Here is a 40,687-nt window from a genome sequence, read left to right on the forward strand (position 1 = left end):
CAATTACTCAGTCCACCTTTGCTTATGAATATATACACAGTTTTCAAAACATGTCTAAAATCTATAACCCTAAAATTTCTTCTATATTTTTAAGCAATTCCTTTACATCTTCTACTGTGCAATCTGCCATATGAGCTATTCTAAAGGTCTTTTCTTTTAAATCACCATATCCATTAGAAATTTGGAATCCTCTTTTACCAAGCTCTTTATTTAAATCAGCTACATTTATTCCTCTAGTATTTTTAATTGTTGTTAATGTATTTGATAGATGATTTTCATCTGGGAAAATATCAAAATATTTTTTAGCCCACGCTCTAACTATTTTAGCCATCTCAAGATGTCTTGCAAATCTATTTTCTAGTCCTTCTTTATTAAGTATATTGTCTAATTGATAATCAAGAGCAAACATGTGAGAAAGTGATGGTGTTGAAGGATATTGATAATCTTTCTTTTGAATATATTGATATAATTTTAATAAATCTAAGTAATACCCTCTGCTCGGAACTTTTTCTGCTCTCTCTTTAGCTTTTTGTGAAAAAGTACATACTGATAATCCTGGAGGCAAACCTAAAGCTTTTTGAGATGATGTAATACAAACATCTATCCCCCATTTATCAACTTCTATTTTCGTTCCTGCTGCTGAACTTACTGTATCAACAATAAGAACTACATCAGGATATTTCTTAACTATATCTCCTATTTTATCAACTGGATTCATTACTCCTGTTGATGTTTCATTATGAGTAACAGCAATTAAGTCGTATTTCCCTGTACTTAATGCTTTTTCTACTTCTGCTAGATCTATTGCTTGTCCCATTTCTACTGAAAATAAATCAGCTGGAACATTGTTGTTAACTGCCATGTCATACCATCTTTTTCCGAAAGCCCCTACGGAAAATACAGCTGCTCTTTTAGCAGTACAACATCTTATAGCACCTTCCATAAGTCCACTACCAGAAGTTGTAGAAAGTAATATTTCACTATTTGTATAAAATAACTTTCTTAAATTATCGCTTATTCTTCTTTGTAAAATTGAAGCATCCTTACTTCTATGTCCTATCATCGGCGTTGCCATTTTTTCTAGGACATCCTCTCGAACCTCAACAGGCCCTGGAATAAATAATTTTTTATGCATTTTAAAACCACCCCATTTTATTAATAAATTATATTGCTTATTAGTGCTTATTTAACATTGATTTATTTGTATATTTTACTACTTATTTACATTTAACTCAATACTTTATCGCTTTAAATTGTACTACTTTGTTATTGTTAAATTTTTAACCATTTTTAGTGTTTTTCTTCACTTTTATTGTTAATTTATTAACAATAAATTTTAGCTATATTATAACAATTATAAGTACATTTTTTTCAAACATAAGCATTTTATATTCTCTTTAATATATTTATGCTTCCTTTATATCATTTGTGAAATTTATTATTAAATACATATAAAACAAAATGGAGAGTTAGTTTTATTATTAACAAAATTTTACATATTAATTTATTACATCATAATAACATTATTTGGTATTTTTATCAATGTATTGATACCAAATAAAATGTTTTTCACATTATTAATTAACTTTAAATTATATATATATATTTCTTATCCCCTCCCTCTTTCAACTAAATATTTATCTAGAACCTAAGGTTTATGAATTTTTCAATCTTTAAAAATTCTTTAAGATACATTTCTTAATCTTTAAATAAAATTATAATTTGAGTTATCCACAGACTCTTTTTTTAACAAAAATTAATTAATTCACATAATAATAATCTAAATTCATAAAAATAAATAAAAAAGATCCCTAATAATTTNNAAATTATTAGGGATCTTTTTCTATTAATATCTATCATATTCTTCATCAAAAAATAATACTGATTCTGTTTCTCTACAATACTTTACACACATACATTGTGCTAATTTTCTTGGACATCTATAACATAAACATGTTAAATCATGCGAATTACATTTTCCATTTTTTAATTCTGGACAATCTTCACAATTAACTCCATTTCCTGCTGGCATAACATCAATTCCTTTCTTTGAAATTAGGCACATTCAAATAAATAACTAGTCAGTGTGCTAGTTTATTTTGAGAACTACTTCTTCATTGGTATCTACTAATAGCATAACTATTAGCAGAACCCAAGTCATTGTATTTCACAAAATATCCGTCGCATCTTTGACTTGTTATTTATTTTCATATGCCTTATAATATTACAATTATTATACTACTAAATTATAATACATTTTTATAAAGTAAATTCAAAGCTTTAAATTAATATTTCTTTCTTTTTAAATACAATATGTGCAATTGTATAACTAATTATTGTAGTTAAAATCATTACAATAACTCCATTAATAGGAGTTATATTCACGTTTTTATACATATATGCTATATCACCAGTTATTACAGCTGTTACAGAACCATAACTTAAAAATACAAGATGTGAAAACTTTGATAAAAATTCAAACATTTGAAATACTATAGTTCCTGAAGCTGTTATTATAATTGATATAGCTGTAGTTACATTACTGCTTTTAAATAATGTTGATATTAAAAATATTATTGAACAACAAGTTATTATAAAAAATATTTGTAATAATAACGACCTTATTATCAACTCATTAAAGTTTCCTATTCTACCTGTATTAGCGATTCTAACTAAGTCTGGATATCTTTGAGCTGGCATATTTGAAGTATCTAAAAAATACCTTACTCCCATTGTTTTAGGATATGTTCCTGCATTAAATCCTTTCACAGCTCCAAGTCCCAAAAATGTTAAAATTTCTGTTGATATAATCATTGTTAATACAGTAATTGTTATAGCTATAAATTTAGATAACAAAATCTTTCCCCTTGATACAGGTTGCACTAGCAAGAATTTCAACGTTGGTGGAGTACATTCCCCTGAAACTATATCACTCATAAATACAGATATCCCTACTGCTAATAAAACCATGCCTAATATAGCCATAACACTGTCTATATAATTATAAGCATTAAACTCATATCCGTATAATGGTTTTATATTATTTTGCTCTAAGTATTTAAGTTTATCTATTCTTTCCGAAATCCATGTCTTGTCTTCCTCTGCAATGTCTTTATTTTTTAAATTTTCCTCATGACTCTTTATTTCTTCTGTCACATCTAGCTTCCATTGATCAACATTACTAGGATTGTTTATTTGATTTTCATATTTTATTTTTTCTTCTTCATAATGTTTCAAATCTTCTTTTAACGTATTTAAATATTCTTTATCTTTACTATTTTCTATTTTGCTCATTTCTTCTTCTGTATAATTAATACTTTTTTCAACTTGTTCTAATTTATATTGTGGAGAATTATATTTTTTCATATTTTTATCTTCATGATGTAAGCCATACATACCGACTAGCATGAATATTATAAATAATCCAAATACAATCCATGTTTTAGGCCTTTTTAGTATCTTTATAAGTTCATTTTTTATTAACAAAAATATCATTTATATAGATCCTCCATTCATAAGTTCCATATATCTTTCTTCTAATTCTTGTTTGTTTTTATAGACTTCACAAATTTCTATATTTTCGTTTACTAATTTTTTTATTAACTTAGGAGTCATGTCTTTTTCTATAAGCAATATTATTTCATCTCCATTTGTTTTACTCCTAATAACATATGGTAGTGTCTTAACTATATCTAATACTTTTTCAATAGCAGTCTTTGTCCTTAAAATTATATCATCTTTTCCTTGATATATTCCTTTGTTACCCATCTTCTCTATAGACTGAATTACGCCTTCATTTATGAATGCTACTTTATCACATAAATTTTGAATTTCACTTAATATATGAGAGGAAATAAATACTGAGATTTCTTTTTCTTTAGATGCTTTTTTAATAAGTTCCCTAAATTCTAATATTCCTGTTGGATCTAGTCCGTTAGTAGGTTCATCTAATATAAGCAGTTTAGGATTTCCCATTAAAGCTACTGCGAGTCCTAATCTTTGTTTCATTCCAAGAGAATATTTTGAAACTTTATCATCTATTCGTTTTTCAAGACCTACAAGCTTTACTAATTCTTCTACTTCTTTTTTAGATACACTTCTAATTCTTGCTATTTGCATTAAATTTTCTCTTCCAGAAAGATATTTATATAATTCAGGATTTTCAACTACAGCTCCTACGTTTTTAAGTGCCTTTTCTTTATTTTTATTTAAATCATAACCACATATTCTTATTTCACCATTACTAGGTTGTATTAAGCCTACTAACATTCTTATAGTTGTAGTTTTTCCTGCACCATTAGGACCTAAAAATCCAAATATTTCTCCTTGCTTTATAGAAAGATTTATTCCTTTAATTATCTCAGTTTTTCCTAATGTTTTATAAAGATTTTCTATTTCTAAAACATTCATCAATTTTCCTCCTTAACGTGAGCTATACTTAGAATTATAAGTACAACAAATTAATAAATATATATATAATTTCTTAATATTTATTAAATATATTTTGAAACTCTCAATATGAAAGTCTATATAACCTTAAAATTTATTATTCTCTTAATATTTGAATTTTTTTAAAATTAATACTTAATAGTAATAAAATGTTTACAAATTATCTTATATTAAAAGTTCCAAGATTTCTAAAACAATATATTGTAAAAATTCTAGTTGAATTTTTTCTATGAGTTCTCCAACTTCACATTGCAATTTTCAAATAAACTTCTGTGAAAAATAAAAATAGAGCTTGTATTATTTAATTTAAATAAATAACAAACAACAAGCTCTATTTATCTTTTAGTTTTTCAAATTTTAAATATCTTAATTTTAAATACTTATAAAAATACTTGTAGTATAGCTAAAAGTATTACTCCTGGTATACCTAAAAAGCCTGCAATTAATGCAGTAATTGGATTTATTGCTAAGCCAAAATTAAAATTAGCACCAACTAAATTTACTACATATAATATTACAACTCCAAGCACTCCATTTATAAGAATTTTTAATGGCCATTTTAAAAGTTTTATCATTAAAAATAATAAAACTAATCCAATCAAACCATATATTATATATTGCTCATTCATACACAAACTCCTTTTTATTATTTTGAAGAAATGTTCCTTTGTAAAACATAATCATCAGTCACTTTAATTCCTTTTGATTTAGCTATAAGTAATAGATAATCATATCTTTTTTTAGCCATTTCTTCTGCATATATTGCTACTTCAATTAATTTAGAATCATTCACATTATCGAACATACTTCGTGCTGCATCAATTTCAGACTTAGTATCTTCTAATTGCTCTATTAATTCCTTATTTACATCTATATCTTTTGTTCTATTAATTAAATATTCAATTATTCTCTTTTTATTCATATAAATACCTCCAAACACTACTATTAAAATCTTATCCATAGGTTTGAATGTATATACTTAATTTTTATATATTTTTTTAATTATAGTAACACTTTTTTTAAAGAATTCATAATATATTACTATAAAAACTTTTCACTCATATCAAATAAAAAGTTCTAACTCCCATCTATATAACACCTTTTTTTCTGGAACCCAATATCTATTGGGTTCCATTTTTAGTTCTATGATTTGTTTTATAGATTTGTTTTTAATTAGACAGTGATATTATAGTATAAGAGCGCAGTGGCGTTGGAATTTTCTTTCTACAATACTTAATAAAGATTTGTTGAATTAATTGCTTGTCAAAAGTAAGTGTCCAAATTTTACATTTGGAAACACGAACTTTCACACAGTACAATGTCTCATTGGGAGCATGCATTAATTAGACTAAGCTTTGTTTTAGTATTGTTAAGTAAGAGCCAAAATTTTATATTTTGTTTCTCGAACTTACTCAGCGATTGTACATGAGTCGAGTTTCATTTAAAAGTTTTGTCCATGAGCATTATACTATAAGATCACCATGCTTTTTTAAAACTATCTATATTTCTTTTCTACCTTCTAGTGCTTTAGATAGGGTTACTTCATCTGCATATTCTAGATCTCCACCAACTGGTATTCCTGCTGCAATTCTAGTTACTTTAACATCTAATGGCTTTAATACCTTTGCTATATACATAGCTGTTGCTTCTCCTTCTATATTAGGATTAGTTGCTAATATAACTTCTTTTACTTCTTCATTCATTCTTGCAACAAGTTCTCTTATCTTTATATCTTGTGGGCCTCTTCCCTGCATAGGTGATATATTTCCATGCAATACATGATACACTCCATTAAATTCTTTTACTTTTTCCATTGTCATTATATCTTTTGGTTGTTCTACAACACATATTGTACTCTTATCTCTATTAGGATTTGAGCATAATGCACAAGGATCTTTATCTGTAAAGTTTCCACATGTTGAACAATATTTTATTGTTCCCTTCGCTTTAACTAATGCGGTTGCAAACTCTCTTACCTCGTCATCAGGAAGATTTAATATATGTAAAGTTAATCTTTGTGCTGTTTTTTTCCCTATGCTTGGCAATTTTGCAAACTCTTCAATTAATTTTTCTATGGCTACTGGATAAAATTCCATATTACACTTCTCCTTTATATATCTCATATTTTAGCAGAGTGTTGATACCTGCATAAGCAACGCTTGGCTAAATCATTGAGCTAAAGATTCGAATTTAGATAGTTAAAAGCATACAGCTTTAAGGAATTTCCTCTATTCTGTATGCTTTATTTTTACTTAGGATTTTATTAGATAATATTTTATTTTATTATTTAAAATAATCCTCCTGGCATTCCACCAGTTAATTTTCCCATTTTGCTAGCAGTTTCTTCTTCTGCTTTTCTTAAGGCTTCATTAACTGCTGTAAGTACTAAATCCTCAAGCATTTCTACATCATCTGGATCTACTACTTCTGGCTTTATATTAATAGATTTAACTTCTTTTTTACCAGTTACTGTTACAGAAACAGCACCGCCACCTACTGATGTTTCAAATTCCTTTGTTTCAAGATCCTTTTGCATATCTTCCATTTGCTTTTGAAGCTTTTGCGCTTGTTTCATAAGGTTATTCATATTTCCTCCCCCGAAACCTCCAGGGAATCCTCCTTTTGCCATACAAATCCTCCTCTTAATAAATTTCTACTCTCTATTATAGAACATTTTCTTATTGTTTACTACATTAAAATATTGATTCTACTCGTCTAATATTTCAAAAGGCATTCCATCTAACTTTTGCTTTAGCAATTCTTCTTTGCTTAATTCACCATCTTTATTATTTTCAACTTCATACCTTACTATTATTTTATCTTTTAATACTTCAGAAAATACTTCATTAACAATTTTTTTATATTCTAATTTTTCTAATCTATTTTTATTAAAGGCATATGATGCTTCATATAATAATGTGGCTACACCATTTTCAAATTTATATGGTCTTGCAGTTACTATAGATGCATATATAACCATTGCTCTTTTTGCTTTAAATGCCTCTAATATTTCTGACCAAGCTCTTTTTATATTATCTATTGTTAAAGAAGATTCAACATTAACATTATGTTCTTCTGATACAGTAGGTTGCTCTCTTTTAACTTGTTTTTCTTGAGATTTAACTTGATTATTTGATACTACGTCAGTTGAATGTGCTTTTTCACTTATTTGTGAATTTGATACTACTTGTATCTTACCACTTTTTATGCTTTCTTCTAACTTATTTATCCTAGCAAGCATGACTTCACTTGATGTATCATATTCTATTTTACACATCTTTATTATACTAAGCTCTAAATATAATCTGCTTTGTTTACTTACTTTAGAATTAGCTTCCCCTTCTTGAAGAATTCTAATCCCTCTCATTATTTCTTCAATACGTATTTTTTTACCTTGCTCTTTTATAAGTTCAATATTTTCAAGAGACATATCTAAAATCTCTTCTGGAGTATTAGAAACTTTAACCATAAGTAAATTTCTAAAATGTCCTATTAAATCTTTTATAAATAAATGAATATCCTTACCTGAAAAAACTAATTTATCAATTATTACCATAGCTTTTTCTATATTTCTTTCTACTATTGAATTAGTTATGTCAAATAAATATTCGTTTGTAACCAACCCTAATATGCTTATTAAGTCATCATATTTTATATTGTTATCACCCATAGCTATTGCTTGATCTAATATACTTAAAGAGTCTCTCATAGCACCGTCAGCCACTCTAGCAATTAAATCTAAGCTCTTTTCATCAACACTAACATTTTGTGATTCAGTTATTTTTCTTAATCTATCTGAAATATCTTTTTGATTTATTCTTTTAAAATCAAACCTTTGACATCTAGATAAAATAGTTATAGGTAATTTTTGAGGATCAGTAGTTGCTAATATAAATATAACATTACTTGGCGGTTCTTCTAATGTCTTTAAAAATGCATTTACCGCTCCCCCTGATAACATATGAACTTCATCTAATATATAAATCTTATACTTACCCTCTTGTGGAGGATATTTTGTATCATCAATTATATCTCTTATTCTATCTATTCCATTGTTAGATGCTGCATCTAATTCCGTAACATCCATTGATAAACCTTCATTTATCTTTTTACACATCTCACATTCATTGCAAGGCTCTCCATTTTGAAGATTAAAACAATTTAATGCCTTAGCCATAACTTTAGCTGTTGATGTTTTACCTGTTCCTCTTGTTCCACAGAAAAGATATGCATGTGCAATTCTATCATTTAAAATTTCATTTTTTAATGTTGTTGTTATATGTTCCTGACCTACTACATCATTAAATGTCCTTGGTCTCCACTCTCTATATAAAGCTGTATATGCCAAAGGTTTCCTCCACCTTTCTATTTCCATTAAATCATATATTTATTATACACTAATAATTTAATAAATAATATAAAGCTTAAATTACTTAATTTATCTTCTATATACAACTTCTTAATTTTCCTAATATTATATACTCTATTTACTTCATTTATCTATGAACCTTATATTAAAATATCAATACTGTCTTTTAATATGTCCATATGTTAAAATGAATATTAGTATTTTAGTAAAAGATTATGTTTTAAACTGATTTTGATATATTATAAGTTACATAAATTATAATTATCTAAATACTTAAGCATAACTTAGTAAAAATTTTGGAGGTAGTAGATAAAATGAGTTTATATGATGATAAATATTTAGAAATAGCTAAAAATATTTTAGATAATGGGTATTATGATAATAATAGAACTGGAATGCCTACTTATAAAATCCCCCATCAAGTAATGCAATTTAATTTAGAAAAAGAATTTCCTATATTAACTACTAAATTTGTTGCTTTTAAAACAGCTGTTAAAGAACTTTTATGGATTTTTAAGGATCAATCTAATGACGTAAAAAAACTTCAAGAACAAAACGTACATATTTGGGATGAATGGGAAATGGAAGATGGAACTATCGGAACATCTTATGGTTGGGTTGTTAAAAAATTTGACCAAATAGATAAACTTATAGATTCTTTAAAAAATAATCCTCAAGATAGAAGAATGATGCTTAATTTATGGCAAATACCTTATTTAGATGGTGGAGCTCTTTGTCCTTGTTGCTTCCTAACTATGTGGGATGTAACTGATGGTAGACTTAATTGTATGCTTGTACAAAGAAGTGGAGATTGGCCACTTGGAATTCCTTTTAATACCAGCCAATATGCTGTATTAGTTCATTTAATTGCTCAAGTAACAGGTCTTAAACCTGGACTATTTACTCATGTAATAAATAATGCACATATTTACGAAAACCAAATTGATGGAATGAAAACTCAATTAGAAAGAAAAGCTCAAGCTTATGATGCTCCAAAGCTTTGGATAAATCCTGAAATTAAAGATTTTTATGATTTTACTTCTGATGATATTAAACTTGAAGATTACAAGCATCATGAATCAATAAAAATGCCTGTTTCAGTTTAAAATTTAGTTGAGTGTTGATATATGCATAAATAAAACTGGTCAGAGTAATTGAACTTAGGAATACTAAAATGATTATATGATTTAAATAAGATATTAAAAGGGGGCTTATAAATGTTATCAATAATAGTAGCTATTGCTAAAAATAATGTTATTGGAAGTGATAATAAATTAATTTGGCACATTTCTGAGGACTTAAAAAGATTTAAAGAAATTACAAGCAGAAAAACTATTGTAATGGGAAGAAAAACTTTTGAATCTCTTCCTGGAGTATTACCTAATAGAAAACATGTGATTTTAACTAGAGATAAAAATTTTAAAGTTAACTCTGAATGTGTAGAAATAATTTATGATTTCGAGGAATTATTAAATAAATATAATAACTCTGACGATGAAGTTTTTATAATTGGTGGTGGAGAAATTTATAAACAGCTATTACCTTATTCTAATAAATTGTACTTAACAAAAATCAATAAAGATTTTAATGGGGATACTTATTTTCCGCAAATAAATTATGATGATTTTAAAATAGATTATGAATCAGATGTTATAACTGATGAAAAAAGCGGATTAGAATATAACTTTATAAATTTAAGTAGACTTTCTTAGTTGAAATCTTACACTCTCCTATATATTAAAAAAGAACAAGAAAATGAGGGAATTTAANNTTAAATTCCCTCATTTTCTTATCCTATTGTTTTGTCCTATATTGTTAATCCTATTGAAGAATAACCTAATTTAATTCGAAAAAAAATCCTTCATTCTCTGTGAAGGTTTATGTATATAAACCGTGCACCTCGCTTCGATAAAAATTCCCTATACGTTACCTTTGCAGTTAGCTCAGACCAGATTGATCCACGGCACATGCAGTGTGCACTTATCGCTGCTTCCTTCCGGACCTGACGAGGTTCATACGCTTTCATTGCGTGGGACCCAGTCATCAACACCACTTACAAAGGTCAGACTATAAAAAATTAATACCTCTACGAGGAATTCAATCCTGCTATAGCGGATTGCAGGTTACAGGGCACCGCTAACTCCCCATCTAGCACGGAATGGTGGTATGAAGAGGATTCGAACCTCAATAATTCTTTTTCTTAATGAAAAGTATCTGCCTCCATTAGGCATCAAACCATATTAAGTACTATACATTTTTTATACTTTTACATCATAACACATACCATCTATAAATACAAGATAATACTATTAATATACTTTTGTAAATATATATATTATTATGAATTTATCTTAAATTTTTCCTTAATATTAATATTTATTTAAATTAAAAACATTAATATTTTTCTATTGCCAATTCATAATATCATATATATTTTTTTGATTCAACCTTTTGTTTAAATATTATTTAGGCACATGAAAATAAATAACAAATCCAAAGTTTCCATGAATATTTTTCTTTATATTTCACCATATTTAACTTATATATTTTTAAACAAAAAATAAGAAACACATAATCTAAATTCATTAAAAAATGTGTTTCTTAAGTATATATTTTGTTAAACTCTATAATCTATCTACATGTCATAAATAGAAAAACCAATAAATTCTTGGCGGAGAAAATGGGATTTGAACCCATGATAGAGCGTGAACCCTATACACGCTTTCCAGGCGTGCTCCTTCAACCACTCGGACATTTCTCCAAAGGCATAATGCTTTTTTATAATATCATATAAAAATGCCTAATTCAACTGAATATTTTGTATCTTATTTTTAATTTTTCTAATATAAATAATTAAAGAAAGCCCGAAAATTATTCCTATTATACTTATTAATTGAGCAACTCTTACTCCACCCAACATTAAACTATCAGTTCTAAGTCCCTCAATAAAAAATCTACCTACAGAATATAAAACAATATAACTAGATATAACTATTCCCTTATTATTTTTTTTCTTTTTATAAAGTATACTAATTAGAATAATACATACTACTAAATTCCAAATAGATTCATATAAAAATGTAGGATGATAATATGTTCCATTAATATACATTCCTTTTTGTATAAACTGTGGAAACTTACTTATAAATTCATAAGTTACTTCTCCTCCATGTGCTTCACTGTTCATAAAATTTCCCCATCTACCAATAGATTGAGCCAATATTATCGATGGAGCTACCACATCTAAATAATCTAAAAAATTTATTTTTCTTACTCTTGCATAAACAAATGCAGCTATTAATCCAGCTATTAATCCACCATGTATAGCTAAACCACCTTGTCTTATATTAAATATATCAAGTACATTTTCTTTATAATTTTCAAATTCAAATAAAACATAATATAATCTTGCTCCAATAATAGCTACTGGAAAAGATACAAGAAATCCATCACTTAAAATATCAAAGCTTAAATTCTTCTTATTGCAATTATAATAAGCCAATATTAACCCAAATAGAACTCCAGTTAAAATTATAATGGCATACCATCTAATATCAAAATTTCCTACTTTAAAAGCTATTGGATTCATAAATACCACACTCCTCTTCATTTGTATCTTATTTTACGACTTATTAAATTTTTTATCGTACTTAGGACTTATTATTTTATAAATACAAGTACTTAAAATTATTCCTAATACACACCCAACTAGCACATCTGATGGATAGTGAACATATAAATACATTCTCGAAAATCCTATAAGTGCTGCTAATAAAAATGCACCAATTCCCATTCTTTTATTAGCTTTATAAATAATAGTTGCTGCTGCAAATGAAGACATAGTATGTCCAGATGGGAATGAAAAACTACTAGGTGCCTTTATAAGTAATTCTATATTTTCAACAAAATTAAAAGGTCTTATTCTTCCAACTAGTGGTTTTATGATTCCATCACCAATTAATACACCAATACATAATGTACATAACATTATAAAACCATATTTTCTATACTTATTATTAGATATAAATGCTAATCCTATAATTATCCATACTAATCCCATATTTCCTAAAGAAGTTATTATAGGAACAATCTTATCCATCATCGGACTATGTAAGTTAATACGTATAAACTCCAAAATTTTGTTATCAAACATTTGAATAAATTGCATTAATATCCTCCAAACCATAAATTTTTTACTACTATTTTTAATGTATATTGTGAGTAATTTTTATTATAACATATACTATAATAATTTATTTTTATTAAGTTTCCTTTTTAACTGAAAGAATTCCATAAGTAATTTTGAACATTCTTCATCATATAACCAATTAACATTAACAAACGAATCTAACTTTCTACTATCTATAAGGTTTATTACAGAACCACAAGCTCCCATGTCCTTATTAAATGTCCCTATATGTAATTTTGATATTCTGCTTTGAATTATAGCACTAGCACACATAGAGCATGGTTCTAAAGTAACATACATTTCCGTTCCTTTTAATCTCCAGTCATTTAAAATTTTTGATGCCTTTCTTATTGCTAATATCTCTGCATGAGCTGTTATATCATTTAATGTTTCTTTTAAATTATGAGCCTTTGATATAACTATGTTATCCTTTACTATAACTGCACCTATTGGAATTTCACCTTTGGACATTGCTATCTTTGCTTCTTCTTTAGCAATATCTAAAAAATTCATATCTTTTCCCTCCATAAAAATCAATATATTAATTTTTGATTATAGCTCTGTTTTAAATATGTATTGATATATGCAATACTCTGTTAAAACATAATCTACTTTAAAAAAAGACTGCTGATTATTTTTGCCAGCAGTCTTTTATGATTATTCGTTATCTGTAAATATTCTAACTTTTTTAATTCTATTTTTATCTATATTTTCTACGATAAATTTCATATTATCGCACTCAATTTCTTCTTTTTCTTCAGGCATTCTTCCAAGCTCTCCAATTATAAGACCTCCAATAGAATCAAATTCATCTGATTCCATATCAGTACCTATTAAATCACCAATATCATGAAGTCTCACACTACCATCTACTATATATTCATTTTCTTTAATGACTTCAATACTTGTATTAGCTTCATCATATTCATCTTCTATATCACCAACAATTTCTTCTACCAAATCTTCTATAGTAATTATTCCAACAGTACCACCATATTCATCTAACACAACAGCAATATGATTTCTTTCTTTTTTCATTTCCTTAAATAATTCTACAATCTTTTTAAATTCAAACGTATAGAAAGGTTCTCTTATATATTTCGTCATTTTAAAGTTTTCTCTAGGATTTTCAAGCATTAATAAATCCTTCACATTTAATATACCAATAACATCATCTATAGTTTGATTATAAATCGGTATTCTAGAAAATTGTTCTTCTTTTATAATCTTTAATACATCATCATAAGTTGATTCTGAATCTAAAGCAGTAACATCAACTCTTTGAACCATTACATCCTTTACTTGAAGATCAGCGAAATCAAATACATTAAATATCATTTCTTTTTCAACATTTTCTAATACGCCTTCTTCTTCACTTACACCTACCATTGTTTTTAATTCTTCTTCAGTAATAAATGGTTCAGTAGCTTTAGGATCTGCACCTAAAATTTTTATAAAAAATGATGATATAGCTGTAAATATATATACAAAAGGTTTAAATATAGTAACTATTAACTTTATAGGTTTACCAACTTTTAAAGCAACAGAATCTGATCTTTGCTTTGCAATAGATTTAGGCGTTATTTCACCAAAAATTAATACTAATACAGTCATAATTCCTGTAGCTATTCCTACTCCACCTGAACCAAATATATTAGTTGCAAGCACAGTAGCAAGTCCTGATGCTGCAATATTAGCTATGTTATTACCTATTAATATAGCTCCTAATAATTTATTTGGATCTTCTGTAAGTTTTTCTACTAATTTTGCTCCTGGTACGCCTTCTTCCACCATATGTCTTAGTCTAATCTTATTTATAGACATTAATGCTGTTTCTGACATTGAAAAAAATGCTGACAGCATAAGTAATATTATTAAAGTTACTATCTCCCACGTATAACTAGGGTCCAAAAAAAATCACTCTCCTAATTGATTTAATAATTATATTTTACTCAACATTATATCATAATATTATTAAAAGTAATATATTGGATTAATATAAAAAACACATGCTTAAAAAATCAACATATTCATTAATTTTTAAGGCGATGTAATTTTATAAAGAATAAAAAAGTCACACCATTAAAAATGATGTAACTTTTTTTACAGATGATCTTACATATTATTTTTAAGAAAAATATTAACCAACTTTTCTATCTCGGTATTTAAAGCTAGTTGAACTATTTCACCATTATTTAATTCAAAATTATATTTTTTAAGACCTTCAATATTAGTAGTATAGAACTTTTTTATTTTTGAATTATTATCTTTCTTAGATTCTAAAGCATATAAATTCTTTATAGAACTCTTGTCCATTTTTAAAACAATTTTTCTTTTACTCATATTAAATATTTTAGTTATAGTTAAAGTTCCATCAAAAAATTCATACTCATAATCAACATATATACACATACTACTTAAAAATAAGAATACAGATAATACTATCAATGATACCGCTATCATTAATGATAAAAAAAATATAAATAAAGATAGTATAAATAATACTATTGAAATCTTTTTCATGACTTGGCTACTTTTATGTGATTTGTCTGAAGGAATAAATTGTTCAGCAAAAATCTCCATGCAATATACTTCCTTTCTTTTGTTGTGACTTGTGTGTTTTTACTAATTACTTAATTTGTATAACATGAATTTAGTTTACATATATATATTTTAATTGAATTTACTAAAAAATGCATTATAAAATTTAATATTTCCTTGATTTCGTTAAACTGCACAAAATTTAATACATAATTCCCCCTATAATGAACAAAAAGATTTCAATAACATGTGTTTATATGCTTTAATATAGTATTTGTATGTACATAAGTTGAAGTAAGCCGAGTAATTTGACTTAGCAATGGCAAAATGAGTATAGTCTAATAATACATTAAGATAAGTACTTTACATGAAGCTTTTTAGTCATATTTTATGTTTATTTGAATTGTGATATAATAAATATATAAAAAAGTGCCATGCTGGTAACATGGCACTCTCCTAGAACGTTTTTTAGTTTTAGGGCTATTAGATTTTTAACGGTTAAGGAAAAGAATGCTTATCTTTTAGGATTAGATGGGGCATTCTTTTCATTTGTTTTAAAATAAAATTTAAAACCTTTTATATCTATTTTTTATTATACTAATTGCTTAGCCTTATTGTTAATAATAGAAATTTATATTATAACAATTTTTTGGCAATACTTTAACCAAAGATTGTTTCTCTTTTGCAGTAAAATTATTTCCCTTTAAAGAAACTGTTTTTAAATTAGGAAGCTTCTTTAAAATATCTATAAGCTTATTCATATCTGTAAGCTTAGCAGATTGTATAGAACACACTCTAAGATTAGTCAGCTTACTTATATCCTCTATGTCATATAATTCGTCATCTCTTATTACAATTACATTAAGATCTTTAAGATTTTCTATTCCTTTTAACGTACTAACATTTGCATTTACAAATGTTAAATTAGTTACACCTTTGAATTCTTCTTTTAAGAAATCGCCATATTCTCTACCTACTTTTGCTTTAAGTATCTCTCTAAAATTTAAATCTTTTACACCAAATATAGGATTATCAACCCATTTACCGTCATGTCCCATACGATAACCGTCTATAATTGTATCATGAGCCATATACCCACGCATACTTTCATTAGAATATTTATCATATCCTGTATAAAAATAATACCAATCACAATCTATTAACTGCCAACCACTTTCTTCATATACACCTATACCATACTTCCAACCTTTACTATCTTGCTTCCAAGCTGCATCAGCACTAATTGGATTTAACGCCAATACTGATACCACTAATAATAAACTTATTATTACTTTTCTTAACATTAACCTCTTCATCTTATTATTTCTCCTTCATATTTCCTATAATCATACTATCGCCAAACATTATTATTAAAAGTGCAATTTTCAAATTTCACACTTTCACTGCTATCTTTTAAATAATCACACTTATTACCGCTTACCTCTGAATCCTTTACTGTTATTTTGCTGCTCTTTCCACAACTAAAGAAGCATGTCTTACCAACATTGAAATCTGTGTCTGATGATCTTGAATTATTTTTTATTATACATTTATCTAGTAAGACATTTGAGCCTTCATGATATGGTAAGTCTGCACCTGATACTCCAATGAAACCATATTCAAAGTTATTATTACCTGATAATTCACATTTTTCAAATATAATATCCTTTGATCCTGATATATCTATTATATTGCCGTAAGCTTCATGATCAATTATTTTATTTTCTGTAAATTTGATATCTTCACAACCATTAATCCTTAGTGCTTCAAAAGAACAATGATCTATTATACATTTTGATGCGTTTAGCCCTTTTACATTGCCTAAACTTAATCCTACACTGCCACATCCATATAGTTCTGAATTCATTATTGAAATATCAGTACTATTGTGGAAGCTAAGTACCCCTGCATTACAATGATATGGTTCTGGTGTGTGTCCTGCAATAATGTTTTTTATAGTAACATTACTAACATTATTAAAGTTCATTATTTCAGCATAACGAGAATCTATGTTTATTTCTACCTGTCCTGGTCCCATTCCCTCAATTGTCAAATCATGAATATTTTGAATGTTTAATTCTTTTCCATCATATACATTTTTCCATATTACTGAATTATCAATATTATTAACTTGTTTAATATTTGATAAATTATATACTCCTGGTTTTAATATAATCCTCTTGTTGGAGCCTATGGCATTAACAAGTTCCTTAGCATTTTCAACAGTAACCTCAACCATTTCATCTTTTGATGTATTTATTGATGATGTTGACTCTGCATTCGTTGATGTTGTCCACTGAGTAATTGTTGATACTGGTATCCTATTGGCTGACAATGCACCATCAGAACCTAATTTATATCCATCAATTGTTGTGTCATGAGCCATATAACCAGATGATTCGAAATAATACCACTTTCCATCTATTACATCCCATCCCTTAGCATATGAATTATCCTCTGTATACCACCATCCATTAGAATCTTGTTTCCATGCTGCACTTGCTCCTATTGGAGCAAATGCCAATACTGACGCTGCTATTAATAAACTGGATATTACTTTTATTAATTTTAACTTTTTCATTACTATTAATCCCCCTAATTTACCTAATAACATAATTGTATACCATTTCCACAATTTATTAAATATGTAATATAACTCAATATAAAATATTAATTTCACTATTCATATTCGACTTAATTTCTTATTCATAGGCATCTATATATTAAAATTCCAGTATATAATATTGCTTAATACTTCTAAATTAATAATGTTGTTTACTTATATTAAAAATTTATTAAACACTCAATAATATTTTTAATATGCAATTAATTTTCTTAATACATATCTATTTAGTACTATATTAATATTTAATGGTGAAAATATACAGGTTGTATCTGACAGACTTGGTCATAAAGATATAGCGACTACATTGAATACATATACTCACATAATGGAAGATATGAAAAATAATACTGCTAGCTTATTAGATAATATTTTTAAATATAGTCCTAGTACAATATAGTACCAAAAAGCTGAATAAAAAATTTAGTACAATTTATAGTACAATATTGAATATAACAAATGCCTCAACCATTGTGGTTAAGGCATTTTCTATATAATCATGGTATCCCCAGTAGGAATCGAACCTACATCTGTCCCTTAGGAGGGGACTGTTCTATCCATTTAACTATGAGGACTTGAATTATGAAATTATATATTAAATTTTATTATAGTTATTATCCATTGTCAAGTAATGCTATTTATACAATCCATCTCCACAAAGTTCATTTAAAATATCATCTTTTATTAATGTTGGTATTTTAATATAAAGGCGAATCTGACATTGGAATTTACTTTTTAGAATCCTTAAGTGAGAAACCAAATTTTACATTTGGATTTTCGAACTTACTCAGCGAAGTCGAGTTTCCTTTTAAAATTTGAATTAATTGCTTGTCACAATGTTTCATTGGGAACACGCATTAATTAGACTAAGCTTTATTCTAGTATTCTTAAAGTAAATTCCTTAGCTCAGTGAGCTTTATATTAAAATATTCAACATATTATTTAAGTTTTTTACTAAGTTCTAAATAGCTATCTTCTACTTCTTCTAATGGTAAGTTTCCTTTAATTAATTCTTCTTCTGGCTTTTGTTTTAATTTATTATAGAATTCTAATCCCATTTCTATATTATTTTTATCATTATTACTTTTATCTATAATATAAAACAACATATCTTCTGCTTTATCTAACTTATTCATTAATTCGTAAAACTTAAAGATTTGCATATCACTTTCTAATGGAACATCATATTCTCTTAAATCATTTATTAAACATTCTATATCTTTAATATACTTATCACTATTAATCTCTTCTTCATCATATATTTCATAAAAAGCTTGTAGTGATTTTAAATAATAATTTAACATCATTGATTCATCGTTGTCTTTTAAGCAAATCTTTCCTTGTAATTGTAATAATTCTCCCAGTGCAATATATTTTCCTAAATTATAAGAAGCATCTTTACTAATTATTTCCCTAACACTATTAAATGATAAAGTATCAATAGCATTAATATCTAATCCTACTAAATTTCTAAGCTGATTATTTACTGCAATTTTAGCCTTTGTTATTTCCTCATTTATTAAATTTTTATTTACTTCTTCTTTTATTAAATCTAAGCTATTTTCCATCTCTTTCATATAATCATTTTTAAACATTAATCTCTCACTTCCCAATAACTAATATTCGAATTTAAATACCTTATTAACTTTCTTCCTTACTAAGTCTACTATTTTAGTAATTAATGGAGCTGATAATATTATTACTACTAAAGATATTATCCAATGTCTTAATTTTAATTTTTCTAATGTGAAAATAATTCTTCCTATTGGAGTAATAAACGCAAGTATAACTATTCCAAACATCAAAACTACTAAACAAAATTTAAATGTTGTTAAAGGTCTTGATACTTTAAGTAAAATAATCATACTAACACCTGAAAACATAAGTAATGCTAAAGTTCTACTGTACTCTATGGAAGCTCCTATATAAAATGAACTTATAAATGTTAATGTTGTAAACAATGCTAAGAATATACCATTGGGAATACTCACAGTTAAAATTCTATGTAAAAACCCTTTCTTTACTCCACCTTCGTTAGGAAGTAACGCCAAGAAAAATGCTGGAATACCAATTGCACAACTTCCCACTAATGACATTTGTATTGGTAAAACTGGAAATGGTAAAAATAACAATGAAAAAACTAAAGCTAATATTATAGAGTATACTGTTTTTGATAAAAATAGTTCAGCAACTCTTTCTAAATTATTTATTTGTTTTCTTCCTTCTTCAACAACCTTAGGTAACGCTGAAAAATCTGATTTTAACAATACTAACTGTGCCACTGCTTTAGTTGCATCTGATCCATTTGCCATAGCTATTCCACAATCTGATTCTTTTAACGCAAGTACATCATTTACTCCATCACCAGTCATAGCAACTGTATGACCTGAATTTTGAAGTGATTTAACTATTCTCTTCTTTTGATGAGGCGTTACTCTTCCAAAAACAGTGTTATTTTTAATCATTTCATTAAATTTTTCTTCATTTTCCGGAAGATTTCTAGCATCTATTGAATTTTCCCATCCATTTACTCCTGCTTTTTTAGCAACAGTTGAAACTGTCAGTGGATTATCACCTGATATTATTTTTACTTCTACATCTTGTTTATTAAAATAATCTAATACAGCCGGTGCTTGTTCTCTGATTATGTCTTCTATTAATATTAAAGCTACAGCTTCAATCTCTCCACTTAATTTATAATTAAGTTTATTGTTTTTAACCTTAGCTAAAAGTAATACTCTTCTTCCTTTTGCTGCTTCTTCATCTACTAATGATTTAATGCTACTATATTCTTTATTTAATATAATTTCTGGTGCTCCTATTACCCACGTACCTAAATTTTCAAAGGTAGCACCGCCCCACTTTCTTTTAGAGGAAAATACTATCTTATTTGTGCATTTTAAATCATTATTAAAATCTTTATATATTTCTAAGATGGCTTTTTGAGTTGCATTATTACTAGGTAAATTGTATGTAAGTGCTGCTAATACTGTATCTATTTCTCCTGATTTAATATCACTAATATTTTTTATGTCAACTAATTTTAAATTTCCTTCTGTTAATGTTCCTGTTTTATCTAAACATAATACATCAACTCTTGCTAAAACTTCTGTTGAACATAATTCTTGAACTAGTGTATCATATTTGGCTAGTTTAACTATTGCAACTATGAATGTAGCACTTGTTAAAAGAACCAATCCTTCTGGAATCATACCTATAATTCCAGCTACAGTTCCAATTGATGCTTGTTGCCATGTTACATTGTTTATCATAAGTTGAGTTACTGTAAGTAAAATTGATAACGGAATTATTATCCATATTATTACTCTAAATATTTTATTTATAGCATTTTGTAATTCTGAATTTATTAATTTAAATTTCTTAGCCTCTTCTGCAAGTCTAGATGCATATGTTTCTTTTCCAACATTAGTTACTTTAGCATACGCTTCTCCAGCTACAACAAAGCTTCCAGAAAATAATTTATCATCACTATATTTTATAATAGAATCAGATTCTCCAGTTAACATAGATTCGTCAACCTCTAGTTCTACTGATGAAATAACTTCACAATCTGCTAGTATTTGCGCTCCTGTATCCAAATACAATATATCATCTAAAACAATTTTTTCTAAAGGTATTTTTTTTACCTCTCCATTTCTTAGAACATTAGCATAAGCTTCATTTATAACAGATAATTTTTCTAATGTTTTTTTAGCTCTAAGTTCTTGTGCTATACCAATTAAAGTATTAACTAATATAACTCCTGCAAATATTGAATTTTTAGGTGATCCAGCTATTATAACTACTATTGCTAATATTAAATTTATAGTATTAAAACTAGTGAATAAATTAGCTCTAATTATTTGCCATAATGTTCTTGATGGAGCTTTCGGAATATAATTAACTTTTCCTTCAGCAATTCTTTCAGTTACTTCTTTATCACTAAGGCCTATAAGATCATTGTTTTTCTCTAGTGCATCTGTATCCATTTGATCCTCCTCTGCTTTATTTATCTTCATTTTATTTATCGTAATTTTTTTAAATAATTAACAATATTTTATCTACTATAATAATTATATCCTTTTTTATATTATTTTCCTTTAATTTTATATTAAAATAATTTTAAATATATCTTATTATTGGTTTTAAAATTATTATTTTAGGGCTAGAATTAAATTTGTGTGCTTATCCTTTAAGTATTTGCTGCTATCTTTTAAATAATGCATTTTTATAATATACTATATTTATGTAGTAATTAAAATTAAGGATGTGTAAACATGATAAGAACAATAACATTTTCTATAGCCATAATTTTTAGTTTATTATTTGTATCTATGAATAAATTTAAAATTAAATCCTTAGAAAATAAGGGGAATTTAGAAGAAAAAAAAGAATTTATTCATAAAGTTACTTCTAAGTGGGCAAGATTTGTAATGAAAGCTTGTGGTGCAAGAATTAATGTGGTAGGATTAGAAAATATACCTAAAGATGAGACTATATTATTTGTATCTAATCATCAAAGTAATTTTGATATTCCATTATTACTGAGTTCTATTGATGTCCCAAAAGGCTTTATCGCAAAAAAAGAATTAGAAACTGTTCCATTTATTAGTACATGGATGAAATACATAAATTGCGTTTTCATGGATAGAAAAAACTTAAGGAAGTCTGCTGAAGCAATAGTTCAAGGAATTAGCATACTTAAAACTGGCTATTCTATGGTTATATTTCCAGAAGGTACTAGAAGTAAAGGAAAAGAAATTGGTGACTTTAAAGCTGGTAGTTTTAAATTAGCTTTAAAATCAAAATGCGTTATAGTTCCTCTTACTATTAATGGAACTTACAAATTATTAGAGCAAACTAATAGAATAAAGCCTGCAAATGTAGAGCTTGTAGTACATGCACCAATTTATACAAAAGATTTAACAAAGGAAGAACAAGATGAACTTCCAAATAAAGTTAGATCAATAGTATGTAGTAAATATAAAGATAATTAGCAATTTCAAGATTTATAAATTTCAAAATTTGTAAATTTTTTAGATTTGACATTATATAAACTACTCTGTTAAACTTATTTTATTTGACTTATGTAAATTAAGTAATATAAAGTAACCAATTTTAGATAAAAGAAACGAGGATATTTAATGAACGATAACAAATTTTATTCTTTAGGTCTTAAAGACACAATTGTAAAAGCAATAGAGGATTTAGGATTTAATACCCCTTCTCAAATACAAGAAGAAAGTATACCTGTAACACTAGAAGGTTTTGACTTAATTGGTCAAGCACAAACTGGTACAGGAAAAACTGCTGCGTATGGTTGTCCTATACTTAGCAGATTAAATGACACGAACGGAATTAAAGCACTTATTTTAGCTCCTACAAGAGAGCTTGCTGTACAAGTAAATGATGAACTTAAAAAGCTTTCAAAATATGAAAAAGCAAATGTATTACCTGTTTATGGTGGAGAGTCTATCGATAGACAAATCAAAGCCTTAAGAAGAGATAACATTGATATTGTTGTTGGAACTCCTGGAAGAGTGTTAGACCTTATAAACAGAAAAATACTTAAATTAAATACAGTAGATTTCCTAGTATTAGATGAAGCTGACGAAATGCTTAATATGGGATTCATCGAAGATATTGAAACTATAATAAGTAATACTCCTGCTGAAAGACAAACTTTATTATTCTCTGCTACTATGCCTGCTCCAATAGCAAAATTAGCTAAGAATTACATGAAAGCAGATGCTAAGCACGTAGCAATAAAGAGAAGTTCACTTACAGTATCTAAAATAGAACAAAACTATTTTATGATTAACAATAAACATAGACTTGAAGCACTTTGTAGATTATTAGATTTAGATAATCCTTCTTCTGCTATAATATTCTGTCGAACTAAGAGAGGTGTTGACGAATTAGTTGAAGAACTTCAAGGTAAAGGATATGTAGTTGAGGGTATGCATGGAGATATGTCTCAAGTTCATAGATTAACTACTTTAAAGAAATTTAAAGATGGTTCATTAAACTTATTAATCGCAACTGATGTAGCTGCTAGAGGTATTGACGTTGACGGTATTACACATGTAATAAATTATGATTTACCACAAGATGTAGAATCATATGTTCATAGAATAGGAAGAACTGGTAGAGCAAATAGAACTGGTACTGCATATTCTTTAGTAACTCCAAAAGAATTAGGTATGCTTAAACAAATTCAAAGAGTAACTAAAAGTACAATAACAGAAAAATCAGTTCCAACAGCTAATGAAATACATAGTAGAAAATTCACTAATATAGTTAATGAAATTAAAGAAACTATTGATAGTGGTGATTTTAGCACATTTGTTCCAAGTGCTATAGAATTAAATGAAGCTTATGATCCAATTTCTATAATAGCATCTTTAATGAAAATAAAATTCGAAAATGAAAGCAGTTTTGAATATAATACTGATACATTAGATGCACCTAGTGCTTCAAAAAATGATGTACGTTTATTCTTCTCTGTTGGAAAGAAAGATGGCTTAACTCCAAAAATCTTAATAAACTACATAAAAGATCAAAGTAGAGTAAGACCTGCTGCTATTGGTAAAATAGATCTTATGGATAATTTCTCATTTGTGACTATAGATGAAGATGTTTCTTCTAAAGTATTAGAGAAATGTATCGGCGGTAAAATAAATAGAAAAAAAGTTAATGTTGAAGTAGCTAATAAAAGAAAATAATATTTAGAACTTTTATAAAATTAGGGAAGATTTAATCTTCCCTAATTTTAATTTTCTATATAGTTTTTAACATCTATTATTTTAGAGTCTTCATTTAATGCATATTTTTTAGGCATAGATATTTTAAGTACTCCATTTTCTAATATTTTCATAATTTTACTTTCGTCTATAGATTCTATCTTATCAAATTCTTTTCTATAATTTTTCTTTACCATATAATTTGATGAAAGCATCCCTATATGTTGTGATACTTTTTCCATCTTATTTAAATTTATTGATAACTTTCCGGGATTATATTGTATACTGGTTTGTCTTAAATCTACTCCATTCAACTCAATAGTCAATATATACATATCATTATATTCTTCTAATTTTATAAATTCAGCTACATCTTCATTTTGTAAATCTTCTGATTCTTGAGAATATTCTTCTTCATATTCTTGATCTAATTCATTTATTAAACCTGATAAGTCTATATCATCAAAAAAAGATCCTATCATATTTCCCAAATTTCCTATATTTATAGTTCCCCCAAATTTAAATGGAAACATTCTAAACATCTATATACTCCTTAATAATTACTCTAATTCATATTATTAAAAATAATTTTAAATGTTAAATTTTATTTCTTGCTATTCAATGTCTTCTTAAAAAATTCTATATCGTTTAAGGTTTGTTCTCTTAATGAATTATCTAATCCACCTCTACCTAATCTATCGCATAATGATACTAATGCTATATCATCTACACTGACATCTTTTAGAATACCTTCAACATCTTGAAATTTGGTATTTTTAATAACAAATAAACTCTGCATATGCCATCTTATTAATTTTCTAACATATGTTATAAATTCCTGACTCTCATTAAAATAATTTAAAAATTCTTCTGCCATTTCTGCTCCAACTTTATCATGATCATATGAAGTCAATCTTCCTTTTCTCATTTTAGTAGTAGGCTTTTTTCCTATATCATGTAATAATAAAGCCCACATAAATATTCTGTTATCATTACTTATTTCACGTCTTTTAGCACCTTCATCAACTACCATCATTGTATGTATAAATACATTCCCTTCTGGATGATACTTTGGATTTTGAGGTACTTCTTTTAAATCTTTAATCATTGATAGTGGATATTTATCAAAACTACCTTTATGCAATGCTTCATTTAAAAATAAAGATGGTTTTTCATCATTAAGTAAATGATTCTCTATCTCTAAAAATATCTTTTTCTCTTCCATTTTATTATTCTCTCCTATACGTATGGTTCTACTAAGAATCTTTAATAAAGTTAGTATTCCTAAAAAACATCTTTATTATGATTTTTTATTTTTAGTATTCTTAAGTGAGAGTCGGAATTTTATATTTCGCTCCTCGAACTTACTCAGCGACTATCAGAAGTCGAGTTTCCTTTTTACATTTCGTCCACAAGCTTTATACTATAATATCAACACTCTATTAAAACAGTTCTAATGTATTTATTATAAGTTTCTTTATTTCTTTATGTTTATTAGGCATATCATCTTTAGTATTAATTAATTTAATTAAACTAATTAAATCAACTAGCTTAGATATTTTATACCATTCATCAATTAATTTATCATCTGAATATTTATTATACTGTTTTTCAAATATTTTAATTAAATCATTATCAAAATACTCCTCATATCTAAATAATTCACCTATATCTATCAATGGATTTCCTGCCATAGAAAATTCCCAATCTATTATTGCAGATATTTTATTATCTTTTACAAGTATATTAGTTCCTTGAAAATCGCCATGAATTAAAGATATATTTTTATCTAATTCTAATAACATTTCTTTATTATAATTTACTATATAATTTATTTTCTTAACTATATTATCACCTAATCTATTTTTAAAATTTATCCCCATATTTTCTTCATACCATGTATATAGCGGGGATAACTTGTGGATTATATTTAAGTTTTTATCTAGTTTTCCACATTCTTTATATTTAAATTTATGTATCTTTGCTAATGTCATAGCTAATTCTTCTATTAAATTTTTATCAATTTTAGATCCACCTCTAATTGCCTTACCTAAATTAACCCCCTCTATATATTCATAAATACCAAAAATCTTATTTTTTATAATATTACTACTAGATATTAAATAAACTCTTTGTACTAAAATATCATTTTTAAGTAGATTTAATAAATTATTTTCCCTTTCATAATAGCAATCACACTCAGGGAATATTTTAAGTATATATTTATTTCTATTATTAGTTTCTAATACATAATTACTGCTTCTACACCCTTCGTTAATAGGATCTATACTCTCTACCTCTTCATTTAATAAAGTTTTCTTAAAAAGCTTATTAGCTATATCTAAATCTATATAAAAAAAAGGTAACGACCTCTCCCAATTATATTCCATAAAGTTTCCTCCATATTCTTAAGTTCAATTGTTCAGTCCAGCTTTACTTATCCCTTTAATACTCAGCTAAAACACAGCCTTTATTTAAATTAAATTTTAAAATCACCGTACTAAATTTAATTATAATAGAAAAAGAGATTTAAAGAAAAATTTTCTTTAAATCTCTTTCACTACTTGGGTTAATTATAAACTAAATTATCTTAGTTGAAAAGATTCACAATCTGTACATTCTACTTGTTTTGGATGTGATTCATGTGTACCTACATTAATTTGATCTAACGTACAATAATTTTGTGACTCATTATGATATTTGCATGATGCAACTGAACATTTTATACTTGGATTTTTATTCATATTCTTCACTCCCTATAATTTGTTACAAGAATATTATGTGCTTTATATGTTTTTTTATACTTTTATTAAATTCAAAAATTTGATTCTGTTTTAAATGACATACAAAAATCTTAATACTTAATTAATGTATATTTTATCAAATTTACACATATAAAAATTCTAGTCATATAATATTTAGTGTTAAAATTATTTTTATTTAGGAGTTGATGAACTTGGCTGGAAAAATTTTAAATTATTTTGCTTCTGCTAATACTTCAAAAGGGTTTTGTAACTTATTTTCATCTAATTTAGATAACTTAGATAAAATATATATTCTAAAAGGTGGACCTGGCTGTGGAAAATCTACACTTATAAAATCTATTGGAGATGAATGGTGCAATAAAGGTTATGATATAGAATTCATTCACTGTTCTTCTGATAATGATTCTCTTGATGGAGTAATAATACCAAAAATTAAAGTAGCAATAGTTGATGGAACTGCTCCTCATGTTATAGAACCTACTGCTCCTGGTGCTATTGAAGAGTATGTTAACTTAGGCGTTGCTTGGGATACTAATAAATTAAAAGAACATACAAAAGATATACTAAAAATTAAAAAGCATATTTCATCTTGTTATAATAATGCTTATAAACTATTTGAAAAAGCCCTTGTAATACATGATGATTGGGAAAAAATATACATTGAAAATATGGATTTTAAAAAAGCAAATGAACTAACAGCAGATGTTATAAAAAAACTTATAGGAAATACTAAATTCAACAAAACTGCTGTAATAAAAGATAGATTTTTAGGTGGATCTACACCTAAAGGCCCCGTTAATTTTGTTGAAAACTTAACTGAGAACGTTTCTAATAGATATTTTGTAAAAGGAAGACCTGGGTCTGGAAAATCTACACTATTAAAAAAATTAGTAAAAGAATGTAAGTTAAGAGGAATTGATGCTGAAGTATATCATTGTGGATTTGATCCAGATAGCCTAGATATGGTTATAATGAGAGAATTAGACGTATGCATCTTTGATTCAACTGCTCCACATGAATATTTTCCAACTAAAGAAAATGATTTTGTAATAGATATGTATACAGAACTAATAACTCCAGGTACTGATGAAAAATATGCTAATAACTTATCTGTTATTCAATCAAAATATAAAGAAGCAATTTCAAAAGCTACCCTATATCTTGCAAAAGCTAAATCTTATCATGATGATTTAGAAAAGATATATATTAATACAATTGATTTTAATAAAATTGATGATATAAAGCAAAGTTTAGTTGATTTAATAAAAACTTTTGAATAAACACAAAATCTATCAAATCAATTAAAAATATCAAATAATTTATGTAAATTAAGTATTTGATTTTAAATATAACTGGAATTTAACTTTCCAGTTATATTTAAAATTTCCTTGTGGAATACTAAAATTATGATTTAAATTATTCTCTACATTTTTTGATAACAAAAAAGTTCTTTATAACTATGCCTATTCTATTATCTTATTAAAAGAAAAAAATCATATGTAGACATTATTCTACACATGATTTTTAATTTACATTGAAAATTCTATAAATATTTACTTAAATGCTTGTTCAATTTCTTCTATCATTGTTAATGTTGTATTTATTCCACCAGTTGCTATATACCATACATTAGCATCTAAATATACTATATTATTATTTTTGTATGCATTCGTACTTTTTACTAATTCATTATCTAAAAGGGCTTTAGCAGATATTTGTCCTCCAGTTACTGCACTTCTATCTACTACGAAAAGATAATCTGGATTCTTTTCAACAAGATATTCAAATGAAGCCTTTTGTCCATGAGTAGATGATTCAATATCACTATCTACTGGCGCAACACCAAAGTTTTGATGAATTATTCCAAACCTTGATTCTTTACCATATACACTAAAACTTCCATCATTAGCTAATATTATTAATCCATTCTTTTGACTTTCACTTGTCTTTTTATTTAATTCTGCAATTTTAGAATTTATTCCTTGAAGTTTTTTATTAATTTCACCTTCTTTATCAAATATTTGACCTAAAGTATTCATATTGTTAGTAAATGACTCCATATAACTTTCATTTTCTATTCCTAAGTATATTGTTGGAGCTATCTTACTAAATTCATCATAACTTTCTTCTTGTCTACCTGATATTATAATTAAATCTGGCTTTGCTTCATGTACTTTTTCAAAATTTGGCTCTTTTATTCCACCAACATTTATGTACTGGTCAGAACTATATTTGTCTAAATAAGAAGGTATTCCATCTTTAGGTACTCCTACCACATTAATTCCTAATGCATCTAAAGAATCTAGTACACCATAATCAAATACTACTACTCTTTTTGGATTTTTAGTTACTTCAGTTTCACCTAATTTATGTGTAATTGTTATTTTCTCATTATTATCATTACTACCTTTTCCTACAAACTTAGTAGCTTCTACTATTCCAAAAAGTCCTACTATTATTGCTACTACTATTATTATTGTTTTTTTACTTATTTTTTTCATTTTTTTCCTCCTATACTTTTCATTTATTATTGTTTTTACTTATTTTTCTTCCTAAATTTAATATCTAAGCTATACGACTCCATAATTAATATTCTATTCTTTAATGATAATCTAATAGTAATTAATACTAATTTGCGTCTAATAGTCTACCTAGTAACTAAAAAATAGATTCTGTTCAATTAGATATACACTTTATACTCTTCAGACAGCTCTGTAATGATCTTTAATCTATTATTATCAAAGAATATACGTTAATTAATATGGATCACTTTAATAGCCTGTCTAGTGCCTTAAAACGTAGATTAAAAATACACACATATTGGTCTATTATCTATATTTGTAACATTAAAATTCATTTCATATATGCTTTCTAAAATCTCCTTATTTATTATTTCACTTGTTTTTCCTTGATTAACTACTTTTCCATCTTTTAAAGCTACTATATAGTCAGAGTAACATGATGCAAAATTTATATCATGAATAACTATTATGACAGTTTTACTCTTTTCATTGACTAATCTCTTTAAAATTTTCATAATCTCAACTGAATGTTTCATATCTAAATTATTAAGTGGTTCATCTAAAAGTATATATTTAGTATCTTGAGCTATAACCATAGCTATATAAGCTCTTTGCCTTTGTCCTCCACTTAATTCATCTAAATATCTATCTTGCAAATCAGTAAGTTCCATATAATTAATAGCTTCATCAACAAAAGCTTTATCTTCACTCGTTAAATTTCCACCACAATAAGGAAATCTTCCAAATGTAACTAGCTCTCTAACTGTAATTCTTATGTTTATATTATTGTTTTGTTTCAATATAGATATTGTTTTTGATAAATCTTTATCTTGCCATGTAGATAGCTCTTTATGATCAATTACGACATCGCCACTGTCTTTTTTAGCAAGTCTACTTATCATTGATAGTAATGTACTCTTACCTGCTCCATTAGGCCCAATAAATGATATTATCTGATTTTCATGTAAATCTAAAGAGACATTATCTACTACTTTTTTTTCACCATATTTTTTAGTTATATTTTTTACTGTTATCATACACTTCTCTCCTTTAGTAAAAGGTATATGAAATAAATTCCTCCAACAAAATTTATAATTACACTTACTGTTGTTCCAAAATTCATATATCTCTCAACTATTAATTGTCCTCCAATTAAAGCAACTATACTTATAAGAATTGATGCACTAAATAAGTGTTTATGCTTATAAGTAGGTAACATCTGCCTCGCTATATTTACTACTAAAAGTCCTAAAAATGTTATTGGCCCAACTAATGCCGTAGCTACTGATACAAGTATTGCTACACAAATAAGCATCTTTTTTACAATATTATCGTAATCTACACCTAAATTAATAGAATGTTCTCTTCCTAATAGCATTACATCTAAAGTATCTAAATGTTCATAAACATATGCAAATACAAGAACTACTATTATAAGAGATATAAAAAGTACATTTGTATTTACATTATTAAAACTTGCAAACATTTTATTTTGTAAAGTTTGAAACTCATTAGGATCAATAACTACCTGCATAAAAGATGTTAAACTCTCAAATAATGTTCCAAATACAAGCCCTACAAGAAGTAAAAAGAATATATTTTTACTTCCCTTCTTAAATAAGAACTTATACAAAATTCCTGTAAAACAGAGCATTGTTATAAGTGATAAGAAGAAGTTCAATTTTTTATCAGTCAAAAATAAATTGCTAGATCCAAATAAAAACACTATTATTGTTTGAATTAACATATATAATGAATCAAGTCCAATAACACTAGGTGTTAATATATGATTCTGACTTATAGTTTGAAATATCACAGAAGAAAATGCTATAGATGCTCCTGTTAAAACTATTGCTATAACTTTAGGAATCCTTCTTGACAGTGCATATGAAAGATTATTTGAATTTAATCCTATTACTACAAACAATACACAAAGTATTATTGCTGAAAAACTAAGTATTAATAATTTCTTATTATGCCTCATAACCAGACCTCCTAAATATTAAGTAAAGGAATGCTATACTACCTATTACCCCTACTGTTAAGCTTATTGATATTTCATATGGATAGATAATCAGTCTTCCTAAAATATCACATATTAATAAAAAGATAGGTCCTATTAAGGCTGTAAATCCTAATACATTTTTTAAATTATCTCCATAATACATAGTCACTATATTAGGCACTATAATACCTAAGAATGGTATTGCTCCTATTGTTATAACTACCACTGATGAGATTAAGGCCACTATTACCAGTCCTAAATTAACAACACGATTATACTTTATTCCTAAATTTGTACAAAAGTCCTCTCCCATTCCAGCGATAGTAAACTTATTAGCATATATAGCTGCTATTATTACAAGAGGTATACTTATATATAATAGTTCATATTTCCCTTTCATGATTAATGAGAAATCGCCTTCCATCCATGAATTTATATTTTGAACAAGATCATACCTATAAGAGAAAAACATAGTTATTGAACCAACTATTTTTCCAAGCATCATACCTATAAGAGGTATAAAAACTATATTTTTAATCTTTATTTTCTTTTGTATTTGCATAAATAAAAGTGTTCCAAGTATTGAAAATGTAAATGATAAAAGCATTTTATTCATCATAGTTGCCTGTGGAAATATAAGCATACATACTAATATTCCTAATTTAGCAAAATCTATTGTTCCAGCAGTTGTAGGTGAAACAAATTTATTCCTACTTATCTGCTGCATTATAAGTCCACTTATACTCATTCCAATTCCAGCAAAGATTATACTTATAAGCCTTGGTAATCTACCAATTAACATAAGGTTTATTTTTTCACTATCTAAACTAATAATATCTGATAATGATATGTCACTTACTCCAATAAATAATGAAGCTATTGACAGTATTACCAACAATATTAACAAGTATATTTTTTTCATTTTTCCTCCATATATAATATAATTAAATTACATTTTTATAATTTATATTTTTAATGTTTTAATTTTAAATATGGTTATCTTTTTAAAATTAATAATCATTCTCAATTAGTATACATTTTTATTTAGTTCATGTCTTAAAGTATATATATTTTTTTTAAACTATATTTGTATAATAAAGGAGGATCATTTGGAAACTAAAGAAAAAAACTTATTGTTTATCATTGAAAACTTTTATTTATGTACATCGATGCCAATAAAAGTTGTAGATTCTATTGGAAAAATCATTTTATCAAAAGGTAATGTTGAAGATTCTAATGAAGATTTTATATGTAAACATATAATAAATTTAATATATGAAAAACAAAATCTAAAAAACAATTTTCAGATAGTAGAATATATTGATTTGAATTTTGCTATTTGTCCATATTTATTTAATGATGATAATTTCTTTTTTATTTTAGGACCTTTTAATAAAGAAAAAATTGAGAATTCAAAGTTTATCTATAGACCATTACACTGTATACCTCATCTAATACAGTTACTATATAATTTTGATAATAATAAAATATCAAATAAACATAATAATAAGCATACCTATAAACATGAGTATATAGTAAATAAAATATATAGTTTTCATATAAAAAGAGCCTTAGAATATATACATGAAAACTATAAAAAAAATATTACTTTAGATGACATAGTCTCTCATGTAAATATAAATAAAAGCTATTTTTGTAGTTTATTTAAAAAAGAAATCGGTAAAACTTGTACACAATATATAAATTCTTTAAGAATAAAAGAAAGTGAAGAGTTATTGCTTAATACAGAAATGTCATTACTAGATATATCTCTAACTGTAGGTTTTAATAATCAAAACTACTATAATAATTTATTTAAAAAAGAACATCGCATTTCTCCTCTTCAATTTAAGAATAAATATTTTAGCTAATAATCTATCTTTTATAAAGTTATTCTTATATTCGTAAGTAAGTGGGTTAAGTATTTGAACTTAGTAATTCTAAAAATTTAATTCCAATATTATCTTGTTTAATATATCAATACATTTCATTAATTATCTGTAAATTAGCTAATGTCTTTTATATTTTTAGATTACTTCATTTGATTGCAATGGATAGTCTGTTCTAAGTAAGCTAATGCCTTTTACATTTGAATGAAGTAATAACAATACTAGATACTTACACTTGACTTTAAATGAACTAATGTCTTTTATATTTTGATTACTATGTATATCAAAATATATTTCAATATATACAAAATAATCATTTAAATTAAAAACCGTCATAGATAATAATTTTATAATTATTTTCTATGACGGTTTTTATATACTATAATCTAATATATTTGTTGAAATTAAAGATTGCTATTTTAGTATATCATTATGTTATACTTTACTTTTTAAATCTCATTTAATCTAATTATGTATAATATAGATCTATTTTAAAAATTTAACTTACAAAACTAGATATATTTTTTATATATCCACTTGCTACAGTTATAGCTTCTCTTTTAGTGTTGTATATATTTTCTTCACCAATTGCATCTGAAATTCCCATATTTCCTAAAACATTTCTTGGTTGTTCTTGAACATGTGTTATTAAAAGTTTTATTTTATTTTTTCTGCAATGTTTAAGTAGTTTACCTAATGCCTCTATTGCTGAAGCATCTATTGCATAACTATGTCTCATATCTAATATAAGAACTTCTGCCGTTGATTTAACAGCATTAACTTTAATTAAGAAATCTTGTACAATTCCAAAGAACAATGGTCCATCAACTTGATAAACAAGTATCTTTCCATCAGCTTCTTTTAACATATCTAAAACTTCTTCATCAAATACCTCTTCATCTACTAAATCTCTAATAGCAGTTGTTTCAGATACTCTCTTCATAAATAAAAACATAGCCATAAGCATTCCGAATCCAATAGCTACAACTAAATCAAACACTATAGTAAAGAAGAACGTTATAACTAATACAATAACATCACTCTTAGGTGCTTTTAATAATGACTTAAATGTTCTCCATTCACTCATATTATAAGATACAACAGCTAATATTGCTGCAAGAGATGTCATAGGTATTAATTTAGCAATTGGCATTAAAATTAGCATAATAGTTAGTAATGTTACAGCATGTACAATACCTGAAATTGGACTTCTTCCTCCATTTTTAACATTTGCTGCTGTTCTTGCTATAGCTCCTGTTGCTGGTATTCCACCAAATAATCCTGATACAATATTACCTATACCTTGTGCAACAAGCTCCATATTAGAATCATGAGTATCTCCTATCATGCCATCAGCTACTACTGCTGATAATAACGATTCTAATCCAGCTAATATAGCAATTGTCATCGCTGGTGCAAATAATTGATTTATTGTGCTTATACTTAATTTAGGTAACATTGGCATCGGTATTGAAGATGATAATGTACTAAATCTATCACCTATAGTTTCTACTGGTAATTTAAAAGCCATTACTAGTACAGTAGATACAATTAACGCCACCAATGAACCTGGTATTGTTTTATTAACTTTTGGCCATAAAACAATAATAAGTACGCATAATATACCTATTAATAATGTTGAAGTACTTAATGTATTCATATGTGAAAAATAACTTTGCCATTTTGGAATAAATTCTGCTGGAACATTATCTATTGTTAATCCAAAAAAGTCTTTTATTTGAGTGGATAATAAGGTTACTGCTATACCACTAGTAAAACCTACAGTTATTGTTTGAGGTATGTATTTAATTACTGTTCCAAATTTTAATAATCCCATTATAACTAGAATGATTCCTGCCATTATTGTAGCTGTAATTAATCCATCTAATCCGTACTGTTGAATAATAGAATAAATTATAATTACGAAAGCTCCAGTTGGTCCTCCGATTTGAACTTTACTTCCACCCAAAAGTGAAATTACAAAGCCTGCAAAAATTGCAGTAATAAGTCCCTTTTCAGGTGATACTCCTGATGATATCGCTAACGCTATTGATAAAGGTAAGGCTATTATAGCAACAATAATTCCTGATATAATATCTTTTGCTATCTGATTCTTAGTAATATCCTTTTGTTTTATCATTGTAAGTAGTTTAGGTAACATTATTTATATCTCCCCCTATCATATTATTTGAAACTACATTTTAGTAGTATTTTTAATTAAATTGTACGTATCAATAAAAAAACTCAACTTATTTTAAAATTGAACGCAACCCTTTTATATTACTCCTAAATATTTGAATAGTCAAAAATATTTGAGAATATAAAGAAGAAGCTTCTAATTAAATGCCACTTAACAAAAAAAATAAAACTAAAGAGATTTTATCTCCTTAATTTTATTTATTTAAAAAATATCCCCATATTTTTTACTTATTACTTATTACTTATTGCTAATTGTCCTAGCCCCTTATATAAATAGTTATTTAGAAAATAACATATTATCTAATTTATTCTTAAGTTCATCTGTTATATTAATTAATGGTAATCTAACTTCATCAGAATCAATTAATCCCATGTTTTTTAAACAATATTTTAATGGAGTTGGATTAGGTTCATTAAATAATAATGGTATAACCTTGGAAATCTCTCTCCATGTTTTTAATGCTTCTTTATAATCATTTGATTTCATATCATTATATACTTTTATAAAACTTTTTGTGTTTAAGCTTGCAGATGCTAAAATTCCACCATCACCGCCAAGCGCCAATGTAGTATAAAAAAGAGCATCTTCTCCTGTTAATATTGAAAAATCATCACTTGGTCTGTTTAATAATAACTCTGAAGTTTGGCTTATATTTCCCGAGCAATCTTTTATTCCAACTATATTTTCTAGCTCTGCCAACTTATATATAGTTTCATTTTCTATATTAACTCCAGTTCTATAAGGAATATTATATATTAGTATATTTCTATCTGTAGATTCAGATATACTCTTAAAATGTTCATAAATTCCTCTTTGATTTGGTCTAGAATAATACGGTGCTACTGATAATATTCCATCAACATTATTATCTTTAGCTATTTTTAATCTTTTTATTACTTCAGATGTGTTATTTCCTCCAAGTCCTACATAAACTTTTGTTCTACCATTATTATATTCCATTGTTTTTGATAGTATTTCATTATACTCAAAAGATGATATTGTTGGGCTTTCCCCAGTAGTTCCCAATGGTATTATTCCATCTACACCTTGTTCTATATAATAATCTACCAATTTTTTATAGCAAACAAAATCAACACAATTATCTTTAAATGGTGTTACAAGTGGTATTATTATTCCTTTAATTTTCATAATTATTCCCCCTAAAAATATTGCTATAAGAAAACCCGTTATAGTAATACTATAACGGGTAGAGTTTCATTGCTAAAGCTTATAAAGATATTATTTCTTTAAATTAAAATTTAACAATAACATCTTAGTAAATCCTTGTAGCTCTCCACTTGCGTGACAGTTATGCATATATTATATACATACCCAGAAATAAATTTTTGCTTGATTTATTTCTTCGGCCATTATACCTTTCCTTATTAGTCAACGTTTGCCAACTTCTAAATAAGTACTATTTATAAACAGCTCCTCTACCTTAGGTTTTCCGTATTCATTTTGACCATTATATCATTTTTAAACATTACTGTAAAGTACTTACAAGATATATTTAATATAATAATTACATTTATTGTTTTTGTTTTGTGAACTAGCAGTGCTTTCTTAGAGGTTTTATATTTAAGTTCCCCTTATTATTAAATGGAAGGACACACTATCTTTATCCCTCGTAGCTTGAACTATTTCAGGAATACATTTTTTTCTTTTATTAATATATTTAATGAACAATTCACCTTCTTGCCTGATGACAAATATCCATTGCAACTTTAGACTTATTATTTATTTTCATGTGCCTTATTGTTATAAATACATATAAACTTTATAATTATATTGTCTTAAATAATGAATTATAAGGGGATGAAATCTTATGGAATCTATAACTATGCTTGGTACTGGATCTGCTATGGTAACCAAATGCTATAATACTTGTTTCACTTTATCAAAAGATAATGAGCATTTTCTTATAGATGCAGGTGGTGGAAATACCATATTGTCAAATCTTGAAAAAGCAAACATAAATATAAATCAAATACATAATATGTTTATATCTCATAATCACAATGATCATGTGCTAGGAAGTGTGTGGGTAATTCGTTCAGTAGCAAATGGAATGTTAAATGATAAATATGATGGGATTTTTAATATTTATTGTACTAAAAAATCTATTGAGGCTATTAAAACGATTTGTTCTTATGTACTTCAAAATAAATTTTTAAAACTATTTGATGATAAAATAATATTTAATGAAATTGAAAATAATACTGAAGTTAATATATTAGGACGAAGAACAATATTTTTTGATATACATAGCACTAAAGAATTGCAGTTTGGATTCAAAACTTTTTTATCAAATGGTAAAACTTTAACTTTTCTAGGAGATGAACCATATAGAGAAGTGGTGAGAGATTTTTGTGAAAATGTAGATTATTTATTTCATGAAGCATTTTGTTTATATTCTCAAAAAGAAATCTTTAAACCATATGAAAAACATCATGCAACTGTAAAAGATGCTTGTAATAATGCTAAAATCTTAGCTGTAAAAAATGTTATACTGTATCATACTGAAGATAAAGATTTATCACATAGAAAAGAATCATATCTTAATGAAGGTAAAGAAGAGTTTAATGGAGATATATATGTTCCAGATGACTTAGAAATAATATATTTGTAAAAATATAAACGATATTATGTAATTCTATTTTTAATATTCTTATATTAAAACTTAACACTGTTTAAAAACATAATAACTTTTATATTAAATCAAGTATAACTTTTATAAATAATAAACCAATAGCTACAAATATTATTGGCTTTATTATTTTGTCGCCATTTTTAATAGCTAAATGGGCACCTAAATAATTACCAACTATTGCACATACAGCTGCTGGTACTCCAATAGAGAACATAACTTTCCCACCTAATATATATGCTATTAATGCCGAAAAGTTAGAGGCTAAATTTACAATTTTAGCATTTCCAGATGCAGTTATAAGATTAAATCCCAATATTCCTGTAAAACATATAACTAAAAAAGTTCCTGTTCCTGGCCCAAAAAATCCATCATATGCACCTAAAAACAACCCAATAATAAAAGATAACATGTACAATTTTTTATTAGATATTTCTTTTTTATTCTTAATCCCAAAATTTCTATTAAACAATAAAAATAATGAAACAATAGGTAAAATTATTATTAAACAATAATTTAAATATTTTTCATTTAGCAATAATACTATTTGTGCCCCAAACCACGATCCTATTAATGCTCCTGCTGCAGATAATAATGCTGGCTTTATTTTTATGTTTCCACTTCTAAAAAATTTTATTGATGAAACAGAAGTACCAATACAACTTGCAAATTTATTAGTTCCATATGCAATATGAATTGGTATTCCAGCAAAAATATATGCAGGCAAAGATATTATACCTCCACCACCTGCTACAGCATCAATAATTCCCGCTAAAAATACAAGTGGACATATTATTAATAATACTTCCATATAATCCCCCTAATTATTTACTATCTTATAATTTTAAGGGGTATACAAATAAGTGTCAAACTATTAATACTTGATATTTAACTATTTACAGTTTTTATAATAATATATTTTTGAAATTAAGGCATATACTAATATAAATATCAGTATAATCACACTCATTATCATAAAGAATTCTTCAGGTAATACATCAATTATTGGATCTAAATTAGAGTCAAACGCCCAATAATTATTTCTAAAAAATATTTTATGAAATGTGATAAATATTTCTGAAAAATTAATTAAAATACATAACATTAAAAATGTAACAAATACAAGTATATAATTAGCACTACTATTTAATATATATTTCAGCTCTATATAATTATCATACCTTATTTTATCTCTTATAAGAAAGTATACTCCCATTAATATCATGACTAAAAAAATATATATATCAATATAGATAAATATTCTTTTTACATCTTGAAAATGAATTTCTCCCTGAATACTCATAGAAAAATTAGGAAAATATAACTTTTCAATAAATGGATTTTGTAAATAAACTATTATTTTTTTATAGTTAATCATTAATTCTTCCACAGTTAATCCACTGACTTTTGATAAATTGTATTTATATATAGTTAACTTGTATATAAAAGTTAAATTTAATGTAATAATTACAGAAATTGAAATTGTAAATAAAGCATTAAATATACCTAATACAGAATTTATAAAATGTTTAGTTTTATAACCTTTATATGATGTCTGTAAATTATTACTCATAAATTACCCCCATAATCTTTATTTATGTAATACATTATAATTATACTCTAATTAAATGTAAAATAATACAAGTTATGTAATCTGATTTAAACTTTTAAATAAGTACATAAGATAATGTTTATAAACTTGTGGATAAACTGAAAAAAGAAACTAAAAAAGAGATAGTTGT

General features: G+C 26.3%; 37 protein-coding genes, 2 tRNA genes, 1 other RNA gene, 1 pseudogene and 1 riboswitch. Of the genes and pseudogenes, 8 read left to right on the plus strand and 33 right to left on the minus strand.

Going from position 1 to position 40,687, the window contains the following annotated elements; all coding sequences use genetic code 11:
* Window positions 1-61: 61 nt before the first annotated feature.
* The 9 genes from NG918_RS10775 to dnaX all read right to left on the minus strand — a co-directional run bounded on the left by NG918_RS10775 (window position 62) and on the right by dnaX (window position 8,797).
* On the minus strand, window positions 62-1,135 hold the full coding sequence (locus tag NG918_RS10775) for a pyridoxal-phosphate-dependent aminotransferase family protein (protein ID WP_252226166.1): 1,074 nt from the start codon (window positions 1,133-1,135) through the stop codon (window positions 62-64).
* Window positions 1,136-1,846: 711 nt separating this feature from the next.
* Window positions 1,847-2,032, minus strand: a complete 186-nt coding sequence (locus tag NG918_RS10780; RefSeq protein WP_252216207.1) for a hypothetical protein — start codon at window positions 2,030-2,032, stop codon at window positions 1,847-1,849.
* A 248-nt stretch (window positions 2,033-2,280) separates the two neighbouring features.
* Complete coding sequence (locus tag NG918_RS10785; RefSeq protein WP_252226168.1) at window positions 2,281-3,495, minus strand: DUF2705 family protein; 1,215 nt, start codon at window positions 3,493-3,495, stop codon at window positions 2,281-2,283.
* The gene (locus tag NG918_RS10790; RefSeq protein ID WP_252216086.1) at window positions 3,496-4,410 is read right to left on the minus strand and encodes an ABC transporter ATP-binding protein; all 915 of its coding nucleotides are present in this window, start codon (window positions 4,408-4,410) and stop codon (window positions 3,496-3,498) included.
* A 419-nt stretch (window positions 4,411-4,829) separates the two neighbouring features.
* Entirely contained in the window at window positions 4,830-5,078 is a 249-nt protein-coding gene (locus tag NG918_RS10795; protein ID WP_252216089.1) for a pro-sigmaK processing inhibitor BofA family protein, read from the minus strand.
* Between the two features lie 17 nt (window positions 5,079-5,095).
* A complete protein-coding gene (locus tag NG918_RS10800) occupies window positions 5,096-5,371 on the minus strand; it encodes a YaaL family protein (RefSeq protein ID WP_252216092.1) in 276 nt (91 codons plus the stop codon).
* 577 nt (window positions 5,372-5,948) lie between these two features.
* Window positions 5,949-6,545 (minus strand): recombination mediator RecR, encoded by a 597-nt coding sequence (recR, locus tag NG918_RS10805; RefSeq protein WP_252216095.1) that lies wholly within the window; start codon window positions 6,543-6,545, stop codon window positions 5,949-5,951.
* 191 nt (window positions 6,546-6,736) lie between these two features.
* Complete coding sequence (locus NG918_RS10810) at window positions 6,737-7,078, minus strand: YbaB/EbfC family nucleoid-associated protein (RefSeq protein ID WP_004443240.1); 342 nt, start codon at window positions 7,076-7,078, stop codon at window positions 6,737-6,739.
* 78 nt (window positions 7,079-7,156) lie between these two features.
* Window positions 7,157-8,797 (minus strand): DNA polymerase III subunit gamma/tau, encoded by a 1,641-nt coding sequence (gene dnaX, locus NG918_RS10815; RefSeq protein ID WP_252216098.1) that lies wholly within the window; start codon window positions 8,795-8,797, stop codon window positions 7,157-7,159.
* Between the two features lie 335 nt (window positions 8,798-9,132).
* Between dnaX and NG918_RS10820 the strand changes: the two genes are divergently transcribed.
* Both NG918_RS10820 and NG918_RS10825 read left to right on the plus strand, forming a co-directional pair.
* The gene (locus tag NG918_RS10820) at window positions 9,133-9,924 is read left to right on the plus strand and encodes a thymidylate synthase (protein ID WP_252216100.1); all 792 of its coding nucleotides are present in this window, start codon (window positions 9,133-9,135) and stop codon (window positions 9,922-9,924) included.
* Window positions 9,925-10,035: 111 nt separating this feature from the next.
* A complete protein-coding gene (locus NG918_RS10825) occupies window positions 10,036-10,530 on the plus strand; it encodes a dihydrofolate reductase (protein ID WP_252216103.1) in 495 nt (164 codons plus the stop codon).
* A gap of 179 nt (window positions 10,531-10,709) precedes the next feature.
* Here the strand turns inward: NG918_RS10825 and ffs are convergent.
* From ffs to NG918_RS10870, 9 genes are all read right to left on the minus strand, one after another.
* Window positions 10,710-10,975: signal recognition particle sRNA large type (gene ffs, locus NG918_RS10830), an RNA gene on the minus strand.
* Between the two features lie 512 nt (window positions 10,976-11,487).
* A tRNA-Ser gene (locus NG918_RS10835) sits at window positions 11,488-11,579 on the minus strand.
* Between the two features lie 39 nt (window positions 11,580-11,618).
* Entirely contained in the window at window positions 11,619-12,407 is a 789-nt protein-coding gene (gene lgt, locus NG918_RS10840; RefSeq protein WP_252216105.1) for a prolipoprotein diacylglyceryl transferase, read from the minus strand.
* 33 nt (window positions 12,408-12,440) lie between these two features.
* Window positions 12,441-12,986 carry a phosphatase PAP2 family protein gene (locus tag NG918_RS10845; protein WP_252226172.1) on the minus strand — a complete coding sequence of 182 codons (546 nt, stop codon included), beginning with the start codon at window positions 12,984-12,986 and terminating at the stop codon, window positions 12,441-12,443.
* 75 nt (window positions 12,987-13,061) lie between these two features.
* Window positions 13,062-13,520, minus strand: a complete 459-nt coding sequence (locus NG918_RS10850) for a nucleoside deaminase (RefSeq protein ID WP_252226174.1) — start codon at window positions 13,518-13,520, stop codon at window positions 13,062-13,064.
* Between the two features lie 144 nt (window positions 13,521-13,664).
* Window positions 13,665-14,918: an HlyC/CorC family transporter gene (locus NG918_RS10855; RefSeq protein WP_252216114.1), complete on the minus strand. Its 1,254-nt coding sequence runs from the start codon at window positions 14,916-14,918 to the stop codon at window positions 13,665-13,667.
* Between the two features lie 204 nt (window positions 14,919-15,122).
* Entirely contained in the window at window positions 15,123-15,590 is a 468-nt protein-coding gene (locus NG918_RS10860; RefSeq protein WP_252216117.1) for a DUF6106 family protein, read from the minus strand.
* 575 nt (window positions 15,591-16,165) lie between these two features.
* Window positions 16,166-16,864: a leucine-rich repeat domain-containing protein gene (locus NG918_RS10865; protein WP_252226176.1), complete on the minus strand. Its 699-nt coding sequence runs from the start codon at window positions 16,862-16,864 to the stop codon at window positions 16,166-16,168.
* 35 nt (window positions 16,865-16,899) lie between these two features.
* A complete protein-coding gene (locus NG918_RS10870) occupies window positions 16,900-18,129 on the minus strand; it encodes a right-handed parallel beta-helix repeat-containing protein (protein ID WP_252226178.1) in 1,230 nt (409 codons plus the stop codon).
* 271 nt (window positions 18,130-18,400) lie between these two features.
* On the opposite strand from NG918_RS10870, the pseudogene NG918_RS10875 reads away from it, so the two are divergent.
* Window positions 18,401-18,571, plus strand: a pseudogene (locus NG918_RS10875) (site-specific integrase); the annotation flags it as partial.
* Window positions 18,572-18,671: 100 nt separating this feature from the next.
* On the opposite strand, the gene NG918_RS10880 reads toward NG918_RS10875, so the two are convergent.
* From NG918_RS10880 to NG918_RS10890, 3 genes are all read right to left on the minus strand, one after another.
* A tRNA-Arg gene (locus NG918_RS10880) sits at window positions 18,672-18,746 on the minus strand.
* Window positions 18,747-19,109: 363 nt separating this feature from the next.
* Window positions 19,110-19,766 carry a DUF6483 family protein gene (locus tag NG918_RS10885; protein ID WP_252226180.1) on the minus strand — a complete coding sequence of 219 codons (657 nt, stop codon included), beginning with the start codon at window positions 19,764-19,766 and terminating at the stop codon, window positions 19,110-19,112.
* 21 nt (window positions 19,767-19,787) lie between these two features.
* Window positions 19,788-22,160: an HAD-IC family P-type ATPase gene (locus NG918_RS10890; protein WP_252216148.1), complete on the minus strand. Its 2,373-nt coding sequence runs from the start codon at window positions 22,158-22,160 to the stop codon at window positions 19,788-19,790.
* A 288-nt stretch (window positions 22,161-22,448) separates the two neighbouring features.
* Between NG918_RS10890 and NG918_RS10895 the strand changes: the two genes are divergently transcribed.
* Together NG918_RS10895 and NG918_RS10900 are read left to right on the plus strand one after the other, a co-directional pair.
* Window positions 22,449-23,168: a lysophospholipid acyltransferase family protein gene (locus NG918_RS10895; protein ID WP_252216151.1), complete on the plus strand. Its 720-nt coding sequence runs from the start codon at window positions 22,449-22,451 to the stop codon at window positions 23,166-23,168.
* A gap of 147 nt (window positions 23,169-23,315) precedes the next feature.
* Window positions 23,316-24,896, plus strand: a complete 1,581-nt coding sequence (locus tag NG918_RS10900) for a DEAD/DEAH box helicase (protein ID WP_252216154.1) — start codon at window positions 23,316-23,318, stop codon at window positions 24,894-24,896.
* 47 nt (window positions 24,897-24,943) lie between these two features.
* On the opposite strand, the gene NG918_RS10905 is transcribed toward NG918_RS10900, so the two are convergent.
* From NG918_RS10905 to NG918_RS10920, 4 genes are all read right to left on the minus strand, one after another.
* Window positions 24,944-25,456: an Hsp20/alpha crystallin family protein gene (locus NG918_RS10905; protein WP_252216157.1), complete on the minus strand. Its 513-nt coding sequence runs from the start codon at window positions 25,454-25,456 to the stop codon at window positions 24,944-24,946.
* A gap of 62 nt (window positions 25,457-25,518) precedes the next feature.
* Window positions 25,519-26,139, minus strand: a complete 621-nt coding sequence (locus NG918_RS10910) for an HDIG domain-containing metalloprotein (protein ID WP_252216161.1) — start codon at window positions 26,137-26,139, stop codon at window positions 25,519-25,521.
* Window positions 26,140-26,356: 217 nt separating this feature from the next.
* Entirely contained in the window at window positions 26,357-27,304 is a 948-nt protein-coding gene (locus NG918_RS10915; protein WP_252226183.1) for a phosphotransferase family protein, read from the minus strand.
* A gap of 195 nt (window positions 27,305-27,499) precedes the next feature.
* Window positions 27,500-27,658 (minus strand): DUF1540 domain-containing protein, encoded by a 159-nt coding sequence (locus NG918_RS10920; protein ID WP_252216166.1) that lies wholly within the window; start codon window positions 27,656-27,658, stop codon window positions 27,500-27,502.
* A gap of 212 nt (window positions 27,659-27,870) precedes the next feature.
* Here NG918_RS10920 and NG918_RS10925 point away from each other — a divergent pair, with 212 nt between their 5' ends.
* Complete coding sequence (locus NG918_RS10925; protein WP_353735867.1) at window positions 27,871-28,959, plus strand: PRK06851 family protein; 1,089 nt, start codon at window positions 27,871-27,873, stop codon at window positions 28,957-28,959.
* A 273-nt stretch (window positions 28,960-29,232) separates the two neighbouring features.
* On the opposite strand, the gene NG918_RS10930 is transcribed toward NG918_RS10925, so the two are convergent.
* From NG918_RS10930 to NG918_RS10945, 4 genes are all read right to left on the minus strand, one after another.
* A complete protein-coding gene (locus tag NG918_RS10930) occupies window positions 29,233-30,180 on the minus strand; it encodes a siderophore ABC transporter substrate-binding protein (protein WP_252226186.1) in 948 nt (315 codons plus the stop codon).
* Window positions 30,181-30,482: 302 nt separating this feature from the next.
* Complete coding sequence (locus NG918_RS10935; protein ID WP_252226188.1) at window positions 30,483-31,238, minus strand: iron ABC transporter ATP-binding protein; 756 nt, start codon at window positions 31,236-31,238, stop codon at window positions 30,483-30,485.
* Window positions 31,235-32,185, minus strand: coding sequence for an iron chelate uptake ABC transporter family permease subunit (locus NG918_RS10940; RefSeq protein WP_252226190.1), 951 nt, complete (start codon window positions 32,183-32,185; stop codon window positions 31,235-31,237). The genes NG918_RS10935 and NG918_RS10940 overlap by 4 nt, the downstream gene beginning before the upstream one ends.
* Window positions 32,175-33,128: an ABC transporter permease gene (locus NG918_RS10945; protein WP_252216179.1), complete on the minus strand. Its 954-nt coding sequence runs from the start codon at window positions 33,126-33,128 to the stop codon at window positions 32,175-32,177. The genes NG918_RS10940 and NG918_RS10945 overlap by 11 nt, the downstream gene beginning before the upstream one ends.
* 187 nt (window positions 33,129-33,315) lie before the next feature.
* Between NG918_RS10945 and NG918_RS10950 the strand changes: the two genes are divergently transcribed.
* Window positions 33,316-34,077: a helix-turn-helix transcriptional regulator gene (locus NG918_RS10950; protein WP_252226192.1), complete on the plus strand. Its 762-nt coding sequence runs from the start codon at window positions 33,316-33,318 to the stop codon at window positions 34,075-34,077.
* A 517-nt stretch (window positions 34,078-34,594) separates the two neighbouring features.
* Here the strand turns inward: NG918_RS10950 and NG918_RS10955 are convergent.
* Both NG918_RS10955 and dapA read right to left on the minus strand, forming a co-directional pair.
* Window positions 34,595-36,256, minus strand: coding sequence for a SulP family inorganic anion transporter (locus tag NG918_RS10955; protein ID WP_252226194.1), 1,662 nt, complete (start codon window positions 36,254-36,256; stop codon window positions 34,595-34,597).
* Window positions 36,257-36,571: 315 nt separating this feature from the next.
* Window positions 36,572-37,444, minus strand: coding sequence for a 4-hydroxy-tetrahydrodipicolinate synthase (gene dapA / locus NG918_RS10960; protein ID WP_252226196.1), 873 nt, complete (start codon window positions 37,442-37,444; stop codon window positions 36,572-36,574).
* Between the two features lie 130 nt (window positions 37,445-37,574).
* A riboswitch (Lysine riboswitch) is annotated at window positions 37,575-37,742 on the minus strand.
* 381 nt (window positions 37,743-38,123) lie between these two features.
* On the opposite strand from dapA, the gene NG918_RS10965 reads away from it, so the two are divergent.
* The gene (locus tag NG918_RS10965; protein WP_252226198.1) at window positions 38,124-38,927 is read left to right on the plus strand and encodes an MBL fold metallo-hydrolase; all 804 of its coding nucleotides are present in this window, start codon (window positions 38,124-38,126) and stop codon (window positions 38,925-38,927) included.
* Window positions 38,928-39,006: 79 nt separating this feature from the next.
* Here NG918_RS10965 and NG918_RS10970 read toward each other — a convergent pair whose 3' ends face one another.
* Both NG918_RS10970 and NG918_RS10975 read right to left on the minus strand, forming a co-directional pair.
* Window positions 39,007-39,756, minus strand: a complete 750-nt coding sequence (locus NG918_RS10970) for a sulfite exporter TauE/SafE family protein (protein ID WP_252216201.1) — start codon at window positions 39,754-39,756, stop codon at window positions 39,007-39,009.
* Window positions 39,757-39,837: 81 nt separating this feature from the next.
* The gene (locus tag NG918_RS10975; protein WP_252216204.1) at window positions 39,838-40,518 is read right to left on the minus strand and encodes a TIGR01906 family membrane protein; all 681 of its coding nucleotides are present in this window, start codon (window positions 40,516-40,518) and stop codon (window positions 39,838-39,840) included.
* Window positions 40,519-40,687 lie beyond the last annotated feature (169 nt).

Source organism: Clostridium sp. ZBS2, from assembly GCF_023845855.1.
Taxonomy (GTDB): domain Bacteria; phylum Bacillota; class Clostridia; order Clostridiales; family Clostridiaceae; genus Clostridium; species Clostridium aquiflavi.

Bases quoted from the DNA above. Each gene is read 5' to 3' on its own strand.
- NG918_RS10775 (WP_252226166.1), bottom strand. From the start codon at position 1,135: ATGCATAAAAAATTATTTATTCCAGGGCCTGTTGAGGTTCGAGAGGAT.
- NG918_RS10780 (WP_252216207.1), bottom strand. From the start codon at position 2,032: ATGCCAGCAGGAAATGGAGTTAATTGTGAAGATTGTCCAGAATTAAAA.
- NG918_RS10785 (WP_252226168.1), bottom strand. From the start codon at position 3,495: ATGATATTTTTGTTAATAAAAAATGAACTTATAAAGATACTAAAAAGG.
- NG918_RS10790 (WP_252216086.1), bottom strand. From the start codon at position 4,410: ATGAATGTTTTAGAAATAGAAAATCTTTATAAAACATTAGGAAAAACT.
- NG918_RS10795 (WP_252216089.1), bottom strand. From the start codon at position 5,078: ATGAATGAGCAATATATAATATATGGTTTGATTGGATTAGTTTTATTA.
- NG918_RS10800 (WP_252216092.1), bottom strand. From the start codon at position 5,371: ATGAATAAAAAGAGAATAATTGAATATTTAATTAATAGAACAAAAGAT.
- recR (WP_252216095.1), bottom strand. From the start codon at position 6,545: ATGGAATTTTATCCAGTAGCCATAGAAAAATTAATTGAAGAGTTTGCA.
- NG918_RS10810 (WP_004443240.1), bottom strand. From the start codon at position 7,078: ATGGCAAAAGGAGGATTCCCTGGAGGTTTCGGGGGAGGAAATATGAAT.
- NG918_RS10820 (WP_252216100.1), top strand. From the start codon at position 9,133: ATGAGTTTATATGATGATAAATATTTAGAAATAGCTAAAAATATTTTA.
- NG918_RS10825 (WP_252216103.1), top strand. From the start codon at position 10,036: ATGTTATCAATAATAGTAGCTATTGCTAAAAATAATGTTATTGGAAGT.
- lgt (WP_252216105.1), bottom strand. From the start codon at position 12,407: ATGAATCCAATAGCTTTTAAAGTAGGAAATTTTGATATTAGATGGTAT.
- NG918_RS10845 (WP_252226172.1), bottom strand. From the start codon at position 12,986: ATGCAATTTATTCAAATGTTTGATAACAAAATTTTGGAGTTTATACGT.
- NG918_RS10850 (WP_252226174.1), bottom strand. From the start codon at position 13,520: ATGAATTTTTTAGATATTGCTAAAGAAGAAGCAAAGATAGCAATGTCC.
- NG918_RS10860 (WP_252216117.1), bottom strand. From the start codon at position 15,590: ATGGAGATTTTTGCTGAACAATTTATTCCTTCAGACAAATCACATAAA.
- NG918_RS10865 (WP_252226176.1), bottom strand. From the start codon at position 16,864: ATGAAGAGGTTAATGTTAAGAAAAGTAATAATAAGTTTATTATTAGTG.
- NG918_RS10870 (WP_252226178.1), bottom strand. From the start codon at position 18,129: ATGAAAAAGTTAAAATTAATAAAAGTAATATCCAGTTTATTAATAGCA.
- NG918_RS10885 (WP_252226180.1), bottom strand. From the start codon at position 19,766: ATGTTTAAAAATGATTATATGAAAGAGATGGAAAATAGCTTAGATTTA.
- NG918_RS10890 (WP_252216148.1), bottom strand. From the start codon at position 22,160: ATGGATACAGATGCACTAGAGAAAAACAATGATCTTATAGGCCTTAGT.
- NG918_RS10895 (WP_252216151.1), top strand. From the start codon at position 22,449: ATGATAAGAACAATAACATTTTCTATAGCCATAATTTTTAGTTTATTA.
- NG918_RS10900 (WP_252216154.1), top strand. From the start codon at position 23,316: ATGAACGATAACAAATTTTATTCTTTAGGTCTTAAAGACACAATTGTA.
- NG918_RS10905 (WP_252216157.1), bottom strand. From the start codon at position 25,456: ATGTTTAGAATGTTTCCATTTAAATTTGGGGGAACTATAAATATAGGA.
- NG918_RS10910 (WP_252216161.1), bottom strand. From the start codon at position 26,139: ATGGAAGAGAAAAAGATATTTTTAGAGATAGAGAATCATTTACTTAAT.
- NG918_RS10915 (WP_252226183.1), bottom strand. From the start codon at position 27,304: ATGGAATATAATTGGGAGAGGTCGTTACCTTTTTTTTATATAGATTTA.
- NG918_RS10920 (WP_252216166.1), bottom strand. From the start codon at position 27,658: ATGAATAAAAATCCAAGTATAAAATGTTCAGTTGCATCATGCAAATAT.
- NG918_RS10930 (WP_252226186.1), bottom strand. From the start codon at position 30,180: ATGAAAAAAATAAGTAAAAAAACAATAATAATAGTAGTAGCAATAATA.
- NG918_RS10935 (WP_252226188.1), bottom strand. From the start codon at position 31,238: ATGATAACAGTAAAAAATATAACTAAAAAATATGGTGAAAAAAAAGTA.
- NG918_RS10940 (WP_252226190.1), bottom strand. From the start codon at position 32,185: ATGAGGCATAATAAGAAATTATTAATACTTAGTTTTTCAGCAATAATA.
- NG918_RS10945 (WP_252216179.1), bottom strand. From the start codon at position 33,128: ATGAAAAAAATATACTTGTTAATATTGTTGGTAATACTGTCAATAGCT.
- NG918_RS10955 (WP_252226194.1), bottom strand. From the start codon at position 36,256: ATGTTACCTAAACTACTTACAATGATAAAACAAAAGGATATTACTAAG.
- dapA (WP_252226196.1), bottom strand. From the start codon at position 37,444: ATGAAAATTAAAGGAATAATAATACCACTTGTAACACCATTTAAAGAT.
- NG918_RS10965 (WP_252226198.1), top strand. From the start codon at position 38,124: ATGGAATCTATAACTATGCTTGGTACTGGATCTGCTATGGTAACCAAA.
- NG918_RS10970 (WP_252216201.1), bottom strand. From the start codon at position 39,756: ATGGAAGTATTATTAATAATATGTCCACTTGTATTTTTAGCGGGAATT.
- NG918_RS10975 (WP_252216204.1), bottom strand. From the start codon at position 40,518: ATGAGTAATAATTTACAGACATCATATAAAGGTTATAAAACTAAACAT.